Raw genomic sequence first — 56347 nt, forward strand, 5'->3', positions numbered from 1 at the left:
AGACCCAGGACAAGGCCCGCGACATCGCCGCCGCCGAGCATGCCTGGGCCAAGGCCCTCGAGCTCATGGCCGATCCGACGATCCGCCTCGTTGTCCTGGACGAGCTCAACATCGCGCTGCGCTACGACTACCTCGATCTCGACACCGTGGTGGCGGCCTTCCGGGCGCGCCGACCGGACCTCCACGTCATCGTCACCGGCCGCAACGCCAAGCCGGCCCTGATCGAGGCCGCCGACCTCGTCACCGAGATGGGCAGCGTGAAGCACCACTTCGCCGCCGGGGTGAAGGCGCAGGTGGGGATCGAGTTCTGATGCGGGCGGCCATCGTGGCGGTCGCGCTGTCCACCGTGCTGGGAACGCACGGAGTCCGGGCCGACCCGGCCGGGCCGTGGCCCGCCACCTATCTGGGCCGCGTCGAGGCCCTGGCCGTGGTGGAGGGGCTGAACGCCCGGCTGCTCGCCAGCCGCTCCGCCACCGCGACCCTCGAAGGCTGGTGCGCCGAGCACGGCATGGCCGCGCCCCCCCGGCTCGCGGCGAACCTGCAGCGCGGCGCGGACAAGCCGGCCTCGGAGGAGACGCGCCGGCGCCTGAATGCCGGGCCCGACACGCTCCTGCGCTACCGTCAGGTGAAGCTCGCCTGCGGCGACCACGTCCTGTCCGAGGCGGACAACTGGTACGTGCCCGAGCGCCTGACCCCGGAGATGAACCGCCTTCTCGAGACCACCGACACGCCGTTCGGCCGGGCGGTCCAGGCCCTCGGCACGACGCGGCAGACCATCGGTGCCGAGCTCCTGTGGCAGCCCCTGCCGCACGGGTGGGACCAGGCGCCGCCCCCTGCGGCGACCTGCGGCGACCTCGCGATCCCGGACCATCTGTTCCGGCATCGGGCCGTGCTGTTCACGGCGGAGCGCGTACCGTTCGCGGAGGTGGTCGAGACCTACGGCGCCGCCATCCTGGCCTTTCATCGCGCCGGGCGCCCCGTCGATCCGGCCTGCGCGACGTCCCCGTCGGGGCGGCCACAGCCATGACCCGCGCCCTCATGATCCAGGGCACCGGCTCGGATGTCGGCAAGTCGCTGATCGTCGCCGGGCTGTGCCGGGTCTTCGCCCGGCGCGGGCTCGCCGTGCGGCCGTTCAAGCCGCAGAACATGTCGAACAACGCCGCCGTCACGGCCGATGGCGGCGAGATCGGGCGGGCCCAGGCCTTGCAGGCGCGGGCGGCCGGCGTGGCGCTCTCGGTGCACATGAACCCGGTGCTGCTGAAGCCCCAGAGCGAGACCGGCAGCCAGGTCGTGGTCCAGGGCCGCATGGTCGGCACCGCCAAGGCGCGGGACTACCAGGCCTGGAAACCGCGCCTCCTCGCCTCGGTGCTGGAAAGCTTCGCGTATCTGAAGGCCGAGGCCGACCTCGTGGTGGTCGAGGGGGCGGGCTCGGCCTCCGAGGTCAACCTGCGGGCCGGCGACATCGCCAATATGGGTTTTGCCCGCGCCACGGGCACGCCGGTGATCCTGCTCGGCGACATCGACCGGGGCGGCGTCATCGCCAGCCTCGTCGGCACCAAGGCGGTGATCGATCCGGCCGATGCCGCGATGATCCGGGGCTTTCTCGTCAACCGCTTCCGCGGCGATCCCAGCCTGTTCGCCGACGGCATGGCCACCATCGCGCAGGCGACCGGCTGGCCGAGCTTCGGGCTGATCCCGCACTTTCCCGACGCGGCTCGCCTGCCGGCGGAGGATGCCCTCGGGCTCGCGGGCTCGGGCGCCGGATCGACCGGGCGCAAGGTCGTGGCCGTGCCGGTGCTGCCGCGCATCGCCAACTTCGACGACCTCGACCCGCTCCGGGCCGAGCCCGACGTGGCGGTGGTGCTCGTGCGCCCGGGCGAGCCGATCCCGGTGGCCGACCTCGTGCTGCTGCCCGGCTCGAAGACCACCATCGACGACCTCGAAGCCTTTCGCGCGGAGGGCTGGGACATCGACCTGCGCGCCCATGTCCGGCGCGGCGGGCGGGTGCTCGGGCTCTGCGGCGGCTACCAGATGCTCGGCCGGCGCATCGACGACCCGCACGGCATCGAGGGCGCGCCCCGCTCGGTGCCGGGCCTCGGGCTCCTCGACATCGCGACCGTGATGACGCCGGAGAAGCACCTGGCCGCCGTCACCGGCACCAGCCAGCCGGACGGCGTACCGTTCTCGGGCTACGAGATGCACGTGGGCGACACCACCGGGCCCGACACCGCGCGACCGGCGATCCAACTGGCGGACGGGCGCTTCGACGGCGCGGTCTCGGCCGACGGCCGCGTGACCGGCACCTACGTGCACGGCCTGTTCGCCGACGACCGCCAGCGCGGCGCCTGGCTCGCCCGCCTCGGCGCGGCCCCGGGCGGGCTGGTCTACGAGGCCGGCATCGAGGCGGTGCTCGACCGGCTCGCCGATCATTGCGAGGCGCATGTCGCCTGCGATGCGCTCCTCGCCCTGGCGTCGTAGCGGCCGGACGGATTAGGCTCCGCGCCGGAACGCCCGAGTCGAAGCGGGCGCGGCGAGGAAGCTCCCGATGACCCCGTCCCCGCCCCAAGTCGACGCCCGGGTCGCCGAGGCGACGATCCGCACCGTGACGCTGCGGCTGATGCCGCTCCTCGGGCTGATGTACCTGATCGCCTATATCGACCGGCAGAACATCTCCTACGCCAAGCTGCAGATGGTAGGCGATCTCGGCCTCAGCGAGAGCGTCTACGGGCTCGGGGCATCGCTGTTCTTCCTCGGCTACTTCCTGTTCGAGGTGCCCAGCAACGTCATCCTGGAGCGGGTGGGCGCCCGGCGCTGGTTCGCCCGGATCATGCTCACCTGGGGACTGATCACCCTCCTGCTCGGCTTCACCCAGAACACGACGATGTTCTACGTTCTCCGCTTCCTCCTGGGCGTCGCGGAGGCGGGCTTCTTCCCCGGCGTCCTGTTCGCCCTGACCCTGTGGTTTCCGCAATCGCACCGGGCGCGGATGATCGGCTGGTTCATGATCGCGAGCGCGCTGGCCAACGCCGTCGGCGCGGCCATCGGCGGCGCGCTCCTCGACCTCGACGGCACCCTCGGCCTCAAGGGCTGGCAATGGGTGTTCGTGGCCACCGGAATCCCCGCCCTGGCCCTGGCCGTCATCGTCCTGCGCATCCTGCCCGACGGGCCGGAACAGGCGCCCTGGCTCAGCCGGGACGGACGCGACTGGCTGAGCCGCACCCTCGCGGCCGAGCGCGAATCCGGCGGGAAGGTCGAGCACGGCAATCCGTTCGCGGCCCTCCTCGACCGTCGGGTCTGGATGCTCGCCTCCGTCTACATCGCCTTCCCGCTGGCCGCCTACGGCCTGAGCTACTGGCTTCCGACGGTGGTACGCAGCTTCGACGTCTCGAACACCGTCAACGGCTTCATCAACATCATCCCGTGGCTGATCACGGCGTTGGCCCTGTGGTGGGTGCCGCGGCGGGCGGCGCGCACGGGCGACCAGGTCTGGCACGTGGTGGTGCCGGGCCTCGTGGCGGCCCTGGCCCTGGTGCTCAGCGTCCTGCTGCCCGGATCGGTGGTGAAGTTCGCCTGCCTCTGCGTGGCCGCGGCCGGCGTGTTCTCGGCGCAGCCCGTGTTCTGGTCCCTGCCGGCGACCTTCCTCAAGGGCGCGAGCGCCGCCGCCGGCATCGCCGCCATCAATTCGGTGGGCAACCTCGGCGGCCTCATCGCGCAGAACGCCGTGCCGTTCATCCGCGACCAGACCGGCAGCAACCTCGCGCCGATGTACTTCCTGGCGGCCTGCCTCGGGCTCGGTGCGAGCCTGATGTTCGTCGTCCTCTCGGCGCTCCGCCGTGACGCCGCCCGCCGGGTCGCGGCGGATGCCGGCCCCGGGCCTCAGGGTGGCGTCGGCGCGTCGATCTCGGGGATCGGCACCGCGTAGGCGTGCGGCGCCCCGTTCCGGAGGCTGTCGAACAGGACGAGCACCTGGCCCGGCCCGAGCGGGACGACGGCCTCGGCCTTGCCGTCGATGACCTTGCCCTTCTCGTTCTCGCCCCGGACCGGCGCGAGGGTGGCGACGGGGGTGAGGGTGCCGGAGGGCAACGCGGCGAGGGACAGTCGAGAGGGCACGGGCAGGCCGTTGCGGGACGAGCCGGTGAGCACCAGCATCCGTCCGTCGGGCAGGATCGTGAGGTCGCGGATGCCGGCATCCGGTCCGGCCTCCAGGGCGATCGTGGTGACCTCGGCCGACAGGGCGGCGTTTCCGTCCGCGAACAGCGCCTCGACCGGGACGGAGACGAGGAAGGTCTTGCCGTCGAGGCTCGGTGCCCGCAGGCCCGCGTAGAGCCGGTCGCCCACGACGGCGAGCCCCTCGACGTTCAGGCCGTTCGGCTGGGGCGTGCCCTCCGGCGGCACGGCGTTCCAGTCGAATTCCAGGTCGCGCAGCACGTAGTCGCGGACGGGCGCAGCGGCCATCAGGGCGTCGAACAGCCGGTATGTGCTCACCGTCTCCGTGGCGGCGGTGCCGTCGGCGTTCGGCCGCAGGCGCGTCAGGATCATCGACGACAGCTTGTACTTGCGCTTGCCCCGGGTGCAGCCGTGCGAGCCGGTGACGTAGAAGTAGGGCGCGGCATAGGCCACGGCCTCGCCGTCGAGCTGATCGAACTTTCCGTTTCCGCCGCTGCACCGGGACTGCGCGGGGCGCGTGCCGCGGATGTCCCGCGCGGGCGCCGTGCCGAGGTCGTAGGCAATGGCGCCGGCCGTCAGCGCGGTCCCGCCGAGGCGGGCGAACTGCGCGCCGCGGTTCTCATCGTTGACCACGACGCAGAGGCGGCTGCCGTCCGCGTCCGCCGGGCGGCAGGCCATGCCGCTGAGGTCGTAGGCCCTATCGTCCGTCGTCTCGCCGTCGAAGTCGCCGATCACGGTGTAGGGCGTCGGCATGGCCTCGCCGGTGCGGCCGGGCGTCGGAGCGGCGAGGGCGGCCAGCGCCAGGGCCCCGCATCGCCCGAGGCGCGTCGTCTTCGACCGGATCATGCGAGGGCAACCTTGAGGAGGACGAGGGCGAGGAGGGCGAGCCCGAACAGGAATCCGCACGCCGTGCGGTAGAGTGCAAGCGCCCGCTCCACGTCGGCCGGGGTCGCCGCGGCGCGCCCGTCGCCCATCCAGCCATCCTCGACGCGGGTGGCGCCGTAGGTGCGGGGGCCTGCGAGACGAAGGCCGAGGGCGCCGGCCATGGCGGCTTCCGGCCAGCCGGCATTGGGTGAGCGGTGGCGGCCCGCATCCCGCCGCACCGCCCGCCAGGCATGGCCGGGCGACGCGCCGGCATGGACGGCCGCGGCCGCGATGAGGAGCAGGGCCGTCAGCCGCGAAGCCGGAAGGTTCACGAGATCGTCGAGGCGGGCGGCGGCCCAGCCATAGGCCGCGTGGCGCGGGGTGCGGTGGCCGATCATGCTGTCGGCCGTGTTGATCGCCTTGTAGAGCGCGCCGCCAGGCAGGCCGCCGACCCCGATCCAGAAGGCCGGCGCCACGATGCCGTCGGAGAAGTTCTCGGAGAGGCTCTCGATGGCGGCCCGGCAGATGCCGGCCTCGTCCAGGGTCTCGGGATCGCGCCCGACGATCATCGACACCGCGAGACGCCCACCCGCGAGGCCGTCGCGCCGCAGATCGGCCGCCACGCGGGCGACGTGGCTGTGGAGGCTGCGCTGGGCCGGCAGGCTTGCCGCCAGCAGGGCGAGGACGACGAGCGCGGGCAGGAGGCCGGCGGCCCCGGCCAGCGCGGTGAGGACCAGGGCGAGGCCGCCGACGACTCCCAGGAGCACGAGGAGCCCGGCCACGCCCGCGAGTCGGCGACGGATGGGCGCCCCCCGGTTCCAATGGCGGTCGAGGGCCGCGATCAGCGCGCCGATCCAGGTGACAGGATGGCCGAGCGCCCTGTAGAGCCGGTCCGGATAGCCGACCGCCGCCTCGACGGCGAGGGCGAGCACCAGGACGATGAGCGTATCGGGCGGATGGGTGAGGGCGGTCCAGGACATGCGGTCTCGGTGATGGCGCGCGGCCCGGGGACCGGGGAGGGAATCGCCCATGGCGGCGACCTCGATGCCGCCCGGCGCCTCTTCCCGCAAGCGCCCGAGCCCTGGCTCGATCTGTCCACGGGGATCAATCCGGTGCCCTATCCGTGTCCGGCCCTCGACGCCAGCGCCTTCCAGCGCCTGCCCTCGGCCGCCGACCTCGCTGCCCTGCGCGCGGCCGCCGCCGAGGCTTACGGAGTGGCCGATCTCGAGCGCATCGTCGCCGCGCCCGGAACCCAGATCCTGATCGAGACCCTGCCGCGCCTGCAGCCCCGTGGCCGGGTCGCCGTGGTGGGACCGACCTATGCCGAGCACGCCGCCGCCTGGACCCGAGCCGGCCACGCCGTCGCGACCGTGCCGGGACTCGCGGCGGCCCGGGACGCGGACGTGGTCGTGGTCGTGAACCCCAATAACCCGGACGGACGGACCTGGGAGGCCGGAACGCTGCGGGCGCTCGCCAGCGACCTCGCGGGCCGTGGCGGCCTGCTCGTCGTCGACGAGGCCTTCGCCGACCTGGAGCCGCTCGAGACCTTGGGGGCCTCCCTCGGCCCGGGCCTCGTGGTCCTGCGCTCCTTCGGAAAGACCTACGGTCTCGCCGGCATCCGGCTCGGCTTCGCCCTCGGCGAACCGGGTCTCGTCGCCGCCCTCGCGGAGGCGCTCGGGCCCTGGGCGGTCTCCGGCCCCGCCCTCGCCATCGGGCGCACCGCCCTGTCCGATGCGTCCTGGCGGCGGGAGGCCGCCATCGCCCGGGCCGCGGATGCCGCGCGCCTCGACCGGATGATCCTGCGGACCGGCGGAACGCCCATCGGCGGCACCTGCCTGTTCCGCACCGCCGACTTTCCCGACGCGCCCGGCCTCTACGACCGCCTCGGTGCGGCCGGGATCTATGTCCGGCGCTTCGCCGAGGCCCCCGCGCGCCTGCGCTTCGGCCTGCCGCCGGACAAGGCGGCCTGGTGCCGGCTGTCCCGGATCCTCCGGTAAGGGGGAATCAGGCGCGTCTCGGCTCCAGCAGGTTCACGAGGAAGCCCGCGCCCGCCAGGAGGATGCCGACGGCGCAGACGCCGGACCACCCGGCCATGAGGAAGGCCTGGGAGCCGGCGAAGGCCCCGAGCGCCCCGAACACGAACATCACCGTGAACAGCACGGTGTTGATTCGCCCGCGCGCGGTGGGAACGAGGGCGTAGACCCGGGTCTGGGTGGCGATGAGGGCGGCGTTCAGCCCGATGTCGATCAGGAGGACGCCGAGGCCCACCGCGATCAGGGACCCGGCGCCGCCCGCCCACAGCACCGCGAAGGCCGCGACCACGAAGAGGGCGCCGGCCACCACCATCGGGCGCGGGCCGCGCCGGTCGGTGAAGCGGCCCGAGAGCGGGGCCACGAAGGCGCCCGCGACGCCGATGACGCCGAACATCCCGGCACCGGCCGCGGTCAGGTTGAAGGGCGGCGCCTCCACCAGCAGGGCCAGGGTCGCCCAGAAGGCGTTGAAGCTGGCGAACAGCAGTCCCTGCGACAGGCTCGACCGGCGCAGCACTGGCTGGCTGCGCACCAGGTGGAGGATCGACAGCATCAGGGCGCGGTAGCGCAGGGGGCGGGTCTGGGGGATCTTCGGCAGCGTGGCGGCGGCGATGCCGGCCATCCCCAGCGCCACGACCGCGGCGGCGAAGAACACCGCCCGCCAGCCGTACTGGGCGCCGACGAGGCCGCTGGCCGTGCGCGCCAGCAGGATGCCGGTGAGGAGGCCGGTCATGACCTGGCCCACCACGCTGCCGCGGGTGGCGTCCGGCGCCAGCTCGGCGGCGAAGGGCACCGCCTGCTGCGCCGCCGAGGCGAGGATGCCGATGACGAGGCTGGACAGCGCGAGGCAGGCGAGGTTCGGGCTCAGCGCCGCGGCCAGGAGCGCCACGGCGAGGCCGAGGGTCTGGCCGATGATCAGGCTGCGGCGCGACAGGCTGTCCCCCAGCGGGACCAGGCCGAGGATGCCGAGGCCGTAGCCGACGAGGGAGGCGGTCGGGACCCAGAGGGCGGCACGCTCGCCGAACTCCCCGACGAGGAGCCCAAGCAGGGGCTGGTTGTAGTAGATGTTGGCGACGGCCCCGCCCGCGATCAGGGTCAGTCCGATCCGGGCCCGCAGCGTGAACCCGTGGCGTCCGGCGGTCTCGCTCTCTGCTCCGCCGCTCATGCCGGGCGGCCCCCGGCGACTCCGCGTGCGTGCAGGCAGGGCGACGAACAGGCTTCGATGGTCATGCGTGGAATCTCGGGGAGCGGCGGAGCCGGAGCCGCGATGGGACCAGGGCCCCGGGCGGGGCAGCCGCTGTCCGGTTAGGCCCGCGCATCGACTTCGGCAACCCGGAACGGTCCGGCGAGGGGGACCGGTCGTGCGCCGCCGTCCTGCTCCCCCGGCCGATCGGGGCCCGACTCGTCCGCAGACGAGGGTTTCCCCCCGCACACGAGGGCTTTGTCCTGGTGCCGCCCGCTCGGCCAAGCTGTGTCGGCCAAGCCGTCCCGGTCAAGCCGTCTGGCCAAGCCTTCGCGGCCAAGCTGTCTGGCCACGTCGTCGCGGGGCGTTCTCGCAGGATTTCAGTCTTCCCATATACCGATTGTTATGGGCGACCTGTGTTGCGGGGAGCCGCCGTGCAGCCTGCACTTGGAATTCCTCGCAACTTGCGCTCTGATTGAAATCGGAAACGGTGAGTCGCGGCGTTCGCGGAGGTCAAGTCGGCGTTCCGGCGAGGCAGCACTCATCGTCCGGGGAGTTTCGAATGGCGACGTACCGCGTCAACTTTGCCAAGCAGATCCTGGGAGTGCCGTTCACGGTCGGCTCGGTAGACATTGCCCGCGCCCGTGACCCGATGCGCGCCCTGCGGGCCGCCGAGCTGCGCTTCGCGCGCCAGCACGGAGTGGTGGACTGGCGCGAGCGGGCGGATCAGGCAGAGATCGCCCCCGCTTCCGGCGAAGACTAAGGCCGTACCCGCGCCCTGCGCGTCTTTACGGCCACGGTCTCTGGTCCTGCGCGTGGAGCCGCCTTAAGGTAGCGGCCTAGCCGGGACCCCACGACGCGCGGGGCCACCGGTGCGCCCAGGTCGGGCGCCAGTAAGGGGCAGGCGGCGTGCCATGGCGGCGATCTCTTTCTTCGGCGATCTGCTTCAGACGATCAGCGACCGGGGCCGGGATCTCATCGGTATTGGGCGCGGCGACCTCGCGGCCCGCGCCAACGCGCAGGAACTGGTCAAGCTCTGCGAGGACCTGATCTCCCGCCGGGGCGAGGCCTCCGGCGTCGCCCTGGCCCGGCTGATCCTCGAGCGCTACACCACCCTGGCGCGGCCCGAACGCGCGAGTTTCCTGCGCCTGGTCGCCACCGAGTTCACCGCCGACCATGCTGCCGTGGACGAGGCGATCGCGGCCTACCGGGCCGATCCGACCCGTGCGGCCCTGGGCGCCCTCCACGACGCGGCCGAGCCGCGGAGCCAAGAGCTCATCCGCCGCCTGAACCTTGCCAAGGACGGGACCCGCGCCCTGGTCCGGATGCGCGAGGACCTGTTCGGGCTGCGCCGCGAACTCCGTCAGGAGGAAGCCGACCCCGATCTCATCGATGCCGCCGACAGCCTCGACAGCGATTTCGAGCACCTGTTCGCCTCGTGGTTCAACCGCGGCTTCCTGGTCCTGCGCCACATCGACTGGACGACCCCGGCCCACATCCTCGAGAAGATCATCCGCTACGAGGCGGTGCACGAGATCACCGGCTGGGACGACCTGCGCCGGCGGATCGAGCCGACGGATCGGCGCTGCTTCGCGTTCTTCCATCCCGCCCTGGTCGACGAGCCGCTGATCTTCGTCGAGGTCGCGCTCACCGCCAGCATCGCCCCCGCCATCGCGCCGATCCTGGCGCATGAGCGCGAGCCCCTGCCGCTGAAGGCCGCGACCACCGCGATCTTCTACTCGATCTCGAACTGCCAGAAGGGCCTCGCCGGCGTCACCTTCGGCAACTTCCTGATCAAGCAAGTGGTCGAGGATCTCGCCCGGGAGATCCCGAGCCTGAAGACCTTCGTCACCCTCTCGCCGGTCCCGGGCTTCTCAGCCTGGCTCGACCGCGAGCGCCGCTCCGATGCCCCGCAGGGGCTGACCCGCGAGGACGTCGAGGCTCTGCGCATCATCGACGAGCCGGATTGGCAGGCCGACAAGGCCAAGTGCGAGGCCGTGCGCAAGGCGATGATTCCGGCGGCGGCCGCCTACTTCCTGCGCGCCAAGAACGAGCGGGGACGGCCCCTCGATCCCGTCGCCCGGTTCCATCTCGGCAACGGTGCCCGGCTCGAGCGCCTGAACTTCCTCGGCGACGTCTCGGCCAAGGGCCTCGCCCAATCCCGCGGGTTGATGGTCAACTACCTCTACGACCTCTCGGCCATCGAGAAGAACCACGAGACCTACGCCAATCTCGGCACCGTCGCCGCCTCCAGTGCGGTGAGCCGCGAACTCCGGACCAACCTGCCGCCGATGCGGGCCGTGGCCCTGGCCGAGGCCTGAGCCGTCCGACCACGCCGCCCTTGAGCGACGTCGCATTTCCCGCCACCGCGATGGAACGAACCGACGATCGTAGGAAATCGACGATCGACAGCGTATCCGTCCCTGCCATGTTCGCCCCGTCATGTCCGAAACGCCGATGACCAATCACCTCTTCGACCTCGTTCGCCACAGCCTGCCGGCCGATCCCGCCGCCAAGCTGTTCCTGGAGACCGGCGAGGGTGCCCGCTACTCCTACGCGGACCTCATCGTGCGCTCTGGCGCCTACGCGGCGGCCCTGGCGGCCGCGGGGGTGAAGCCCGGGGACCGGGTGGCGGTTCAGGCCGAGAAGAGCCCGGAATTCCTGTTCCTGTATCTCGGTGCGGTTCGGGCCGGGGCGGTGTTCCTGCCCCTGAATACCGCCTACACCCCCACCGAGATCGCCTACTTCCTGGGCGATGCCGAGCCGGCGCTGTTCGTGTGCGATCCGGCCAAGCACGAGGCCCTCGCGCCCGTGGCGCGGGAGGCCGGCGTGCCGGTGGTGCACACCCTCGACGCGCGGGGCCACGGCACCCTGGCCGAGGCCGTCGCCGCCGAGACCGAGGCGTTCACCGACGTGGCGCGCGGCCCGGACGACCTCGCGGCCATCCTCTACACCTCGGGCACCACCGGGCGCTCGAAGGGCGCGATGCTGAGCCACGAGAACCTCGCCTCGAACGCCCGTACCCTCGTGCAGGCCTGGCGCTTCACGGCGGAGGACGTGCTGCTGCACGCGCTGCCGGTGTTCCACACCCACGGCCTGTTCGTGGCCACCAACACGGTGCTGGCCAGCGGCGGCACGCTGCTGTTCCTCGGCCGGTTCGATCCCGCCCAGGTCCTGGCGCTGCTCCCGCGCGCCAGCGCCATGATGGGCGTCCCGACCTTCTACACCCGCCTGCTGAAGGAGGCCGGCCTGACGCCGGCGGCCACGGCCGGGATCCGCCTGTTCGTGTCGGGCTCGGCGCCGCTGCTGGCCGAGACGCACCGCGACTGGCAGGCCCGCACGGGCCACGCCATCCTCGAACGCTACGGCATGACCGAGACCAACATGAACACCTCGAACCCCTACGCGGGTGCGCGGGTGGCGGGCACCGTCGGCCCGGCCCTGCCGGGCGTGGCCGTGCGGGTGGTCGACCCGGAGACCGGGGCGGCCTTGGCGGCCGATGCCGTCGGCATGATCGAGGTGAAGGGCCCGAACGTCTTCCAGGGCTACTGGCGGATGCCGGAAAAGACGGCGGCCGAGTTCAAGGCCGACGGCTTCTTCATCACCGGCGACCTCGGCAAGATCGACCCGGACGGCTACGTCCACATCGTCGGGCGCGGCAAGGACCTGATCATCACGGGGGGCTACAACGTCTACCCGAAAGAGATCGAGAACGAGATCGATGCCTTGCCGGGCGTGGTCGAATCCGCGGTGATCGGCCTGCCCCATGCCGATTTCGGCGAGGGTGTCACGGCGGTGGTGGTGGGCCGGGCCGACGTGCCGGACGAAGCCGCGATCCTGCGGACCCTCGAAGGCCGGCTCGCCCGTTACAAGTGCCCCAAGCGCGTCCTCTTCGTCGAGGAGTTGCCGCGCAACACCATGGGCAAGGTCCAGAAGAACCTGCTGCGGGAAACCCATGCGGGCCTCTACGGGGCCGGGCGCCCCTGAACGCCGGGGCAAGAGGGCGGACCCGCCGGACATCGTGTCCGATGGTCCCGCGGCGCCCGGATGGGGCCGCACGGTCCGGACGGGCCGCGCGGCGTCCGGAGGCTAAGCGGCGCGAACGGTGCCGAGGAAGCGCTGCACCTCGGCACTGAGATGCTCCGACTGGCGGGACAGTTCGCCCGCGGCGCCCAGCACCTGGCTTGCGGCGGCACCGGTCTCCTCGGCCGCTTGGGCGACGCCCGAGATGGTGCTCGTAACGTCCGCGGTCCCTACCGAGGCCTGGGCCACGTTGCGGACGATCTCCTGCGTCGCGGCGCTCTGCTGCTCCACCGCTGCCGCGATCGCCGTCGCCACCGCGTTGATGTCGCGGATACGCGTCGTGATCGAGCCGATCGCCGAGACCGCCTGGCCCGTGGCCCCCTGGATATGGCCGATCTGGCTTCCGATCTCCTCGGTGGCCCGGGCGGTCTGGTTGGCGAGTTCCTTCACTTCCGCCGCCACCACGGCGAAGCCACGTCCCGCCTCGCCGGCGCGGGCCGCCTCGATGGTGGCGTTGAGGGCGAGCAGATTGGTCTGGCCCGCGATGGTCGAGATCAGGCTCACCACGTCGCCGATCCGCGATACGGCGCCGCTGAGTTCCTGGACCAGGACCGAGGTGGTGTCCGCCTCGGTCACGGCGGACTGCGCCATCTGGGAGGAGTTCGAGACCTGCCGGCCGATCTCCTGCACCGAGTTGCCGAGTTCCTCGGCCGCTGCCGCCACGGTGCCCACGTTGACGGAGGCCTCCTCGGCCGCCGCCGCCACGGTGATGGATTGCGAGGCGGTCTCGCTGGCGGTGGTCGTCAGGGTCCCCGCCGTCGCCTGCAGTTCGGTGGAGGACGCGGAGACCATGCCGATGATGCCGCCCACGGCACCCTCGAAGCTGTCCGCAAGTTCGATCATCGTTGCGCGGCGTGCGGCGACCGCGGCCTGATCAGCGATGCGGCGGATCTCGGCTTCCTCCGCGCCCTTCCGGGCGACCATCGCCTTGATGCCCTCCACTGCCTTGCCCACGGCGCCGATCTCATCGCCGCGACGCGCCTCCGGAATATCGGCATCGATCTCACCCTGGGCCATGCGCGTCAGGATCGCGACCAGGCGGCCCAGAGGCCGGGTGATTCCGAACACCACGATGGCGCCGCACAGGAGGGCGGCGAGAACCAGACCGATGGCGGTGGCGATGACCAGCCGTTCGACCGCGGTGGCGATGCCCGCATCGAGCGCCTGCTTTCCGGAGTTCATCTCCTCGGTGACACGCTGCAGGCGCTGATCCATGAACGTGTTCAGATGGGACCGGGCAGGTTGCGCTTCGCGCTGGACGGTCTGCATCGCGATCCTATTCTCGTTCCGGAGCCCATACTCCATGGCTCGGGCCGCGGCCGCGAAATAGGCCTCCGCCAAGCTTCGCAGCGTCTCACCGATCTTGCGACGTTCCGGCGTTTCGGTCGCCGCAATCAGACGATCGATGATTTCAAGCGCCGCTGATTGCGACGACACATACTCTGCCTTGTATTGCGCCATCGGGGCTTCCTCGGTTTCCTGGATGATGTTCCGGACCGACACGGCCGCTTCCGCGATGTTCAGCTGAATCTTGAGGTACGATTCCCGCCGCATGCCGAGGATTTCGATCACCTGCTTCGACTGCTCCGCCATGTGGTTCATCGACGTGCGGGCGTAGAGAACGAGCCCGATGGCGAGGGTGCCCAGGGCGAACAGGGGGAGGGCGATCTTCGCCAGGACGCTGACCCGATTGACGAAATGCACGTGCTTGGCTCCTCAAGTTGAAAAACTTTCGCTCGTGAAAGCTTTCGTGATGCGGGAGACTGATATGGTTTGTTTAAAACACCCTTTATGTCTTTCAAAATTTACGCCTATAGTATATATTTTTGTCTACATGAAGTCGTCGTCGTGAGACTGTCGTCTTTCGAGCTTTGCTTCGATTGATTGTGCGGTGCCTGAGGCGTGGTTGCATCCGGTCGAGGTGCCTGGAAGGTTCAAGGTGATGCGCTGACGCCGTCGGAGGCGGGAACAGCTCGCCCCCGGGCATGTCCGCCGGCATTTCGTCTGTGCCGAGATCAGCCAAGGAGACGATGAGCTTGCGACAACGGGCGCGATGCGGAAGCCCGGGGACGAGCGGTTGAAGCCGGAACGGTCAAGCCTGCGTCACGTTGATCTGGGGCGCCGAGACGACGAGGCGCCGAAGCGCCGTCCATCCCGTTCCGGTCCTGACATGCCATCTCCCCTGCGCCGCAGTCCCGCACCCGATGGCGAGGCGGCGAATCCCGTTCTGTGGACCCTTCTGCTCGGGACCGCGCTGATTACGCTCGCCGCTGCATCCGGGCGTGCGACCCGGCCGCGTCCCGCAGTCACGCCCGCCCCTCCCTCGACGGAGCCGGGCGCCCGCTCGCACGAGGGGGCGGCGGCGGCATACGTCGCGGCGACGCAGGTCGCGCGCGGGCGTGCCGCGGGCTCGCCCACCGAGATCACCGCCGCGGGCTGGAAGGACATCCTCTACCGGGTGTATCTCGAGTTCAATCAGGACCGGGTCCTGTCGGTGGCGGCGGGCGTGACCTTCTACTCGCTGCTCTCGCTGTTCCCGGCCATCGCCGCGCTCGTCTCCTGCTACGGCCTCGTGGCGGATGTCGGCTCGATCAACGAGCACCTCGCGAGCATGCGGGGTGTGCTGCCCTCCGGGGCCATCGAGATCATCGGCGACCAGGTCAAGCGCATCGCCGCCAAGGGCAACGGCACCCTCGGCCTGACCTTCTTCACCAGCCTTCTGCTCTCCCTGTGGAGCGCCAATGCCGCCATGAAGGCGATGTTCGACGCCCTGAACGTGGTCTACGAGGAGGAGGAGAAGCGCTCCTTTGTAATGCTGAACCTGCGCTCGCTCACCTTCACCATCGGGGCGCTGGTCTTCACCATCCTGGCCCTCACGGGCATCGTCGTTCTGCCGGTGGTGTTCAAGTTCGTCGGCCTGAGCGACACCGCCTGGCTCGTGGCCCTGCTGCGCTGGCCCGCGCTCCTGGTCGTCCTCCTCGGCGGCCTGTCCCTGCTCTACCGCTACGGTCCGAGCCGCCAGCGGCCGCGCTGGCGCTGGGTCGGCGTCGGCGGTGCGATCGCGGGCCTGCTGTGGCTCCTCGCCTCGATCCTGTTCTCCTGGTACGTCTCCAGCTTCGGCAACTACAACGAGACCTACGGTTCCCTCGGCGCCGCCATCGGTTTCATGACGTGGATCTGGATCTCCACGACGATCGTCCTCCTCGGCGGCGAGATCAACGCCGAGATGGAGCACCAGACCGCGCGCGACACCACCACCGGCCCCGAGCTGCCCATGGGGGCCCGCCGGGCGCGCATGGCCGACACCCTCGGCGCCGTCGCCTGAGGCCGGCCTCCCCACGGAGGCACCGAGCGCCTATCTAGGAGACATCTTCCCCACGTCTCAGGAGCACCGGCCCGATGTCTTCGCCTCCCACATCTTCTTCGCCTCCCACATCTTCTTCGCTGACGTCTTCGGCTGCCGCGGACGCGGTCCAGACCCGCAGCGACGCCGAATGGCGCGAGATCCTCACCCCGGACCAGTATCGGGTGCTGCGCGAGCACGGCACCGAGCGGGCCGGGACCAGCTGCCTCAACGCTGAGAAGCGCCCGGGCGTGTTCCACTGCGCCGGATGCGACGCGCCGCTCTTCGTCACCGGCACCAAGTTCGAGAGCGGGACCGGCTGGCCGAGCTTCTTCGACCCCCTTGACGACGCCGTGGAGACGACGGTCGACCGCAGCCACTGGATGACCCGCACCGAGGTGCATTGTGCCCACTGCAAGGGCCATCTCGGCCACGTCTTCGATGACGGGCCGCCGCCCACCGGACTGCGCTACTGCATGAACGGCCTCTCCCTGCGCTTCGAGCCGGAGGCCTGAGAGGCGTCGGGCCCGGGGAGCTGGGTGGGTTTCGATGGGGACGGATCGGCGGATGACGGGGAGCGACGGTGGGGATGGTCTTGATTTCGCCGTCGTTTTGCTTAGTCCGGAACGAGAATTATTTACCGATCTGTCCCGGCTACGCGGGGCGTGAACACAGATCATATCCTATGTCATCGTTCCACGTGGAGGGCCGACGGGCTCGGCGCGGGGAGCCACCTGAAAGCCGGTCTGTCCACCTCGCGTCACGGGAGGTCGGCGGCCCTGACGTCAGCGTCCGCCCGGACCTCTACCGCCGGGTCGACCGACCTCGCGGAGAATGTCGATGAGCCTCGTACGCCGGTTTCTCGTGGCCCCCTCCCTGGTCCGCCTCATCCGCAAGGAACGCGGGGGCTCCCGGATCACCGAGGGCTACTTCGCCCCCCAGGCCGGCCGTGTCTCCTACGTCCGGGTCGACGGGCAGGCCTGCCACCTCGTCCTGGTGACCGCGGCCCCGGACGGGACCTCCAGCGAAGAGCGCACCGACGTGCCGCGGGCGCACGGCGATGCCCTGATGGATGTCTGCTCGGGCAAGGCCGCCTACGACCGCACGGCGCTCGCCCTCGGTGGCGGCCGCGAGGCGCTGATCGACCGCTACGTGGCGCCGGGCGAGTTCGACCTCGTCAGCGTGACCTTCGACGGCGGCGACGAGGCCCAGGGTTTCCCGGTGCCGGCCTGGTTCGGTCCCGAGGTCACCGGCGATCCGAGCTACGACCGGCACGCGGTGGCCCTGCAGGGTGTCCCGCATCCCGGTGAGATCGGCCTGTCCAACGGCGCCCTCGACGCGGTTCTCGACCTGATCGAGCCGCGCTTCGGCTTCGGTCGCTACGGCGCTCCGAAGACCAATGGCGGCGACGGCGACGGGATGATGAAGGCGTTGCGCCGGGTCGCGGGCGGCAGCGCAGCGGCGGCACCGGCCGCCGCCGAGGCCGTACCCGTGCCCGCTCCTCCGGCCGAGGAGCCTGCTCCGGTCGAGGCGCAGGCGGCCGCCGGCCCCGAAGTGGGGGAGGCGCACGCTCAGCCGGACGCCGCGCGCGAGCCTGCCGCCGAGAGCACACCCGCCATCGACTCCCGCATCGATGACGTGATCGAGAGCCTGTCGCAGGCGCTCGGCAACCCGCAGCCGCAGCCGAAGGGGGCCGCGCGCGGCGAGGACGACATCGCGGCCGAGTTCGAGCGCTGGACCGTTCGGCCCCGTCGTACGCAGCAGACCTGAGCGAACGCGGCCGGCCGGAGAAGTTCGCCCGGTGCTCCGGGTGATCCGGGCCGGCACGGAAGCCGGCGCGGCCTGACTGGATCGAGCGGCCGGTGACGCCGGGGACGGGGCCTGCCCACCGCCACGCGCTGGCAGGCACCTGTCCCGCGGATCCGCATCCCCGCCGAGCGCCGAAGCAGGCGGCCATTCGGCGCCATTCTACGTGCTCGCTGCGGGGACCTTTTCCGGCGAAGGGCATGTAGGCGTTCGTGGTTTGTCATTGCAGCCCACCGCCTGCGATTGAGCGACGCGAATAAACTGGCTAGCGTCGGGATTAACAATCGGCGGGTTGCGCAGAGCGCAGCGGGAGGAATCATGGCCCAAGCGACGACGTATGGAACGGCACCGGCTGCGGTCCCACGTCCGGCCAAGGAGCCCTGGTACAAGGTGCTCTACATCCAGGTGCTGATCGCGATCGTGCTCGGCGTGCTTCTCGGCTGGCTGCAGCCCGAATGGGGCAAGTCGGTCAAATGGCTGGGTGACGCCTTCATCGCCCTGATCAAGATGATGATCGCGCCCATCATCTTCTGTACCATCGTGCACGGCATCGCCTCGATCGGCGACCTGAAGAAGGTCGGTCGCGTCGGGCTGAAAGCGCTCGTCTACTTCGAGGTGGTCTCCACCATCGCGCTGCTCATCGGCGTCCTCGTGGGCGAGGTGGTCAGGCCGGGCGCCGGCTTCAATGCCGATGTCACGAAGCTCGACGCCAAGGCGGTGGAGAAATACGCCAAGTTGGCCGCCGACGATTCGGTGACCGGCCACATCATGGCGCTGATCCCGAAGAGCTTCTTCGACGCCTTTGCCACCGGCGACCTGCTGCAGGTGCTGCTGATCTCGATCCTCACCGGCGTCGTCGTGACCGGTATGGGCCAGCGCGGCGAGGCCATCACCCACGCCATCGACACGGCCGGGCAAATCTTCTTCCGCATCATCGGCCTTGTGGTGAAGCTCGCCCCCATCGGCGCCTTCGGCGCCATGGCCTTCACCATCGGCCAGTACGGCATCGGCAAGGTGATCGACCTCGCCTGGCTCGTCGGCACCTTCTACGTCACCGCGTTCCTGTTCGTGATCCTGGTGCTTGGCGGCATCGCCCGGGTCGCCGGATTCTCGATCTTCAAGTTCCTCGCCTACATCAAGGACGAACTCCTGATCGTCCTCGGTACGTCGTCCTCCGAGACCGTGCTGCCGCACATGATGACGAAGATGCGCCGCCTCGGGGCGTCGGATTCGGTGGTGGGCCTCGTGATCCCGACGGGCTACTCGTTCAACCTCGACGGCACCAACATCTACATGACCCTGGCCTCGCTGTTCCTGGCTCAGGCGGTGGGGGCGGACCTGTCCTTCGGCCAGTACGCCACCATCATCCTGGTGGCGATGCTGACCTCGAAGGGCGCCTCGGGCGTTACCGGCGCGGGCTTCATCACCCTGGCGGCCACGCTCAGCGCCATTCCCAACAACCCCGTGCCGGTGGCGGCCATGACCCTGATCCTCGGCGTCGACAAGTTCATGTCGGAGTGCCGGGCCATCACCAACCTCATCGGCAACGGCGTCGCGACCGTGGTGGTCAGCCGCTGGGAGGGCGAACTCGACACGGAGAAGCTGCGTCAGGTCATGGCGCACCCGGTCTCCATCGGCACCGACATCTCCGACCACGCCCCGGAGATGGAGCCGAGCGCCACCGTCGCTGCGGCGTCCCCGATCCCCGCCGCGGCACGCTGACGGGACCCGGACCTGTTCGAAACCCTGCGCATCGGCATCGATCTCGGCGGCACCAAGATCGCCGGGATCGCCCTCGCGTCCGATGGCGCGACGCGGGCTGAGCAGCGGATCGCCACGCCGCGGGACGATTACGCCGCGACGGTGACAGCCATCGCGGGCCTGGTCGGCGACCTGGAGGCGCGAGCGGGTGTTCCCGGCACGGTGGGCATCGGCATGCCCGGTGCGATCTCGCCGCGAACCGGCCTCGTCAAGAACGCGAATTCGGTCTGGCTGAACGGCCGGCCCTTCGCGCAGGATCTCGAGCGCATCCTCGCCCGCCCGGTCCGTCTCGAGAACGATGCCAACTGCCTCGCGGTGTCCGAGGCGGTCGACGGCGCCGGCGCCGGCCTGCCCGTCGTCTGGGCCATCATCCTAGGGACGGGGGTCGGCTCGGGGATCGCGCTCCACGGCCGCGCGCTCTCGGGACGTGACCGGATCGCGGGCGAGTGGGGCCACAACCCCTTGCCATCGGCCCGCGACGACGAGCGCCCCGGTCCCGCCTGCTATTGCGGCCGGCACGGATGCCTCGAAACCTGGGTCTCCGGTCCGGCGCTGGCTGCCGACCACGCGCGCTGCACCGGCACGGCGATCCGCGGCGAGGGCGTGATCGCGGCCCTGCGGGCGGGCGACGCGGCGGCCCGGGCGACCCTCGATCGCTACCTCGATCGCCTCGGGCGCGGCATCGCCCAGGGGGTCAACCTGATCGATCCGGACGTCATCGTCATCGGCGGCGGCCTCTCGCGGGTGCCGGAGATCCTGGCGGGCCTCCCCGAACGCGTGGCGCCGCACGTCTTCTCGGATGCGTTCGACACCCCGATCCGCCCGAGCCGGCACGGCGATGCCTCCGGTGTCCGCGGTGCGGCCTGGCTCTGGAACGAGCCCTGAGACGCCCGCGCGATCCATGCCGAAGGTGACCTCCGAGGCGCTTGTCAGGGCTTTCGTTTTCACATAAAGATATCTTTATGTCTAACGCGGGACCTTCCTCAGCCACGGCCCTACCGTTCCCGGACGCCCTCGCCATCCTGCGGGCAGCGGCCGAGGAGACGCGTCTGCGCATCCTCGCACTCCTGGCCGCCGGCGAGCTCTCGGTTTCCGATCTGACCGATATCCTGGGCCAGTCGCAGCCGCGCATCTCGCGCCATCTCAAGCTGCTCGTGGAGGCTGGGCTGGTGGAGCGGCACCGCGAGGGGGCCTGGGCGTTCTTCCGCCTCGTGGAGGATCGCGCCGCCCTGGTCGAGCCGCTGGTGGCCGGGCTCGATGCCGCCCGCGCGCCGCTCTCGGAAGATTTCGCCCGCCTGGAGGCCGTGCGCGCCCAGCGGGCCGAGGCCGCCCAGGCCTTCTTCGCCCGTCTCGCTCCCAAGTGGGACCACCTGCGTTCGCTGCACGTGCCCGAGGCCACCGTCGAGGCCGCGGTGCTCGACGTGCTCGGCGACCGGCCGATCCAGAGCCTCGTCGATCTCGGCACCGGCACCGGGCGCATGCTCGGGCTTCTGGCGGGGCGCGCCGCCCGGGCGGTCGGGCTCGATTCCAACCACGCCATGCTCTCGGTGGCGCGGGCGAACCTGGAGCGCCTCGGCCTGTCGCGGGTCGATCTGCGCCAGGGCGACATTCACGCGCCGCCCTTCGGGCGCGGCGGGTTCGACCTCGTCGTCGTCCATCAGGTGCTGCACTACCTCGACGACCCGGCCCGGGCCCTGCGCGAGGCCGCGCGTCTCGTCGCCCCCGGCGGTCGCCTGCTGGTCGTGGATTTCGCCCCCCACGACCTCGAATTCCTGCGCGAGGCCCAGGCGCATCGCCGCCTCGGCTTCGCACCCGAGCAGGTGACGGGCTGGCTCAACGATGCGGGCCTGCCCAGCGTCACCACCCGGGACCTCGCCCCCACCGGCGAAGTCGAGGACCAGTTGACCGTGACGCTCTGGCTCGCCACCGATGCGGCCGAGAGGGCGGTGCCCGCGGCCGAACGGATCCCGGAGCGGGCCGTCGCCTGAGGGCGGCAGTCCGCTTCGACTCGAACCCTGCATCTGAACCCGGATCGACGCGAACCCAGATCGACGACCGTCTGAACCGACCGACATAGAGGACGACCCCGATGCCAACCGCTTCCCAACATCGCGCCAGCCGCGACAGCTATCGTCCGATCCGGGTCTCCATCGAGTTTTTCCCGCCGAAGACCGACGAGATGGAGAAGATCCTCTGGTCGTCGATCGAGCGCCTCGCGCCGCTGCAGCCGAAATTCGTCTCCGTGACTTATGGCGCCGGCGGCTCCACCCGGGAGCGGACGCACAACACCGTCGCGCGGATGATCAAGGAGACCAGCCTGCAGCCGGCTGCGCACCTCACCTGCGTCGACGCCACCCGCGAGGAGATCGACGCGGTCGTCCAATCCTACTGGGATGCGGGCGTCCGCCACATCGTAGCCCTGCGCGGCGACCCGCAGGACGGCGTCGGCACCGCCTATCGGCCCCATCCCGGTGGCTACGCCCAGACCTCCGATCTCGTGGCCGGCATCAAGCGTATCGGCGACTTCAAGGTCTCGGTCTCGGCCTATCCCGAGAAGCATCCGGAGGCCCCCACCCTCGACGCCGACATCGATGCTTTGAAGGCCAAGGTCGATGCCGGCGCCGACCAGGCGATCACGCAGTTCTTCTTCGAGAACGACATCTACCTGCGCTACGTCGACAAGGTGCGGGCCGCCGGCATCGACATCCCCATCATCCCCGGCATCCTGCCGGTGCAGAATTTCAAGCAGGCGGCGAATTTCGCCCGCCGCACCGGCGCCTCGGTACCCTACTGGCTCGCCGCCCGGTTCGAGGGCCTCGACAACGATGTCGACACCCGGCGCCTCGTGGCGGCGGCGGTGGCGGCCGAGCAGGTGCTCGACTTGGTCGACCACGGCGTCAACGACTTCCACTTCTACTCGATGAACCGCTCCGACCTCGTCTACGCCATCTGCCACGTGCTCGGCCTGCGGGCCCAGGCCCCGAAGGTCGCCGCCAAGGCGGCCTGACCGCACCACATCCCGGGGCGCGAAGGCGGCCCCGGGATCCGACACGCCTATCCTGTCGAACTTCACTGTCCGGGCCCGTCGCGGTTCCGGGTTCCGGGTGCCGCGCCGCGGTCCCGGAACGACGCGTGAGAACCCCATGACCGACCTGCGCCCCGTCGACGGAAAAGAGATCGAAGCCGCCCTGCGCCAGCGCGCGGGCGAGAAAATCCTCGTCCTCGACGGGGCGATGGGGACCGTGATCCAGCGCCTGGGCTACGGCGAGGCGGACTTTCGCGGCAACCGCTTCGGCGAGCATGCGCACGACCAGAAGGGCAACAACGACCTCCTGATCCTGACCCAGCCCGACGCGATCCGGCAGATCCACCTCGACTACTTCCTGGCCGGGGCCGACGTCTGCGAGACCAACACCTTCTCGGGCACGACGATCGCCCAGGCCGATTACGGCATGGAAACGATCATCCACGAGTTGAACGCGGAGGGCGCGCGCCTCGCCCGCGAGGCGGCCCAGCTCGCCGAGGCGCAGGACGGCCGCCGCCGCTTCGTGGCCGGCGCCATCGGCCCGACGAACCGCACCCTGTCGATCTCGCCGGACGTCAACAACCCCGGCTACCGCGCCGTGACCTTCGATCAGGTCAAGCAGGCCTACGAGGAGCAGGTGCGCGGCCTGATGGATGGCGGCGCCGAGCTCATCCTGATCGAGACCATCTTCGACACGCTGAACGCCAAGGCTGCGGTCGCTGCCGCCTGGGCGGTGTTCGAGGAGCGGGGCATGGCCCTGCCGATCATGATTTCGGGGACGATCACCGACCTGTCCGGCCGCACCCTCTCGGGCCAGACCCCGGAGGCGTTCTGGAATGCGCTCCGCCACGCCAGCCCGCTCACGATCGGGCTGAACTGCGCCCTGGGCGCCAAGGAGATGCGCGGCCACATCTCGGAGCTGTCGCGCATCGCCGACACCCTAGTCTGCGCCTACCCGAATGCCGGCCTGCCCAATGAGTTCGGCCTCTACGACGAGAGCCCCGAGGCCATGGGCAAGCTGGTGGGCGAGTTCGCCACTGCCGGCCTCGTCAACATGGTCGGCGGCTGCTGCGGCACGACGCCGGACCACATCCGCGCCATCGCGCAGGCCGTCGCGGATGTGAAGCCGCGCGCGATCCCGCAAGTGCCGCGCCTGATGCGCCTGTCGGGCCTGGAACCCTTCACGCTGACGAAGGAGATCCCCTTCGTGAACGTGGGCGAGCGCACCAACGTCACCGGCTCGGCCAAGTTCAGGAAGCTCATCACCGCTGGCGCCTACGCCGCCGCCCTCGATGTCGCCCGCGACCAGGTCGCGGCGGGGGCCAGCATCATCGACGTCAACATGGACGAGGGCCTGCTCGATTCCGAGAAGGCGATGGTGGAGTTCCTCAACCTCGTCGCCGCCGAGCCCGACATCGCCCGCGTGCCGGTGATGATCGATTCCTCGAAGTTCCACGTCATCGAAGCCGGGCTCAAGTGCGTCCAGGGCAAGGCGATCGTGAACTCCATCTCCATGAAGGAGGGCGTCGAGAAGTTCATCGCCGACGCCCGGGTGTGCCGTTCCTACGGCGCGGCCGTGGTGGTGATGGCCTTCGACGAGCAGGGCCAGGCCGACACGCTGGAGCGCAAGGTCGAGATCTGCACCAAGGCCTACCGCGTCCTGACCGAGGAGATCGGCTTCCCGCCGGAAGACATCATCTTCGATCCGAACGTCTTCGCCGTCGCCACCGGCATCGAGGAGCACAACGGCTACGGCGTCGCCTTCATCGAGGCGACCAAGACCATCCGCGAGACCCTGCCGCACGCCCACATCTCGGGCGGCATCTCGAATCTCAGCTTCGCCTTCCGGGGCAACGAGCCGGTGCGCGAGGCCATGCACGCGGTGTTCCTGTACCACGCGATCCAGGTCGGCATGGACATGGGCATCGTGAATGCCGGCCAGCTGGCGATCTACGCCGAACTGCCGGCCGAGCTGCGCGAGCTCTGCGAGGACGTCGTCCTCAACCGCCGCGAGGATTCCACCGACCGCCTGCTGGAGGCGGCCGAGCGCTTCAAGTCCGGCGGCGGCGTCCAGGCCAAGACCGCCGACCTGTCCTGGCGCGAGGCGCCCGTGGAGAAGCGCCTGGAGCACGCGCTGGTCAACGGCATCACCGAGTTCGTGGTGGCCGACACCGAGGAGGCGCGCCTGAAATCCGCGCGCCCGCTCCACGTCATCGAGGGCCCGCTGATGGCCGGCATGAACGTGGTCGGGGACCTGTTCGGCTCGGGCAAGATGTTCCTGCCGCAGGTGGTGAAGTCCGCCCGCGTGATGAAGCAGGCGGTCGCCTATCTCGAGCCCTTCATGGAGGCGGAGAAGCTCGCCAATGGCGGTGACGGCAAGCGGCAGGCCGCCGGGAAGATCCTGATGGCGACCGTGAAAGGCGACGTCCACGACATCGGTAAGAACATCGTCGGCGTCGTGCTCGCCTGCAACAACTACGAGATCATCGATCTCGGCGTGATGGTGCCGGCGGCCAAGATCCTCGATGTCGCCAAGCGCGAGAACGTCGACATCGTCGGCCTGTCCGGCCTGATCACCCCGTCGCTGGACGAGATGGTGCACGTCGCGGCCGAGATGGAGCGCGAGGGCTTCGACGTGCCGCTGCTCATTGGGGGGGCCACCACGAGCCGCGTCCACACGGCGGTGAAGATCCACCCGTCCTACAACCGCGGCCAGACTGTCTACGTCACCGATGCGAGCCGCGCCGTCGGCGTGGTCTCCAGCCTGCTCTCGAAGGAGACGCGGGAGTCGACCATCGCCAACATCCGCGCCGAGTACCGCAAGGTCTCGGACGCCCACGCCCGCTCCGAGCTCGACAAGCAGCGTCTGCCGCTGGCGAAGGCCCGCGCCAACCCGTTCCGGATCGACTGGTCGGGCTACCAGCCGAAGAAGCCGAGCTTCACCGGCGTGCGGGTCTACAGCTCCTACGAGGTCGCCGACTTGGTGCCCTACATCGACTGGACGCCGTTCCTGCAGACCTACGAGTTCAAGGGCCGCTACCCGGCGATCTTCGAGGACCCGGCGCAGGGGCCGGCGGCGAAAGCCCTCTTCGACGACGCGCAGGAGATGCTGAAGCAGATCGTCGCCGAGCGCTGGTTCAACCCGAAGGCCATCATCGGTTTCTGGCCGGCCAACAGCGTGGGCGACGACATCACGCTGTTCACCGGTGAGAGCCGGTCGGAAAAACTCGCGACCTTCTTCGGCCTGCGCCAGCAGCTGACGAAGCGCGACGGGCGCGCCAACACCTGCCTGTCCGACTTCGTCGCGCCGGCCGAGACCGGCATCGCCGATTACGTCGGCGGCTTCGTGGTCACGGCGGGCCTGGAGGAGGTGCGGATCGCCGAGCGCTTCGAGCGGGCCAACGACGATTACCGCTCGATCCTGGTCAAGGCGCTGGCCGACCGCATCGCCGAGGCCCTGGCCGAGCGCATGCACGAGCGGGTTCGCCGCGAGTTCTGGGGCTACGCCGCCGACGAGACCTTCGCGCCGGAAGACCTCGTGCGCGAGGAATATGCCGGCATCCGTCCCGCCCCCGGCTATCCCTCGCAGCCCGACCACACTGAGAAAGTCACGCTGTTCGACCTGCTCAAGGCCGAGCCGCGCATCGGTGTGAAGCTCACCGAGTCCTACGCCATGTGGCCGGGCTCCTCGGTCTCGGGCCTCTACATCGCCCACCCGGAATCGCATTACTTCGGCGTCGCCAAGGTGGAGCGCGATCAGGTCGAGGATTACGCCCTTCGCAAGGGCATGGATCTGCGGGAGGTGGAGCGCTGGCTCGGCCCGATCCTGAACTACGATCCGGCCCGCTACCTCGCCGCGGCCGCCGAGTAGGACTTCAGCGTCGCCGCGTCCCCCGGCGGGGTGGCGACGGCGCGACCGAAACCGCTGGAGTGTGGCCGGGGAAGGCTTGACCGTGGGCGTGCCTGCGCTTCAATGCCTGCCCGGCTCAACCATGGCCCGAGACCAGCTGAAGGGCGCCCCGATCGTGTACCGGCTCACCGGCTCCCTCGTCGCCACCGTTGCGTTCGGGCTCGTCGCCTCGGGCTGCACGGGCTTCGCGTACATCTCCAAGACCTATGTCAGCCTGCCGCCCCAGGTGGTCACGATCGGCTGCAAGGATCCCTACGAGGTCTACGACCAGCGCCGGGTCCGCAAGATGCTGATCGTCTCCAACGCCCTGCGGGAGACCACGGGCTGCGGCCTCGACGATGCGCTCGCCGGCGGTGATCCGGCCCTGACCCGGGTCAAGCGCTTCCGCGAGGCGGCGCGTACCTACCTGAACGAGACGGGGCGCGAGGATTGCCGGGTCCGCGGCGAGACCGTGTTCACCGATCTGCAGACCGAATTCACCTACACCTGCGCGGCGCCGATCGAGCCCCGCGACGCCAAGGTGCAGACCCTGCCGGGCCGCAGCAATCGCGTCGGCCTCTAACGCTCGCCCGAGCCGGAGGCGCGCGGAAACGTGCGCTCCATCGCGTCCCCGGAGGCCGCCAGCAGCGCCCGCGCCAGGGTACGGGCCTCCTCCCGGTCGAGGGCAAGGATCGCCGTGACGGGTGCGCCGTTCAGGCCGGGCAGGCCGATCTCGATCCGAACCCCGTCCGGTGCGGCCGCCACCGCGATGCTCCAGTCCCGTTCTCCGCTCATGGGCTTTCCGCCTCTCCGTACCCTCGACCCTCCCGGCCGCCGGCATTCCTGCACTATCACTTCTGCGCAATGGATCCTGCGCAAGTGCCTCTGCATGACCGATCCGATGGCGTGAGGCCAGGGGCCGGAAGATCCGACCGGCGATTGACGCCGTGCCGCCCCCTGGTGTTTGTGCGCCCCGACCCATCCCGGCCCCCGGGGCCCGGCGATCATTCAGGGAAGGAAGACCCCATGTCCGAGATCTGGTTCCGTACCGGCGAGGCGACCGTGCTCGCCGCCGAGGGGCAGTACACCGACGCGATGCCGGAGGTGCTGATCGGCTCCACCCGCGGCCCGGCCGGCCAGGCCTTCGCCGGCATGATGGGGCAGGTTCAGGGCCACACCCGGATGTTCGTGGTGCGCGACCTCAACCAGCTCGTGCGCCCGGCCACGATCATGACGACGAAGGTCACGATCCATACGGCCGAGTATGCCGAATTGCTCGGCGGTGTCGTCCAGGCCGCCACGGGGGACGCCATCATCGACTGCGTGATCGAGGGCGTCCTGCCCAAGGACGGGCTCGACGAGCTCTGCATGATCATCATGATCTGGCTGGACGAGCGCTGCGGATCCGACCCGAACCTCGACCGCAAGGATCTCTACCGCACCAACTACGAGGCGACGAAGCTCGCGATCGGCCGCGCCATGAAGGGCGAGCCCACCATCGACGAGCTCATCGCCAACCGGAAGACGGTGAAGCACTACGCCCTGGAAGACGTGATCGAGTACTGATTCGCTCCAGGGTGCGACGAGGCGCGGATCCGGAGGGATCCGCGCCTCCGAAAATGGAGCCTGCTAGCCCGGTGGGATCCGCCCCACCGAGCACAGGGTGCGGATCGAGCCGCTGGCGTCGGTGTAGCAGCTCGCCGACCAGCCGTTCTGCTGGATGAAGGATTTACGCCGCTCCCTGAGGGCGGTGGCGTGCGCCGCGGCGATGGCGGCCTGGACCGCGCCGGCGCTCTCGCCGACCACGATCTCGGCCGCCAGGGCGAGGTCGGCGAAGTAGGCGTCCGAGGGTGTGGGGTCGGAGGAGGCCGCTTGCACGATGGGTTCGGCCCGGCAGGTCAGGTCGAGCTTCAGGCCGCCGGGAACCCGCAGGTCGATGCTGGGGCCGGTGCGCCGGCCGACCTTTCCGCCCATGGCACTCGCGATCCGGGCGGCGAGGCCGTCGCACTCGTCGGCCCGCGCGAGGCCGGGTCCGAGCAGGCTCGCGCCGAGGAGGAGGGGGAGGAGGGCGCTGCGCAGTCGCATGATCGGGCTGTCCGGGGAGGTGAGCCCCCTCAGGGCGTGAAGGCGAGGCGGACCACCGTGCCGCCCTCGTTGCTGTAGCTGAGCTGTCCGCCGAGCTGTCCCGCAAGGCCCTGCGCGATGCGAAAGCCGAGGCTGCGCGTCGCGTCCGGGTCGAAATCCGCGGGCATGCCGCGCCCGTCATCCGAGATGACGAGCTGCAGGCGCTCCGCATCGAGCCGCTCGAGCTGGATCGTGATGGTGCCCCGCCGCCCGTCCGGGAAGGCATGCTTGAGGGCGTTGGTCACCACCTCGACCACGAGGAGCGACAGGGTGGTGAGCTGGGTGAGGTCGAACCGCAGGGGCGGCGTGTCGACGAGGCAGACGATGTTCTGCGCGCCCGTGGCATCGAGGAGGTCGGTGCAGAGTTCCCTGAGGTACTGCCCCACCGGGCGCTCGATGCTGCTCGGGTCGTACAGGCGCCGATGGATGCGCGAGATCGTCTCCAACCGCACCCGTGCCTCGTCGAGGGCGGTGAGCGCCGCGTTCGGATCGTTGCCGACCTTGCGCTTCTGCAGGGTCAGGAGGGCCGCCACGAACTGCATGTTGTTGGCGACCCGGTGCTGCAGCTCCTGGAACATCGTGCGCTGCTGCTCGTAGAGCCCCGCCGAGACCTGGCGCTCGGTGCGCAGCCGCTCGCCCGCCCGATGCATGACGTGGATCAGCGCGATATCGACCGCGACGATGAAGACGTAGAAGCCCAGGGCCAGGGCGGTCGGCCCGTCGATGATGAAGCTGCTGACGGGCGGGATGAAGAAGTACCAGGCGGCGAACCCGCTCAGGGTCGCGCAGGTGATGCCCGGTCGCAGGCCGAAGAAGAAGGTCGTGAGGATCACGGCCGGGAAGAACGTCAGGTAGGGAAAGCCCGGCGGCAGGATGTCGTCCAGGGCGAAGCGCAGGCCGAGGGCGAGGGCCGACGCCGTCAGGGCGGCTCCCTCGCCCAGCCAAGGGCGCGCGCGCAGGCGCTCGGTCGCATGCACGACCTGCCAGCCTCTCCACCAGGGGGCGTGTGTCGATGAGTGGGACAGCGTCGTGGGTCTCGTCGAGGTTTGGAATAGCTCTAGTCTTGGGCGGGTCGTGTGGCCAGCGGGTCGGGCCCGCGGCCGCGATTCAGCCTCAATGAAAATCGCGGCTGCGGTAAATGCGTCGATCCTCCGGGGTGCCGAAATCGGTGGTCTCGGGCGGTAGCCGCAGGCCTCCGGCGCGCAGATCGCGCAAGGCGGACGAGAGATCGCGGAACTGCTCGGCCAGGAGGTGCACCACGAGGCCCTGGCGCTGGACCCGGCCGCGCACCGCCAGGAAGCGGGCGCCCATGGCGGTCGCCCGATGGGCCTCGAACACGTCGCGCCAGACGATGACGTTGGCGATCCCGGTCTCGTCCTCCAGGGTCAGGAACACGGTGCCGCGCGCCGTGCCGGGCCGCTGCCGGGTGAGGACGAGGCCTGCCACGGTGACGCGGGCATTGTTCGCCACGCGGGCCGCGTCGTGGTGGTCGCGGGCGGGGATCGCGCCGATCCGGGCGAGCCTGGTCCGGAAGAACGCCACCGGATGGCCCTTCAGGGAGAGGCCCGTGGCGGCGTAGTCCTCCGCCACGTGCTCCGAGGCCGCCATGGCGGGCAGGGCCACGGCGGGTTCGGCCCGGAACAGACCATCATCGGCATGGAAGGCGAAGAGCGGCATCGGCGTGTCGAGGAGATGCGTCCGCCGATCGCCGTCGTTCCGCAGGGCCGCCTTGCGGGCCGAGGTGCCTTCCAGGGTCCGCACTGCCCAGAGGGCGGCCCGGCGATCGAGGTCGAGGGAGCGGAACGCGTCCGCCTCGGCCAGCCGTTCCAGGGCGTTGCGAGGCAGGGCGAGGGCCGCCTGCAGACCCTCGATGCTGGCATAGCCGTTGCCCCGCAGAGCGACGAGGCGGTGCATGGCGGCCTGCGGCACGCCGCTCACCTGGCGCAGGCCGAGGCGCACGGCGAAGCGCCGCGGGACGCCGGGCGGCGGGGGCTCCAGGGCCGGCTCGAGGGTGCAGTCCCAGGCGCTGGCATTCACGTCGACGCCGCGGACTTCGACTCCGTGGGCGCGGGCGTCGCGCACGAGCTGCGCCGGCTGGTAGAAGCCCATCGGCTGGGAGTTGAGGATGGCGGCGAGGAAGACGTCCGGGTGGCGGCACTTCATCCAGGCGGAGGCGTAGACCAGCAGGGCGAAGCTCGCCGCATGGCTTTCCGGGAAGCCGTAGGTGGAGAAGCCCTCGATCTGCTTGAAGCAGCGCTCGGTGAAGTCGCGCGGGTAGCCGCGTGTGACCATGCCCTCGACGAACTTGGTGCGGAAGTTCACGATCTGGCCGTTGTGCCGGAAGGTGGCCATGGCCCGGCGCAGGCCGTCGGCCTCGTGCGGCTGGAAACCGGCGGCGGTGATCGCGATCTGCATCGCGTGCTCCTGGAACAGGGGCACGCCGTAGGTCCGCCTGAGCACGCTCTCGAGCTCGTCCTGGGGGCCGTGATCGGGATGGGGGGAGGGGTAGCTGACGGGCTCCAGCCCCTGGCGACGGCGCAGATAGGGGTGGACCATGTCGCCCTGGATCGGTCCGGGCCGGACGATCGCCACCTGCACCACGAGATCGTAGAACTCCCGCGGCTTCAGGCGCGGCAGCATCGACATCTGTGCCCGGCTCTCGACCTGGAACACGCCGACGGAATCGGCCTTGGCCAGCATCGCGTAGGTGGCCTCGTCCTCGCGTGGCAGGTCGGCGAGCGTCGGATAATCGTGCCCGTAATCCTGCCGCAGGAAGTCCACGCCCCGGCGCAGGCAGCTCAGCATGCCGAGTGCGAGCACGTCGACCTTCATCAGGCCGAGCACGTCGATGTCGTCCTTGTCCCACTCGATGAAGGTGCGGTCCGCCATGGCGGCTTTGCCCACCGGCACGGTCTCGTCGAGGCGCCCGCGGGTCAGCACGAAGCCGCCCACGTGCTGGGACAGGTGGCGCGGGAAGCCGATCAGTGCGTGGGCGAGTTCCAGCGCCTGCCGGATCGACGCGTTGTCCGGGTCGAGGCCCGCCTGCCGGATATGGGCGTCGGGCAGGTCCTTGCCCCAGGAGCCCCAGACCGTGTCGGCCATCACGCCGGTGATGTCGGGGGGCAACCCCAGGACCTTGCCGACTTCCCGGATGGCGCTGCGCGGACGGTAGTGGATCACCGTGGCGCAGATCGCGGCGCGGTCGCGGCCGTAGCGATCGTAGAGGTACTGGATCACCTCCTCGCGGCGCTCGTGCTCGAAATCCACGTCGATGTCGGGGGGCTCCGCCCGGTTCTCCGAGATGAAGCGGGCGAAGAGCAGGCGGATCTCGGTGGGGTCGACCGCCGTGATGCCGAGGCAGTAGCAAACCACGGAATTGGCCGCCGAGCCGCGCCCCTGGCACAGGATGCCCCGCTTGCGGGCGAACTCGACGATGTCGAACAGGGTGAGGAAGTAGCGCGCGTAGTCCATCTTCTCGATGAGACGCAGCTCCTCCTGGATTGTGTTCACGATTTGTTCGGGAATGCCGTCCGGATAGCGCCACCGGGCGCGCTTCAACACCTGGTCGGTGAGATAGGCCTGTGCGGTGAAGCCCGGCGGCACCGGCTCGTCAGGGTATTCGTAGGTCAGTTCGTCGAGGGAGAAGCTGCAGGTCTCGGCGATCTCGATGGTGCGGGCCAGGGCCTCGGGATGGTCGGCGAAGAGGCGCGCCATCTCGGCCGCGGGCCGCAGGTGGCGCTCCGCATTGGCTTCCAGGCGGTAGCCCGCGGCCGCCAGGGTACAGCCCTCGCGGATGCAGGCGACGATGTCCTGCAGGGACCGCCTGTCCGGGTGGTGGTAGAGCGCGTCCGAGACTGCCACCAGGGGGGCACCCAGGCGTTCGCCCCAGGCGGCCAGGCGACCGAGGCGGCGGCGCTCGTCGCCGCGCCGCCGGTGGCTCCCCGCCAGGGTGACCCGGCCAGGAGCCTGCGCGACCAGGGCCGCGAGCCGGCTCAGGAACGGGTGCATCCCCGCGAGATCTCTTCCCACGAGATCCCTTCCCGCAAAGTCCTCTCCAGCAAGCTCTTCCGGGGGAATCGCGATCAGCATCTGTCCCGCGCTGGCCGCCAGGAATTCGTCGAAGCCGAAGCGGCACCGGCCCTTCTCGGAACGGCGGTTGCCGAGGGTCAGGAGCCGGCACAGGCGGCCGTAGGCGGCCCGATCCATCGGGTAGGCCAGGGCCTCGAAGCCTTCCTCCGTCACGAGGCGTACGCCGGGCAGGAAGCGGATACCGGGTTCGCCGGCGGCGGCTCGCCGCTTCGCCTCCGCGTGGCCCCGCACCACCCCCGCCAGGGTGTTGCGGTCGGCGATGCCGATGGCGTGGAGCCCGAGCTCGGCGGCCTGACCCACCATCTCGCCGGGATGCGAGGCTCCGTGCAGGAACGAGAAGTTCGTGGTGACGGCGAGCTCGGCATAGGCGGGCGGTTCGGATGTCGACCCCATCTGGCTCCCGGCTCCGCTGCACCCGTCTGCAGTCGAGAACGAATCGTGATCGTTTCAGATCCCGGGGTGCCGGTTTCGCGCCGGTGAGTCAAAGTCCCGAAGGCCTCTGGCCAAGCTGTTCGGCCTGCGCTAGCCCGGTCCTCCCCAGACAGGATGTCCCATGCTCACCTGCGCGATCCTCGACGATTACCAGGGCGTCGGCCCGACGATGGCGGATTGGTCGGGTTTGGCGGACCGGATCACCCTGCGCGACCTGCGCACCACCTTCGCAACGCGGGACGCGCTCGTCGACGCGATCCAGGATTGCGAGATCGTCGTGATGATGCGCGAGCGCACGCCGTTCCCGGCCGAGCTGTTCGCACGCCTGCCGCGGCTGCGGCTCCTTCTCACCAGCGGGATGCGCAACCTGTCGATCGACCTGGCCGCCGCGCAGGCGCACGGTGTCACGGTCTGCGGCACCGCCAGCCACCCCGAGCCGCCAGTGGAACTGACCTGGGCGCTGATCCTCGGGCTCGCCCGCCACCTCGTGCCGGAGGTGCAGGCCCTGCGGACGGGCGGCCCCTGGCAGGTCAGCGTCGGCAGCGATCTGGCCGGTCGCCGTCTCGGCCTCCTCGGTCTCGGCAAGACGGGCGCCCGCGTCGCCCGGATCGGCCAGGCCTTCGGCATGGAGGTCAGCGCCTGGAGCCCCAATCTCACGCGCGAGCGGGCTGCGGCCGAGGGGGTCGCCCTCGCGCCCTCCCTGGAGGCGCTGTTGGCGGCGAGCCACGTCGTCTCGATCCACCTCGTTCTCGGAGAACGCACCCGCGGCCTCGTCGACGACGCGGCGCTGCGCCGGATGCGGCCCGACGCCTTCCTGATCAACACCTCGCGTGCGGCGATCGTGGACGAGGCCGCGCTCCTGGCGGCCCTCGCCGAGAACCGGATCGCCGGTGCCGGCCTCGACGTGTTCGAGACGGAGCCGCTGCCGCCGGACTCCCCTTGGCGCGCCTTGTCCAACGTGCTGGCGACGCCCCATCTCGGCTACGTCACGGAGCGGAACTACCGCACCTACTTCCCCGAGATCGTGGAGGACATCCGGGCCTTCCTCGACGGAGCGCCGATCCGGGTCCTGGGGTAAGCCGGACGGGGAGGGACTTCAGGCCCGCCCCTCGACGAAGGCCCGCATCAGCAGGTTGGCGATCGCCAGGGGCGGCGGCGTGGTCAGGCCGTCGGGATGGCGGCCCTCGAGCATCGCCGCGACGGTGTCGCGCGAGAACCATTGCGCGTCGGCGAGTTCCTCCGGATCGAGGGTGATGGCCGCGTCGAGGCTCTCGGCCACGCAGCCGATCATCAGCGAAGACGGGAACGGCCAGGGCTGCGAGGCGTGGTAGCGCACCGCGCCGATGGTCAGGCCGACCTCCTCGAAGGTCTCGCGCCGCACGGCGTCCTCGACGGTCTCGCCGGGCTCCAGGAAGCCGGCGAGGCAGGAATACATGCCCTCGTTGAAGCGCGGCGAGCGGCCAAGCAGGCAGGAATCCCCCCGGGTGATCAGCATGATCACCACGGGGTCGGCGCGGGGGAAATGGTGCGTCCCGCAGGCCGTGCATTCGCGGCGATAGCCGCCGGCCGCGAGGGTGGTCGGGTTCCCGCAATGGGCGCAGAAGCCGTGGCGCGCATGCCAGCCGAGCAGGGACTTCGCCGTGGCGAGGAGCCCGAGTTCATGCGGTGCGATCCGCCCCTCGCCCGCGAGGCTGCGCAGATCGTTGGTGCGGAATCCCGGATCGGCATCAAGGCCCTCTGCCAGCTCCGCCGGCACGGCGGCAGCGAAGACCGGGTTGCCGTCGAGGCGCCCGAGATAGAGTGTCAGGCTGCGCGTGCCCGTGCGGGCGGCCGCATCCGGCGCCAGGAGCGCCGTATCGCCCACGAGCACGACGCGGTCGCCCGCCAGGACGACGATGCGGGCGCCGGGCGCATCGAGCGCGGGGATCGCGGATGCGCTCTCGGCGGAGTGGCGAACGAGGCGGCTCTGGACGTAGCCGAGCTGGCCCAAGGGATCGGCCATCGCCTCAAGCCGCCGCGAACAGGGCGCCGATGCGCTCGATCATCTGGGCGCGGGCGTGGTGCGGGTAGGGGGTGGCGGTGCCGAGGCCCCAGACCGGCTTCGGCCAGGCCGGATCCGAGCGGAAGCGCCCGATCACGTGCACGTGGAGTTGGGAGACGACGTTGCCGAGCGCCGCGACATTGACCTTGTCGGGCTTGGCCAGGGTCAGCATCACGCCGGTGGCGATCCGCAGCTCGTCCATCAGCGCCTGCGCATCCGCTGGGGCGAGATCGGTGATCTCGCTGGCGCCGGCCCGGCGCGGGACGAGGATCAACCAGGGGAAGCGGGCATCGTCCATGAGGAGGACGCTGCACAGGGCGAGGTCGCCCACGTGCACGGTGTCGGCGGCCAGCTGCGGGTCGAGGGCGAAGTCTGTGCTCATCGCCAGGCGATGTAGAACGGAACCGTGGCCGATGCGAGGGGCGGGGCGCTCAGATCCCGCTGAACCAGTTGTAGCCCTGGTCCTCCCAGTAGCCGCCCGGATAGTCGTTGGTCACGAAGATCGCCGCGATGTGCTTCGGGCTCTTGAAGCCGAGCTTCGTCGGCACCCGGACCCGCAGGGGATAGCCGTACTCGGGCGCGAGGGGCTGGCCGGCGAAGTCGAGGGCCAAGATCGTCTGCGGGTGCAGGGCGCTCGGCATGTCGAGGCTGCCGTAGTAGCGGTCGGCGCACTTGAAGCCGACAAACTTGGCGGTGAGGTCGGCGCCGCTCCGCTCCAGGAGGGTCCGCAGCGGCACGCCGCTCCACTGCCCGATCTGGCTCCAGCCCTCGATGCAGATGTGGCGGGTGATCTGGCTCTCCTGCGGCAGGGCCCGCAGCTTCGCCAGGGTCCAGGGCGCCTTGTCGGCGACGAGGCCGGAGACCTCGAGCTTCCAGGTCGCCTCGTCGATCTCCGGAATGTTGTCCGGCGGGTAGAAGGCGTTGAAGCGGAACGGGCTGTCGATCATCGAGGCCGGGTAGGTCGGGGCCAGGGTCGCGGGATCGAACAGCCATTGCTGGACCCGGTCATTGGCCCGCGACATCGCCCAGAGGACGCGGTCCGCCAGGGTGCCGTTGCTGCCGGTGGAGAGGTCGCAGCCGGAGAGCAGGGTCAGGGCACCCAGGGAGAGGCCGCCGCGCAGCACCATCCGGCGCTCCAGGCGCGCGAGGTCGGGGGCGAGGTCGCGGCGCAGGGCCTTGAGGCGGGCGGCGTCGTCGGGATCGCGGGGCATCAGCGAACGGTCTCCTCGGTGACGCGGGCGCGGCCGGTGATCATCGCCAGCAGCGTACTGGGCACGATGGCCACCAGGGCGAGGTGGAGCAGGATGAAGCCTCCCAGGCCCGCCATGGCGGCGAAATGCACACGCCGCGCCCACTCGTAGCCGCCGAACAGGTTCGCCAGGGCCTGCCACTGCACGGGCTTCCACAGGGCACATCCGGAGGCGACCAGGAGGAGGCCGAGCGCGATCGCGACCCCGTAGGCGAGGCGCTGGACCGCGTTGTAACGGCCGATCCGGTGAACGAGGCGGAACCTCAGGGCGGCCCGGGCATCGCGCCAGATCGCGCCTGGGGTCAGGGGCAGGAAGGTGGTGGCGAAGTGGCGGGCGAGGAGGCCGTAGATCAGGTAGGCGAGGCCGTTGAATGCGAAGAGCCACATGGCGGCGAAGTGCCAGGCCAGGGCGCCGCCGAGCCAGCCGCCGAGAGTCGCCCATTTCGGGAACGCGAAGGGAAAGAGCGGCGAGGCGTTGTAGATCGCCCAGCCGCTGAACAGCATGCAGAACACCGCGACGGCGTTGATCCAGTGCGTGATCCGCACCACGAGCGGGTGAATCACCACGAGGCGCGACGGTGTTTCGGGGACGATCGTCAACGGGACCTCGGGTTCTCGGGACGGAAAACCCGGCCCCGTCCGCTGCGGCGGAGGGGCCGGGGAGGGGATCACATCGACGGGACGGTGCCGTTGCGGCCGACGATCAGCACGGCGGCGTTGAGTTTGCCGTCGGGGCCCGCCTTGGTGAAGGCCACGACCTTGGCGCCCGGCACCACGATGCTCTTCTCGCCCGGGTCGACGAGGGTCACCGGCACGTCCTCCGGCACCATCACCTTCTTCTCGCCGCCCTGATACTTGACCAGCATCGTCCGGCCCTCGGTGCCGGAGAGGCTGCCGATGGCGCCGTTGGTCATGGTGGAGTTGGAGCCGAGATCCCACGGATAGTGGCCGTCGGCGGTGCCGCGCAGGGAGGAGGCGAACACCGTCACCTGCAGGGCCTTCTGGGTGCCGTCGGGCTGCGGGATCGCGGCGGTGCCGATGTAGCTCTCGGACTTGATGTCGGAGAGCTTGCCGGTGCTGGCTGCCAGCAGCTTGGTGTCGTCCCCGAAGGTGACGGTCTTGGTCTCGCCCATGCGGGGCTTGATCGTGACGGTCGAACCATCGACCGACTCGATGGTGCCGCGGTAGCGCACCACGTCGGCGGCGCGCGCCGGTGCGGTGGCGAGCGCGAGGCCGACGGTGAGGCCGGTGAGCAGCGTCTTCATCATGGCGTTCTCCCTGGGGTGTTGGTGGACGGGCGCGGGGCGCCCGCCCGACCCGGTTTCCCGGGCGTCTTCGGGCGTTGGGGCCGAGCCCGCCGCCGCTCACATCGGCGGGACGGTGCCGTTCTCGCCCACGATCATCCGGTCGGCCACGGCGACGCCGCCGGCATCCGCCTTGGTGAAGGCCACGATTCGGGCACCCGGCTTGATCTTGCTGGCATCCCCGGGGGCCAGGGCCACGACCGGCACGCCCTCCGGCACGGTGATGGTCTTCTCGCCGCCCTTGTAGGTCACCCGGATCGTCCGGTCGGTGGTCCCCGAGAGGGCGCCCACCGCGCCGTTGGTCATGGTGTTCTCCTTCTCGAGATCCCACGGGTAGTGGCCGTCGCCGGTTCCGCGCATGCTCGGCGCGAACACCGCGACCTCGAGGGCCTTCAGGGTTCCGTCCGGCTGCGGCGTGGCGGCGGTCCCGATATAGCTGTCGGGCTGAATGTCGCTAATCTTGGCGGCATTGGCGGTGGCGACCCGAACGCCGTCGCCGAGCTTGACCTGCACCGGCGCGCCCATGCGCGGCTTGATGGTGACGCTGGTGCCGTCCACCGCCTCGATCGTGCCTCGGATGCGGACGACGGGGGAGTCGGCCATGGCCGGAAGGCCGAGGGCGAGGCCGGACAGGGCGAGGACGAGAGTCAGCGACTTCATGCAGAGGATTCCTGGCAACCGGTTCGAACCGGCCGCCGGGACGGTGCTCTCAATCCTCCGCGCGCGCAAGTCAATTGCGCGCGATGCGGATAGGTCAGTGGGCCATCAGCATCGGGATCGCCGCATGGGCCAGGAGGTGGCTCGTCGGGCCACCGAAGATCATCTGTCGCAGGCGGCTCTGGGTGTAGGCGCCCTTGATGAGGAGGTCGCACCCGAAGGCTTCAGCCTCGGCGAGGTAGACCTCTCCGGGCGTCCGCCGACCGGCCGAATGGGCGCGGAAGTCGGCGCTGATGCCCTCGCAGGCCAGGGCACGCGCCAGTTCCTCGGCCGTCGGGCCCGGGACCGTCCCGCCCTCGACGCTGATGACGCGGATCCGCTTGGCCTGCCGCAGGAACGGCATTGCGAAGGCCACCGCGCGGGCCGTCTCGGTCGATCCGTTCCAGGCGATCAGGATCGCCTCGCCGAGGGTGGCGGGGGCGATCGGCGGCGCCAGCAGGATCGGCCGTCCGCTCTCGAACAGGGCGGTCTCGAAGGTGGTCATCCGCGGGGCGCCGTCCTCGGTTCCGGGCCGGCCCACCACGGTGGCGGTGAACAGGCGCGCGTAATGGCCCAGGAAGCCGTCGCCGGCCGGTACGTCGGCCCGCCAGCGGTAGCGCGGACCGGCGGCCAGGGCCTCCGGGTTGCACGGACCCTCGGCCGCGAGCGGCAGGCCGGCCTGGGTCATGAAGTCGATGAACTGCCGCCCGGCGCGCTCGGCTTCGACCTTGTCGGCCTCCTCGTCACGGAGCCAGGTCATGCCCCCGACCATGTCGACGGGAACGTACTCCGCCAGGGCCGGCCGCAGGGAGACGCCCTCGATGAGGCTGCCGAACCGGCGGGCGGTGAGGATCGCGGTCTCGAAGACTGAGGGCAGAGCGTCATGGGACGCGACGGGAACGAGCAGGGTCTTCATCGGGAGCCTTCCTCGCAACGGCACGATGGGACCAAGCTAGTGCGAAACGCGGTCCTGGAAAACAGGATGGCCGGGCCCGCCCGACGTTTTCCCGAGGTGCTTGGACGAGGTGCTTGAATCGGTACGCAAGAGGTGCGCCGAACAGGCTAATCGAGCAGAAAGCTTGGCCATTTAGAAGATCAGTTTCGTTTGGGGAAAGCTGAGAAAAGAACCCGTGTAAGTTGGGAACCCAATCGCAACCGCGTCGTTGGCCCACCAACCATGACAGGCACGCCCTCCGTCAGGAATGAATAGCCTTGGGGCATTCAGGCTGCACTGTCGCGTTGGATTAGAGGAACACATGATCAAGAAGACTCTCGCTCTCACCGCCGTGATGACCGTTCTGTCCGCTCCCGCCTTCGCGCAGAGCATGGGCGACTTCCGCATGGACGCCATGCAGGCCAACGCCTTCGAGATTCAGTCGAGCCAGATCGCGATCAACAAGAGCCGCAACCCGCAGGTGCTGCGCTTCGCACGCGAGGCGATCCGTGACCACCGCGCCGCCAACGTCGCCCTGGCCGGTGGCGAGAACAACTACGCCGCGGTCCGCGGCAACGAGGGCCTCGGCGGCCTGATCACCGCCCCGCTCGCGGTGGCGGGTGGTGCGGTCGGTGCGGCCACGGGCGCTGCCGCCGGCGCGGTGGGCGGCACTCTGAGTGGCGGTCCCATCGGGGGCGTCGAGGGCATCGGTTCGGGCGCGGCTCGCGGTGCGGCGACCGGTAGCCAGGCCGTGCGCGGCGATGTCGACACCACCGCCGGTACCACGATCATCCAGCCGAACCCGCAGCAGCAGGCGATGCTGGCCGAGTTGTCCCAGACGCCGGCCGGCCCGCGCTTCGACCGTCTCTACGGTCGCATGCAGGTCCAGTCACACGAGATGACCATCGGCATGTTCCGCTCCTATGCCGCCTCCGGCCCGAATCCGGCCCTGCGCGCACATGCGGAGCAGGCCCTGCCGGTGCTGCAGTCCCATTACCAGATGGCCCAGAGCCTTCCGGGCGCTCGCTGAGCCAAGAAACGGATGCCGGGCCCGAGGGCCCGGCACACCAGCACAACGCGAAAGGACGCCGCGCCCCTGGGGCACGGCGTCCTTTTTCGGTGAGGGGCCTTGTCCGCTGCGGGGATGCCGTCGGCCCCTGGACTCAGCTCTGGAAGCAGCCGATCGACGAGGTCGGGCCGAGCCTGCGGCCCTCGCCGTCGATGGCCGGGTTGAACGCGCCGGTCTCGGGGTCGCGCAGGAGCAACTCCCCGCGGGCAATGCCGAAATGGGCGCCGTGCAGGGCCAGCTGCCCGCTCTCCACCCGCTTGCGCACGAACGGGAAGGTCATCAGGTTCGTGAGGCTCTGGCCGACCATCGCGTATTCGAGGCGGGTCAGGTAGTCGGGGCCGTTCTGGGCACCGACCTTCTCGGCGGCGGGGCCCACGAGGGAGACCCACTTACCGATGAAGTCGCCCTGCGACAGCGGCTTCGACGAGTTGGCGTAGGCCTTGATGCCGCCGCAGGTGGCGTGACCCAGCACCACGATGTGCTTCACTTCCAGACCCTCCACAGCGAACTCGATCGCCGCCGAGGTGCCGTGATAATCGCCGCCGGTCTCGTGCGGGGGGACGATGTTCGCGACGTTGCGGATCACGAAGAGTTCACCCGGTCCGGTGTCGAAGATCACCTCCGGGGAGACGCGGCTGTCGCAGCAGCTGATCATCAGAACCTCGGGGCTCTGACCCTCGGCGAGCTTGGCGTAGCGCTTGGCCTCGTCGGTCAGGCGTCCGTCGATGAAGGAGCGATAGCCGGCCTTCAGCGTCTCTGGAAACATGGGTTGGTCCTCGCTCATGGGTTTCGTGGGAGGCTCGCCAACACGTGGCGTGCCGGAGGGCTACGGTTGCTCCCGCCAGTTTAGGACGACCGGCGCCGCCGGTATCGTCCCGGCAACGATGTCGCGGGCGACCTCGACCAACCCCCTCGGCTCGATGCGCTCGGACGTGGACGCGAGTTCGGCCAGCGTCCACCAGCGGGTGCCGAGGACGGGGTTGTCCTCGGTTTCCGCCAGACGACTCGTATCCACGGTCGCGTCGGGCAGGCGGACGACGAAGTAGCGCTCGCGGGCATAGCGAGACGTCCGGAACAGGTGGAAGGGGCCGTCGCACGACGCGACCTGTGGTCCGATCTCGGCATCCGGCACGCCGATTTCTTCGGACAGTTCGCGCCGGCAGGCCTCCACATGCGTCTCGCCGGCCTCGAGACCGCCCCCGGGCATGAACCAGAAGGTGCGGTCCTCCGGCCTCGCCGGATCGATCGGGCGCACGGACTCGTAGGCGATGAGCAGAAGGCGCTGATCGGGATCGAACACCAGCGCCCGGGCGATGTCGCGAACGGTCAGATCCTGCGTCATGTCCATGTCCCACCGTCCCGCTTCAGCTCCCCGATCTAGCAGGGATTTCTCCTGCGGCCAGGGGGTGGCTCGACGGATCGGCCGGCATCCAGATCACGATGGGAAGTCCCTCGGCGTCCCGGTCGGGTGGATCCGGCAGGGGGCGGGCGCGGCCCTCGGCGAGATCGCGGGCGACGACGAGGGCGGCCAGCGCATCGAGGTGGTCGTCCGCACCGATCCCGGACGGTCGTCCCGCGATCAGGCCTTCCGGCAGGCCGGCCCGTTCGAGCAGGGCGCGGCGTTCGGCAAGTCCCGCCTGGCGACCCAAACCCTTCTTGCCCGCCGCCAGGGGCTGTCCGCCGTTGAGGCAGCGGAACACGATCTCGGGATGAACCTCGTGAAGGCGCGCCATGAGATCCGGTCGCGCCCGTAGCAGCCCGTCGACCGCCCGGACGGCGGGCAGGATGTTCCAGCACTGGATCGAGGGCGCGAAGGGCGGCGTGCTGTGTGCCCGTGACAGCGCCTTCGCCTCTTCGTAGGTCCCGGCATAGACCGCTGCGCGGGCCGGCACCGGAAACACGCTCGCCCGTCCGGCGCCCAGGACAGCGCGCGCGGCCCGGTCGGCACTTCGTCCGCCGCCGGTCGCGTGCGCCTCCAGGCCGATGGGACAGTCGATCCCCACGCGGATCGGTGCCTCGGGACCGTCGAGGAGGTCGGCCGGCCGGGTGACGCGCACGGCGCGGTAGCGAGCGGGGTCGTCGAGGTCCAGCAGGACCCCGGCCCAGGCCCCGCGGCACCCGTCGAGGCCACCGATCCAACGCGTCATCGGCGCGGACCGGTTCGGATCGACGCGAACCGGATCCGGCTTGGCCCGTTGTCGCTGCTCAGGGCCGCCGCTGCCGGCGGCCGCCGAAACGGGAATGCGTTCATGGACATCGCCGTCGACAAGGTCACCGAAATCATCCTGCGCGTGCGCGCCGTCGATGTGAAGGAAGGGCCGACCGACCCCGATTCCGGCTCCAACCCCACCGATGACGGGGCCACCGACGTGCTCATCTCGGGCACGGACGACGCCACCGAGGAAGAATTGCGGTCGATGATCGGCGCCCTCAACGACGACGAGCGCGCCGACCTCCTGGCCCTTCTCTATATCGGGCGCGGCGACATGGAACCCGAGGAATGGTCCGAGGCGGTGCGCTTCGCCCGCGAGCGCGAGGCTGCCGGTGAGGGGGCCGCCCGCGAGATCCTCGGCATTCCCAATGCGGGCGACCTCCTTGACGAGGGCCTCGCCAACCTCGGGATTACGCCGGACCTGCCCCAGGCCTGAGGCCGAGAGGAACCCGGGGCACGGCCAGCGGCGCGCCCCGGGTCTAGCCAGCGGCGCTTCTTAAGGCTGGCCAGCGGCGCTTCTTGAGACTGGCCAGCGGCGCTTGTCGGAACGCGGCGTCAGCGGCAGGGTAGGGCGAGGGCAGTGTCGGCAACGAAGCCGGCCGTGTCGCGCAGGCTCTGCGGCTGCGTCTGATCCTCCGAGACCGCCTCGGCCTCCACGTGCAGGCGGTCGTTGCAGGCACAGGTGGGGATCTGCCCCCTGGGCGGCGAGCAGATGTCGTGATGCATGCAGGCGAGGTCCAGGGCATCGATGGGCGGGCGCGGGCTGCGATTGCCCGGGCCACAGTAATTGCCATGGATCAGGAACGTCCCGCGCTCCGGGTTGACGTAGGGCGTCTCCTGCGCACGAGCGGTGGGGATCATCACGGCCGACAGGGCAAGGGCGAGCGCCATGCGCGCCGTCAGCGGCCGAGCGATCCGGAAGGGTCGATCTGCGTCAATCATCTAGGCCTCGTTTTCTCGGTCTGATTGCGCCCTCGCGGGTAAAAATGGGGCCGCCTCGCCCGGGGACAAGCGTCTCAGCTCTAGCCGTGAGAGGCTTAGGACGATCAAGACCTGTTCAGCCTCCGTCGCAAGCCGATCGATGCAGGCTTGTTCGTTGTTTGGCAAAGCAACGCCTGGCCGCCAGAACGTCCCTGGACAGCATTGGCTCCGGCGATGCTTCGCGGCTGTCCGCGGACGGTGTCTGTCCCGCCGCCGCCGATCCAGGGCCTGTCGCGTCAGAACGTTGCGTCGGCCGGACGGGGCGACGACGAACCGAAGCGCCGTCATCCACACCGTTAACCTTTTCTTAACCCGCCGATTGTGGTGCAACGTCTGCCGTGGGACATTCGTTAACAGAAGCTTAACGGGGCCAAGGGCGGTCATGCGGTACGGGTTTTCCCAGCGTTTCTCGGCTCTGAAGACCCGTCTCGCCACCTTCGGTGCCGCGACGCTGGCCCTGGGCCTCGTCGCCGTGTCGGGCGCCGAAGCGCAGACCCTGGCGGCCCTGCCCACGGTCCCGAGCGCCATCAGTGCCGGTGTCCAGACCCGCCCGATCGCCGCCTGGGTCGATTTCTGCGCCGCCTACGCGACGGAATGTGCGGTGAACACCGCCGAACCGGCCCAGATCGCCCTGACGCCGACGATCTGGAACACCATCGTCTCGGTCAACCGCCGGGTGAACAAGTCCCTGGTCGCCGTCACCGACATGGACCACCTGCACGTCGCGGACCGTTGGGACCTCGCCGAGGACGGCGCGGGGGATTGCGAGGACTTCCAGCTCCTCAAGCGCAAGCTCCTGGCCGAGGCCGGGCTGCCGCGCCGGGCGATGCGGATGACCGTCGTGATCGACGAGAAGGGCGAAGGCCATGCCGTCCTGACCCTGATCACCGATCGCGGCGACCTCATCCTCGACAACAAGACCAGCACGATCCTGCCCTGGCGTCAGACCGGTTACACCTTCATCAAGCGCGAGAGCCAGGATGCCGTCGCCTGGGTGTCCCTCGGCCGGGCCGCCTCGCCCGTCACCACCGCCAACCGCTGACGCTGTCCCAATGCGGGATCGTGGACAACCCGATCCTTTAAGGCGCGGTTAAGCGTGGCGGCGCGAGGGTGATCCCGCTCCGGGATACCCCGTCCATGACCTTCCGCGATCTCCGCCGTACCGCTGCAGCGCCCGCTCTGCTGATGCTGCTCGCCGCCTCCGCGGCGGCGCAGGAGGCCCCGAGCGTGGCCGAGCGCCACGCCTCCTGGCGCGCCTGCCTCAACCGCAACTTCGCCCTTGAGGTCGCCCTCTCCAGCCGGGTCATCGCCGCCGACGCGGCCCTGCGCACCTGCCGGCCCAGCGAACAGGCCTATCTCGCCGCCCTCGCGGGCTCCCCCCTCGTCGATGGCGACGACGTTGCCCGGGTCCGGCCGTCCCTTCTCCTGCGTGCCAGGGGCTGGCTGCTCGACGGCGGCCGCCAGCGCCCGCTCTAAGGGGCTGATCGGACGACACCCGAGGCTTTTCGCGCTGCCGCGAATACCGGCTGTCAGGCGAAGGATTTGCGCGGGTCGAAGGCGTCTCGGACGGCCTCGCCGGCGAAGACCAGCAGGCTCAGCATCACCGCCACCACGAAGAAGCCAGTCAGTCCAAGCCAGGGCGCCTGGATGTTGTCCTTGCCCTGGGCCAGCAACTCGCCCAGGGAGGCCGAGCCGGGGGGCAGGCCGAAGCCGAGGAAGTCGAGGGAGGTCAGCGTCCCGATCGATCCGTTGAGGATGAAGGGCAGGAAGGTCAGCGTCGCCACCATCGCGTTGGGCAGGAGGTGGCGGCTCATGATGCGGATGTTCGAGAGGCCCAGCGCCCGGGCGGCCCGCACGTACTCGAAGTTGCGGGCCCGTAGGAACTCCGCCCGCACGACCCCGACGAGAGACACCCATGAGAACAGCAGCAGGATGCCCAGCAGCACGAAGAAGCCCGGCTCGATGAAGGCCGAGATGATGATGATGAGATAGAGGGTCGGGATGCCGCTCCAGACCTCGATGAAGCGCTGCAGGGCAAGGTCGACCCAGCCGCCGAAATAGCCCTGTACCGCTCCGGCGATCACGCCGATCACCGAGGAGATCAGGGCGAGGATCAGCCCGAACAGCACCGAGATGCGGAAGCCGTAGATGATGCGCGCCAGCACGTCGCGCGTGGTGTTGTCGGTTCCGAGCCAGTGCTTCTCCAACTCGGCGCAGGGCTTACCCACGGTTTGGCACTGGGCCTCGGTGAGCATCCAGGTCGGGGGCGAGGGGGAGGGGGTCGGCAGCCCGTCGATGATCGTGTCGTAGGAATAGGGGATCGGGGGCCAGATCGCCCAGCCGTTATCGGCGATCTCCTGGCGGGTCTCCGCCGAGCGATAGTTGGGTCGGGCGTAGAAGCCGCCAAACTTCTCGTCCGGATAGTCGATGATCACCGGGAACAGGATCTCGCCCTTGTACGAGACGACCAGTGGCCGGTCATTGGCGATGAACTCGGCGAACAGACTCGTGACAAACAGGCCCGTGAAGATCAGGAACGACCAGTAGCCGAGGCGATTGCGCCGGAAATTGGCGAGCCGCCGCCGGTTCAACGGCGACAGGCCGCGACTCGGCGCGGGCAGGGCGAGCGCCTGGGTGGTGTCGGGACGTGCGACCTCGTTCATCGGGCGTCCCCCCGTGCGCCGGATCTCAGCCGTCGATGTGCGTCGCCGTGCCCTCGATCTCGTTCGGGCGCAAGCCGCCGTGTCGCTCCAGGTGACGCCGCAGCAGGCGCACGTTGCGGCGGTTGGCCTTGAACGCCGCATCGAACAGGTCGCCCGCCAGGGGGACGGCGCCGAGCGCCCCGTCGGCCGCGATGTTCAGGGCCATCCGGGCGATGAGCCAGCGTGGCGCCCCGAGCCGGCGCGCCTCCACCACGATGTAGGAGGCCAGCAGCATACCGGCGACGTCGCCCACGACCGGGACGAGGCCCACCAGGGCGTCGAGGCCCACCCGCCGGTTGATGCCGGGGATCACGAAGGCCGAGTCCATGAGATGCGCGAACGCCTCCAGGCGCAGCAGCGTCGCCTCGCGGTCGTCCGCCTTGGGCCGGAAGCGGGTCGTGGCACCGGCGGTCCGGGTGAAGTCCATGGTCGGGCTCCGGGGCAAGTCCAGCCTGTGAGAAGGGTGCTGCGTGGTCATGCGTCGGGATGTGGCCCCGGTCGCGCGCGCCCGCAAGCGTCGCCCTTGCGAACCGGCCCATCAGGCCGCCTGCCGCCCGACGGCGGTGAGCCGGTCGAGCGCCCGGTCGAGGACGTCGTCGGCCTTGGCGAAACACAGCCGCACGAGGTGGCGCACGGAGGCATCGGGATAGAAGGCGCTGATCGGAATCGCGGCCACGCCGTGCCGGCGCACGAGGTCGTCGCAGAACGCGACGTCGTCGTCGCAGCCGAGGGGCGCAAGGTCGACGTTGAGGAAGTAGGTCCCGTAGGAGGGCAGCACCCGGAAGCCTCGCTCGGTGAGGCCTGCCGACAGGCGGTCACGGGACGCGGCGAAGCGTGCGCGCATGCCGGTGAAGTAAGCGTCGTCCTTGGCGAGCCCGTAGGCCACCGCCTCCTGCAGGGCAGGCGGCGTCGTGAAGGTGAGGAACTGGTGGGCGTTCGCGACCACCCGCATCAGGGGGGGCGCCGCCATCACGAAACCGACCTTCCAGCCGGTCAGGCCGAAGATCTTGCCGGCCGAGCCGATCTTCACGGTTCGGTCGCGCATGCCCGGCAGCGCCATCAGCGGGCAATGCCGTGCGCCGTCGAAGACGATATGCTCCCAGACCTCGTCGCAGACCGCCACCACGTCGTGCCGCGTGCAGAAGGCGGCGAGCAGCGCCAGGTCCTCGCGTCCGAAGATCGTAGCGCTGGGATTGAGCGGATTGTTCAGGATGACGAGCTTCGTCCGATCCGAGAACGCCTCCGCGAGGGCGTCCGCGTCGAGGCGGAACTGCGGGGGCCGGAGCGCCACGATGCGCGCGACGCCGCCGGCGCGGCGCACCAGCGGCAGGTAGGCGTCGTAGAGGGGGGCGAACAGCACGACTTCGTCACCCGGTGCGATCAGGGCGAACAGGGCGGCGGCGATGGCCTCGGTGGCCCCCGACGTCACCATCACCTCCGCCGCCGGGTCGAGATCCAGCCCCTGATGATGCGCGTAATGCGCCGCGATCGCCCGGCGCAAGTCGGGCAAGCCCATCATCGGCGGGTATTGGTTGTCGCCGTGCAGCACGGCCTCGGCGGCCTTGCGCCGGACATCCTCCGGTCCCGGATCGTCCGGGAAGCCCTGACCCAGGTTGATCGCACCGAGTTCGCGGGCGAGGCCCGACATCACCGTGAAGATGGTCGTCGGCAGGTCGGCGAGCACGGGATTCATGGAGTGCGGGGGTTCGGGGGGCAAGGAACGGAGCGTCGAGCCGTGGCGTAGCACGCCCCTTCGTCCCGGTGAAATGTGCGTCCTCGCACGCTGCCCAAAGCCCCGCCAAGCAGCTGGCCTGACGATTGTTGACTTTCATCAGCCATCACGTAACTCTCGACTCACGGCTGGAGCGGTGATTGCCAGCGCGGGACTTCGCCCCCTCGTTCCGTACACGTGTCGTCGCCGCTCCGGTCCTTCCCAAGAAGAGGTCGTCGCTTCCCCCAGCGGCGGCCTTTTCTGTTTACCGGTGGCTGATTGCCCGAGGACCGGCCGCGTTCACCGGAGCGTCCCGACACGGATTTGCAAGCGCGGGCGCAGCAGCAATACGGTGGAAACGCGAAGGCCGCACTGGAGTCGCATTGGTTCCCTAGAGCGTCTCTCATGCCGTGCCGCGACCGCCTTGAAGACCTGGGACCGGCCGGGGTCGAGCTTCGATGGGATGGGGCCGGTGATCGGCCGAGACCTGCCGATGCGAGGCGCAGGGTGCGACGTCGCTCGATCCTGTCCCGGGGCGCCCACGGACCTTATTTCATCGGCAGCGCCTGCCGATCCGGGCGAGCGCCAACCGGGCATGCGCGAACCGGGCCCGCGGCACGGGATTGCGGTGCGCCGGAGGCCGTTGGTCTCGTGGGGGCTTGTCGGTTCTTCCGCTCGCAACGCCGTCCGCAACACGCCATGATCGTCAGGCCATGAACGAAACCTCACCCATCCGCACCGAGACAGCGCGCGAATACCCCGGGACGGTCCGTGGCGACGCGCGGCCGGGCGACGTGCTGCCGCGCGAGACGCGCGCCGCGCCACCGGCCCGTCGCAGCCGGGCGGGGCTCTGGTTCATCCTGCTGCTGATCCTGGCAGGGGCCGGATACGCCGGATACCGCTTCTACCTCGCGCCCAAATCCGAGACCCAGGTCGCCGCCACCTCCGGCCGAGGCAAGGGAGGGGGCGGGCGCGGCGGCCATGGCGAGCCGGCCCAGGCGGTGGGCATCGCCACGATCGCGCCCGGCGACGTGCCGATCGTCCTCGCGGGCCTCGGCACCGTAACTCCGCTCGCCACCGTGACGGTGCGCTCGCAGATCAGCGGCTATCTGACCGAGATCGGGTTCCGCGAGGGCCAGACCGTGAAGAAGGGCGACTTCCTCGCCCAGATCGATTCGCGCCCCTACGAGGCCCAGCTCGCTCAGTATCAGGGCCAGCTGATGCGCGATCAGGCGCTTCTGCAGAACTCGAAGCTGGATCTGGCCCGCTTCCAGCGGCTCAGCCAGCAGGACTCGATCTCGAAGCAGAACGTCGACACCCAGGGCGCCCTCGTGAAGCAGAACGAGGGTACGGTGGCGGCCGACCAGGCCCTCGTCGACCAGCAGAAGCTCAACATCACCTACACCCGCATCATCTCGCCCGTGGAGGGCCGAGTCGGCCTGCGCCAGATCGATCAGGGCAACTACGTCACCGCGGCCTCGACCAGCATCGTGGTGGTGACCCAACTGCACCCGATCTCGGTGGTCTTCACCCTGCCGGAGGACGACGTCGCGCGGGTGATGCGCCGGGTGCGCTCCGGCGCCAAGCTCGCGGTCACGGCCTACGACCGAGGCGACACCAACGTCATCGCCACCGGCGTGCTCGATACGGTGGACAACCAGATCGACACCACCACCGGCACCGTGAAGCTGCGCGCGATCTTCGAGAACCAGGACGACGCGCTCTTTCCCAACCAGTTCGTCAACGCCAAGCTCACCGTCGATACGGTGCGCGACGCACCCATCGTCCCGACCGCGGCGATCCTGCGGGGAACCCCGGGCACCTACGTCTATCTCCTCCAGGGCGACGACAAGGTCGTGGTCCGGCCAGTCAAGCTCGGCGAGGCGGACGGCGTGCGGACGGTGGTGACCGAAGGGCTGAACGTCGGCGACCGCGTGGTCGTGGACGGCACCGACCGGCTCCGCGACGGTGCCCCGGTGCGCATCACCGAGGAAGGCGGCAAGCCCCGGAACGCCTCGCCGCGGGACCATGCGGCCGACGCCCAGGGCAAGGCGGTGGGGAGCCAGGGCGCCCCGGCGGAGGCTCAGAGCACGCCGGCCGCCGCGCCGGTGACCGAGGGCGCCAAGCCCGACGCCGCCAAGGCCGATGCCGTCGCTCCCGAGGGCCAGAAGCGCGAGCGCCGGCGGCAGCGTCCGGCCGAGGCGCAATGACCCGATGAATCCGTCCCGCCTCTTCATCCTGCGGCCGGTCGCCACCACGCTGTTCATGCTGGCGATCCTCCTGGTCGGCATGGTGTCGTACCTGAACCTGCCGGTCTCGGCCCTGCCGTCGGTGGACTACCCGACGATCCAGATCCAGACCTTCTATCCGGGGGCCAGCCCCGAGGTAATGACCTCGGCGGTGACGGCGCCCCTGGAGCGGCAGTTCGGGCAACTCGCCAACCTGAACCAGATGACCTCGCAGAGTTCGGCGGGGGCCTCCGTCATCACCCTGCAGTTCAGCCTGGACCTTCCCCTCGACATCGCCGAGCAGCAGGTGCAGGCGGCGATCAACGCGGCCGGAAACCTCCTGCCGTCCGACCTGCCGGCGCCGCCGATCTACGCCAAGGTCAATCCGGCCGATGCGCCGATCCTGACCCTGGCGCTGACCTCGAAGACCCTGCCGCTGACCGAAGTGCGCGATCTCGCCGAGACGCGCCTGGCCCAGAAGATCTCCCAGGTGGCCGGCGTCGGCCTCGTCAGCACCGGTGGCGGACAGCGCCCGGCCGTGCGCATCCGCTTCAACGCCCGCGCCCTGGCGGCCTACGGGCTCAACATCGACGACCTGCGCACCACGGTCACCAACCTCAACGTCAATACGCCCAAGGGCACCATCGACGGCCCGACCCAGTCCTACGCGATCAACGCCAACGACCAGATCCGCGACCCCAAGGCCTATGACGACGCGATCATCGCCTACAAGAACGGCGCGCCGGTCCGGCTGTCCGACGTGGCCGACGTGGTCAACGGCCCCGAGAACACCAAGCTCGGCGCCTGGATGGACGAGACGCCCGCCGTCATCCTGAACATCCAGCGCCAGCCCGGCGCCAACGTCATCGCCACCGTCGACAAGATCAAGGCGCTGCTGCCCCAGCTCCAGGCGACCCTGCCAGCCGCCATCGGCGTCACCGTGCTCACCGACCGCACCACCACGATCCGCGCCTCGGTGCACGACGTGCAGGTCGAGCTGGCGCTGGCCATCGGCCTCGTGGTGCTGGTGATCTTCCTGTTCCTCCGCAGCGTCTCCGCGACCCTGATCCCGAGCCTGTCGGTGCCCCTCTCCCTGATCGGCTCCATGGCGATCATGGACCTCTACGGCTTTTCCCTCGACAACCTGTCGCTGATGGCGCTGACCATCGCGACCGGCTTCGTGGTCGACGACGCCATCGTGGTGATCGAGAACATCGCCCGCCACGTGGAGGAGGGCGACTCGCCCCTGGAAGCGGCGCTCAAGGGCAGCCGCGAGATCGGCTTCACCATCATCTCGCTCACCGTCTCGCTGATCGCGGTGCTGATCCCGCTCCTCTTCATGGGCGACGTGGTCGGGCGCCTGTTCCACGAATTCGCGATCACCCTGGCGGCCACCATCATCATCTCGGCGGTGGTCTCGCTCACCCTCGTGCCGATGCTGTGCGCGCGCCTGCTGAAAGCCCACGTGCCGGGCAAGGCCGAGCGCAGCGAAGGCGTCGTCGCCCGCACCGCGCGCCGGGGCATGGACGGCATCATCGCGGGTTACGGCCGCATGCTGCGGGTGGTGCTGCGTCACCAGACGCTGACCCTCATCGTCACCCTCGGCACGATCGCGCTCACCGCCTACCTGTTCGTGGTGATCCCCAAGGGGTTCTTCCCCGTTCAGGATACGGGCGTCATTCAGGGCGTGACCCAGGCGGACCAGACCGTCTCCTACGCCGCCATGGCCGAGCGCCAGCAGAAGCTCGCCGCCATCGTGCTGAAGGACCCGGACGTCCAGAGCCTGTCGTCCTTCATCGGCGTCGATGGCCAGAACGTCACGCTGAATTCCGGCCGCTTCCTCATCAACCTGAGGCCGCAGGAGCAGCGCACCGCCCGCGCCCCCGAGATCATCGAACGGCTGAAGGCGGCCACCACCGAGGTCGCAGGCATCCGCCTCTACCTGCAATCGGTGCAGGACCTGACCATCGACACGGCGGTGGGCGCGACCCAGTACCAGGTCATCCTCGAGAACCCGAACCTGACCGAGTTCGAGACCTGGGTGCCGCGCTTCGTACGGGCGCTGCAGGCCTCGCCGCTGCTCATGGACGTGGCGAGCGACCTGCAGGCGAGCGGGCTGGCCGCCTACATCACGATCGACCGGCCCACCGCCGGGCGCTACGGCATCACGCCGGCCACGGTCGACAACGCTCTCTACGATGCTTTCGGCCAGCGCATCATCTCGACGATCTTCACCCAGTCGAACCAGTACCGGGTCATCCTCGAGGCCGATCCCGACCTGCACAAGACCATCGAGAGCCTGGACCACATCTACCTGCCGTCCTCGACGGTCGCCTCCGGCCAGGTTCCGCTCTCCGCCGTGGCCCAGGTCAGCGAACGGCGGGCGCCGCTGCTGATCAGCCATCTCGGGCAGTTCCCCGCCACCACCGTGTCGTTCAACCTCGCCCCCGGCGCGGCCCTGGGCGACGCCGTCACGGCGGTGGAGGCGGCGCGTCAGTCCATCGACCTCCCGCCGAGCTTCCGCGTGGTGCCGCAGGGGTCGGTCTTCGCCTTCCAGTCGGCGCTCTCGAACCAACTCTTCCTGGTGCTGGCCGCCATCGTCACCGTCTACATCGTCCTCGGCGTCCTCTACGAGAGCTTCATCCACCCGATCACCATCCTGTCGACCCTGCCCTCTGCCGGCATCGGGGCGCTGATCGGGCTGATGCTGTTCGGGCTCTCCCTCGACATCATCGCGATCATCGGCATCGTGCTTCTCATCGGCATCGTGAAGAAGAACGCCATCATGATGATCGATTTCGCGCTCCAGGCCGAGCGCGAGGAAGGGATGAGCCCCCGCGATGCGATCTACGAAGCCTGCATCCTGCGCTTCCGGCCGATCCTGATGACGACGCTGGCGGCGCTGTTCGCCGCCGTGCCCCTCATCGTCGGCACCGGCGTCGGCTCCGAACTGCGCCAGCCCCTGGGCATCGTCATCGCGGGCGGCCTCATCGTCAGCCAGGTGCTGACCCTGTTCACCACCCCGGTGATCTACCTCGCCTTCGACCGCCTGGAGCGCCGCCTCTCCGGCCGCCGCGCCGGCGGGGCCGACAGCGTCGAGGCGCTGCCGTGAACGTCTCCGAGCCGTTCATCCGGCGGCCCGTCGCCACCACGCTCCTGACCATCGGCGTGCTGCTCGCCGGCATCTTCGCTTTCATGAAGCTGCCGGTGGCGCCGCTGCCGCAGGTGGATTTCCCCGTCATTCTGGTCCAGGCGCAGATGGCGGGCGCCTCGCCGGAAACCATGGCCACCACGGTGGCGGCGCCCCTGGAGCGCCGCCTCGGCTCCATCGCCGACGTCACCGAGATGACCTCGACGAGTTCGCTCGGCTCGGTACGCCTCGTGCTGATGTTCGGGCTCAACCGCGACATCGACGGCGCGGCCCGCGATGTCCAGGCAGCAATCAACGCCGCGCGGGCCGACCTGCCCACGGCGCTCCGCTCGAACCCGACCTACCGGAAGTTCAACCCGGCCGATGCCCCGATCCTCATCCTGGGCCTGACCTCCGACACCCTGACGCCGGGACAGCTGTACGATTCCGCCGCCACGGTGGTGCAGCAGAAGATGTCCCAGCTCCCCGGGGTCGGAAACGTCGATATCGGCGGCTCGTCGCTTCCCGCCGTGCGGGTGGAACTCGATCCGACGGCCCTGTTCAACTACGGCATCGGCCTCGAGGGCATCCGCGCAGCCCTGGCCTCGGCCAACGCCAATTCGCCCAAGGGCGCGATCGAGACCGACACCCGCCACTACCAGCTTTACGCCAACGACCAGGGCCGGGTGGCCGCCGATTATCGCGACCTCGTGGTGGCCTATCGCAACGGTGCCGCCGTGCGCCTCACGGATGTCGGCAAGATCGAGGATTCCGTCGAGGACCGGCGCAATCTCGGCCTCGTCAACGGCAAGCCGGGCGTGATCCTGTTCATCTACAAGCAGCCCGGCTCCAACGTCGTCGAGACGATCAAGGGCCTCAAGGCCGCGATCCCGCAGGTCAAGGCGGCGCTGCCCGGCGACATCGACCTCACCGTCACGGGCGACCGCAGCGCCACCATCCGCGCGTCCTTGGCCGAGACCGAGGAGACGCTGGTCATCGCGGTCGCCCTGGTCATCTTCGTGGTGTTCCTGTTCCTGCGCTCGGGCCGTGCCACCCTGATCCCGGCCGTCGCCGTGCCGATCTCCATCGTCGGCACTTTCTCGGCGATGTACCTGCTCAATTACAGCCTCGACATCCTGTCCCTGATGGCGCTGATCATCGCCACCGGCTTCGTGGTCGACGACGCCATCGTGGTCTTGGAGAACATTCAGCGCCACATCGAGCAGGGCAAGCCGCGGGTCGAGGCGGCGCTTCTCGGCTCGCGCGAGGTCGGCTTTACCGTCATCTCCATGAGCCTTTCCCTGGTGGCGGTGTTCCTGCCGATCCTGCTGATGGGCGGCATCGTCGGCCGCCTATTCCAGGAGTTCGCCGTCACTCTCTCGCTCGCGATCCTGATCTCCCTGGTGCTGTCCCTCACCACCACGCCGATGATGTGCGCCCTCCTGCTCCGGCGCGAGGCGTCGCACGGGACGGCGCGGCCGAACTGGCTGGTGCGGGGCCTGGAGGCCGGGTTCGACGGCATGCTCGCGGGCTACGAGCGCACCCTCCGAATCGCCATGCGGCACCGGCGGCTCGTCGTCCTGACCCTGTTGGCGACGGTGGGGCTCAACGTCTACCTCTACATCATCGTCCCGAAGGGCTTCTTCCCCGAGCAGGATACGGGGCAGATGATGGGCGGCATCCAGGCCGACCAGCGCATCTCGTTCCAATCGATGAAGCAGAAGCTGGAACAGGCCACCGCCATCGTGCAGGCCGATCCGGCCGTGGACAGCGTCGTCGGCTTCACCGGCGGGCGCGGCACGAATTCGGCCAACGTCTTCGTCGGCCTCAAGCCCCGGGGCGAGCGCGAATCGATCACCGCCGTGATGGCGCGCCTGCGCCCGAAGCTGTCCCGCGTCGCCGGCGCCCGGCTCTACCTCTTCCCGCGCCAGGACCTGCGCATGGGCGGGCGCCAGAGTTTCGCCCAGTACCAGTACACCCTGCAGGGCGATACTGCGGAGGAGCTGTATCAGGCCGCGCCGAAGCTGGTTCAGGCCCTGCAGAAGAACCCGATCTTCGCCGACGTCACCTCCGACCAACAGGAGGGCGGCCTGGAGAGTCGCCTCGTGATCGACCGGGCCAGCGCCTTCCGCTACGGCCTCACCCCGGACAAGATCGACAACACGCTCTACGACGCCTTCGGCCAGCGCCAGGTCTCGACCATCTACAACCCGCTAAACCAGTACCACGTCGTGATGGAGATCGCCCCGCGCTACCTCCAGAGCCCCGACACCCTGAAGATGCTCTACGTCTCGACCTCGGGCGGCAAGGCGCGGGGCTCGGCCACCACCAACGCGGTGGCAGGCAGCGTGGCGGGCGCCCCGGCCGTTGCCGCGAACGGCGCCGTGGGCGCGACGGCAACCGCCGACGCCAGCGCCGCCTCCATCGCCACCGATTCGGCCCGCAACGCGGCCGCCAACGCCATCGCAGGCGGCAAGGGCGGCGCCTCGTCCAGCGCGCCAGTGTCGAGTTCCAAGGAGACGATGATTCCGCTCTCGGCCTTCGCCCGGCTGGAGACCGGCAATGCGCCGGTTCAGGTGAGCCATCAGGGCCTGTTCGTCGCCACCACGATCTCGTTCAACCTCGTGCCGGGCAAGAGCCTGTCGGACGCCACCGCCGCCATCGACGCGGCGATCACCGACCTGCGCCTGCCCGCCACGATCCACGGCGAATTCGCCGGCTCGGCGAAGAGCTTCCAGGAATCGTCCTCGCGCCAGCCGCTGCTGATCCTGGCCGCCCTCGTCGCCGTCTACACGATCCTTGGAATCCTCTACGAGAGCTTCGTCCACCCCGTGACGATCCTGTCGACGCTGCCCTCGGCCGGCATCGGCGCCCTCCTGGCGCTCCTCGTCTCGGGGACCGAGTTCACCGTCATCGCGCTGATCGCGGTGTTCCTGCTCATCGGCATCGTGAAGAAGAACGCGATCATGATGATCGACTTCGCGCTCGATGCCGAACGCACCCGGGGGGCCTCGCCACAGGACGCAATCTTCGAGGCCTGCCTCTTGCGCTTCCGCCCGATCATGATGACAACGCTGGCCGCGATGCTCGGTGCCTTGCCCCTCATCCTCGCCGGCGGAGAGGGCTCCGAGCTGCGGCGGCCCCTCGGCATCGCCATCGTCGGCGGCCTGATCGTGAGCCAGATCCTGACCCTCTACACCACCCCTGTCGTCTACCTGTACCTCGACCGGCTGCGCCGCCGCGGCGCGCCGGCGGCCGGCGTAGCGCTGAGCCCTGCCGAATGAGCGATTTCCG

The 56347-nt window shown here is 69.8% G+C and carries 49 protein-coding genes (2 of these 49 running past the window's edge); 27 read left to right on the forward strand and 22 right to left on the reverse strand.

Annotated elements, in window-relative coordinates; all coding sequences use genetic code 11:
• From cobO to CRT23_RS02080, 4 genes are all read left to right on the forward strand, one after another.
• Positions 1 to 311, forward strand: partial view of a cob(I)yrinic acid a,c-diamide adenosyltransferase gene (cobO, locus tag CRT23_RS02065; protein WP_103708362.1) — the 3' portion only. 301 nt of this gene lie to the left of the window's left edge; the window shows 311 of its 612 coding nt (coding positions 302-612); its start codon lies beyond the left edge, outside the window; the stop codon is at positions 309 to 311.
• On the forward strand, positions 311 to 1027 hold the full coding sequence (locus tag CRT23_RS02070) for a hypothetical protein (RefSeq protein WP_103708363.1): 717 nt from the start codon (positions 311 to 313) through the stop codon (positions 1025 to 1027). Before cobO ends, CRT23_RS02070 begins: the two co-directional genes overlap by 1 nt.
• Entirely contained in the window at positions 1024 to 2478 is a 1455-nt protein-coding gene (locus CRT23_RS02075) for a cobyric acid synthase (protein ID WP_181017231.1), read from the forward strand. Before CRT23_RS02070 ends, CRT23_RS02075 begins: the two co-directional genes overlap by 4 nt.
• A 67-nt stretch (positions 2479 to 2545) precedes the next feature.
• The gene (locus CRT23_RS02080; RefSeq protein WP_103708364.1) at positions 2546 to 3922 is read left to right on the forward strand and encodes an MFS transporter; all 1377 of its coding nucleotides are present in this window, start codon (positions 2546 to 2548) and stop codon (positions 3920 to 3922) included.
• On the opposite strand, the gene CRT23_RS02085 is transcribed toward CRT23_RS02080, so the two are convergent.
• Together CRT23_RS02085 and cbiB are read right to left on the reverse strand one after the other, a co-directional pair.
• Positions 3877 to 5013: a DUF3616 domain-containing protein gene (locus CRT23_RS02085; RefSeq protein ID WP_103708365.1), complete on the reverse strand. Its 1137-nt coding sequence runs from the start codon at positions 5011 to 5013 to the stop codon at positions 3877 to 3879. The two genes, CRT23_RS02080 and CRT23_RS02085, sit on opposite strands and share 46 nt — an antisense overlap.
• Positions 5010 to 6011 (reverse strand): adenosylcobinamide-phosphate synthase CbiB, encoded by a 1002-nt coding sequence (cbiB, locus tag CRT23_RS02090; RefSeq protein ID WP_103708561.1) that lies wholly within the window; start codon positions 6009 to 6011, stop codon positions 5010 to 5012. The genes CRT23_RS02085 and cbiB overlap by 4 nt, the downstream gene beginning before the upstream one ends.
• Before the next feature lie 12 nt (positions 6012 to 6023).
• On the opposite strand from cbiB, the gene cobD reads away from it, so the two are divergent.
• The gene (gene cobD / locus CRT23_RS02095) at positions 6024 to 7028 is read left to right on the forward strand and encodes a threonine-phosphate decarboxylase CobD (RefSeq protein WP_103708366.1); all 1005 of its coding nucleotides are present in this window, start codon (positions 6024 to 6026) and stop codon (positions 7026 to 7028) included.
• 7 nt (positions 7029 to 7035) lie between these two features.
• On the opposite strand, the gene CRT23_RS02100 is transcribed toward cobD, so the two are convergent.
• Positions 7036 to 8226: an MFS transporter gene (locus CRT23_RS02100; RefSeq protein WP_103708367.1), complete on the reverse strand. Its 1191-nt coding sequence runs from the start codon at positions 8224 to 8226 to the stop codon at positions 7036 to 7038.
• Between the two features lie 580 nt (positions 8227 to 8806).
• Between CRT23_RS02100 and CRT23_RS02105 the strand changes: the two genes are divergently transcribed.
• The 3 genes from CRT23_RS02105 to CRT23_RS02115 all read left to right on the forward strand — a co-directional run bounded on the left by CRT23_RS02105 (position 8807) and on the right by CRT23_RS02115 (position 12231).
• A complete protein-coding gene (locus CRT23_RS02105; protein WP_055947514.1) occupies positions 8807 to 9007 on the forward strand; it encodes a hypothetical protein in 201 nt (66 codons plus the stop codon).
• Between the two features lie 151 nt (positions 9008 to 9158).
• Positions 9159 to 10565, forward strand: a complete 1407-nt coding sequence (locus CRT23_RS02110; RefSeq protein WP_055947515.1) for a malonyl-CoA decarboxylase — start codon at positions 9159 to 9161, stop codon at positions 10563 to 10565.
• Between the two features lie 136 nt (positions 10566 to 10701).
• Positions 10702 to 12231 (forward strand): malonyl-CoA synthase, encoded by a 1530-nt coding sequence (locus CRT23_RS02115; protein ID WP_245435907.1) that lies wholly within the window; start codon positions 10702 to 10704, stop codon positions 12229 to 12231.
• 102 nt (positions 12232 to 12333) lie between these two features.
• Here the strand turns inward: CRT23_RS02115 and CRT23_RS02120 are convergent, their stop codons facing one another.
• Positions 12334 to 14031 (reverse strand): methyl-accepting chemotaxis protein, encoded by a 1698-nt coding sequence (locus tag CRT23_RS02120; RefSeq protein WP_103708369.1) that lies wholly within the window; start codon positions 14029 to 14031, stop codon positions 12334 to 12336.
• Between the two features lie 466 nt (positions 14032 to 14497).
• Here CRT23_RS02120 and CRT23_RS02125 point away from each other — a divergent pair, with 466 nt between their 5' ends.
• The 9 genes from CRT23_RS02125 to CRT23_RS02165 all read left to right on the forward strand — a co-directional run bounded on the left by CRT23_RS02125 (position 14498) and on the right by CRT23_RS02165 (position 26734).
• Positions 14498 to 15652 (forward strand): YihY/virulence factor BrkB family protein, encoded by a 1155-nt coding sequence (locus tag CRT23_RS02125; protein ID WP_103708370.1) that lies wholly within the window; start codon positions 14498 to 14500, stop codon positions 15650 to 15652.
• 74 nt (positions 15653 to 15726) lie between these two features.
• Positions 15727 to 16185, forward strand: a complete 459-nt coding sequence (gene msrB, locus CRT23_RS02130; RefSeq protein ID WP_082512808.1) for a peptide-methionine (R)-S-oxide reductase MsrB — start codon at positions 15727 to 15729, stop codon at positions 16183 to 16185.
• A gap of 325 nt (positions 16186 to 16510) precedes the next feature.
• Positions 16511 to 17440: a hypothetical protein gene (locus tag CRT23_RS02135; protein ID WP_103708371.1), complete on the forward strand. Its 930-nt coding sequence runs from the start codon at positions 16511 to 16513 to the stop codon at positions 17438 to 17440.
• Between the two features lie 354 nt (positions 17441 to 17794).
• Positions 17795 to 19198, forward strand: coding sequence for a dicarboxylate/amino acid:cation symporter (locus CRT23_RS02140; RefSeq protein WP_103708372.1), 1404 nt, complete (start codon positions 17795 to 17797; stop codon positions 19196 to 19198).
• Positions 19199 to 19222: 24 nt separating this feature from the next.
• Positions 19223 to 20122 (forward strand): ROK family protein, encoded by a 900-nt coding sequence (locus tag CRT23_RS02145; protein WP_103708373.1) that lies wholly within the window; start codon positions 19223 to 19225, stop codon positions 20120 to 20122.
• A gap of 77 nt (positions 20123 to 20199) precedes the next feature.
• On the forward strand, positions 20200 to 21225 hold the full coding sequence (locus CRT23_RS02150) for a metalloregulator ArsR/SmtB family transcription factor (RefSeq protein ID WP_103708374.1): 1026 nt from the start codon (positions 20200 to 20202) through the stop codon (positions 21223 to 21225).
• A gap of 101 nt (positions 21226 to 21326) precedes the next feature.
• Positions 21327 to 22244 carry a methylenetetrahydrofolate reductase [NAD(P)H] gene (metF, locus tag CRT23_RS02155; protein WP_055947538.1) on the forward strand — a complete coding sequence of 306 codons (918 nt, stop codon included), beginning with the start codon at positions 21327 to 21329 and terminating at the stop codon, positions 22242 to 22244.
• A 136-nt stretch (positions 22245 to 22380) separates the two neighbouring features.
• The gene (metH, locus tag CRT23_RS02160; protein ID WP_103708375.1) at positions 22381 to 26133 is read left to right on the forward strand and encodes a methionine synthase; all 3753 of its coding nucleotides are present in this window, start codon (positions 22381 to 22383) and stop codon (positions 26131 to 26133) included.
• Between the two features lie 121 nt (positions 26134 to 26254).
• A complete protein-coding gene (locus CRT23_RS02165) occupies positions 26255 to 26734 on the forward strand; it encodes a hypothetical protein (RefSeq protein WP_245435909.1) in 480 nt (159 codons plus the stop codon).
• Here CRT23_RS02165 and CRT23_RS02170 read toward each other — a convergent pair.
• On the reverse strand, positions 26731 to 26946 hold the full coding sequence (locus CRT23_RS02170; RefSeq protein ID WP_055947543.1) for a hypothetical protein: 216 nt from the start codon (positions 26944 to 26946) through the stop codon (positions 26731 to 26733). The genes CRT23_RS02165 and CRT23_RS02170 overlap by 4 nt on opposite strands.
• A 231-nt stretch (positions 26947 to 27177) precedes the next feature.
• Here CRT23_RS02170 and CRT23_RS02175 point away from each other — a divergent pair, with 231 nt between their 5' ends.
• Complete coding sequence (locus CRT23_RS02175; protein ID WP_103708376.1) at positions 27178 to 27717, forward strand: formaldehyde-activating enzyme; 540 nt, start codon at positions 27178 to 27180, stop codon at positions 27715 to 27717.
• 63 nt (positions 27718 to 27780) lie between these two features.
• On the opposite strand, the gene CRT23_RS02180 is transcribed toward CRT23_RS02175, so the two are convergent.
• From CRT23_RS02180 to CRT23_RS02190, 3 genes are all read right to left on the reverse strand, one after another.
• Complete coding sequence (locus CRT23_RS02180; RefSeq protein WP_245435910.1) at positions 27781 to 28236, reverse strand: hypothetical protein; 456 nt, start codon at positions 28234 to 28236, stop codon at positions 27781 to 27783.
• Positions 28237 to 28265: 29 nt separating this feature from the next.
• The gene (locus CRT23_RS02185) at positions 28266 to 29252 is read right to left on the reverse strand and encodes a histidine kinase dimerization/phosphoacceptor domain -containing protein (protein ID WP_055947549.1); all 987 of its coding nucleotides are present in this window, start codon (positions 29250 to 29252) and stop codon (positions 28266 to 28268) included.
• A gap of 136 nt (positions 29253 to 29388) precedes the next feature.
• Positions 29389 to 32757 carry an error-prone DNA polymerase gene (locus tag CRT23_RS02190; RefSeq protein WP_103708377.1) on the reverse strand — a complete coding sequence of 1123 codons (3369 nt, stop codon included), beginning with the start codon at positions 32755 to 32757 and terminating at the stop codon, positions 29389 to 29391.
• A 160-nt stretch (positions 32758 to 32917) separates the two neighbouring features.
• Here CRT23_RS02190 and CRT23_RS02195 point away from each other — a divergent pair, with 160 nt between their 5' ends.
• The gene (locus CRT23_RS02195) at positions 32918 to 33874 is read left to right on the forward strand and encodes a D-2-hydroxyacid dehydrogenase family protein (RefSeq protein WP_103708378.1); all 957 of its coding nucleotides are present in this window, start codon (positions 32918 to 32920) and stop codon (positions 33872 to 33874) included.
• Between the two features lie 18 nt (positions 33875 to 33892).
• Here CRT23_RS02195 and nudC read toward each other — a convergent pair whose 3' ends face one another.
• The 7 genes from nudC to CRT23_RS02230 form a co-directional block, all read right to left on the reverse strand.
• Positions 33893 to 34798, reverse strand: coding sequence for an NAD(+) diphosphatase (nudC, locus tag CRT23_RS02200; protein ID WP_103708379.1), 906 nt, complete (start codon positions 34796 to 34798; stop codon positions 33893 to 33895).
• A gap of 4 nt (positions 34799 to 34802) precedes the next feature.
• A complete protein-coding gene (locus tag CRT23_RS02205; RefSeq protein WP_055947559.1) occupies positions 34803 to 35219 on the reverse strand; it encodes an HIT domain-containing protein in 417 nt (138 codons plus the stop codon).
• A 49-nt stretch (positions 35220 to 35268) separates the two neighbouring features.
• Positions 35269 to 36048: a molybdopterin-dependent oxidoreductase gene (locus tag CRT23_RS02210; RefSeq protein ID WP_103708380.1), complete on the reverse strand. Its 780-nt coding sequence runs from the start codon at positions 36046 to 36048 to the stop codon at positions 35269 to 35271.
• Complete coding sequence (locus CRT23_RS02215; protein WP_245435911.1) at positions 36048 to 36686, reverse strand: cytochrome b/b6 domain-containing protein; 639 nt, start codon at positions 36684 to 36686, stop codon at positions 36048 to 36050. Before CRT23_RS02215 ends, CRT23_RS02210 begins: the two co-directional genes overlap by 1 nt.
• A gap of 68 nt (positions 36687 to 36754) precedes the next feature.
• Complete coding sequence (locus CRT23_RS02220; RefSeq protein WP_055947567.1) at positions 36755 to 37354, reverse strand: hypothetical protein; 600 nt, start codon at positions 37352 to 37354, stop codon at positions 36755 to 36757.
• Between the two features lie 96 nt (positions 37355 to 37450).
• The gene (locus tag CRT23_RS02225; RefSeq protein WP_103708381.1) at positions 37451 to 38050 is read right to left on the reverse strand and encodes a hypothetical protein; all 600 of its coding nucleotides are present in this window, start codon (positions 38048 to 38050) and stop codon (positions 37451 to 37453) included.
• 94 nt (positions 38051 to 38144) lie between these two features.
• Positions 38145 to 39002 carry a universal stress protein gene (locus tag CRT23_RS02230; protein WP_103708382.1) on the reverse strand — a complete coding sequence of 286 codons (858 nt, stop codon included), beginning with the start codon at positions 39000 to 39002 and terminating at the stop codon, positions 38145 to 38147.
• Positions 39003 to 39342: 340 nt separating this feature from the next.
• On the opposite strand from CRT23_RS02230, the gene CRT23_RS02235 reads away from it, so the two are divergent.
• Positions 39343 to 40050, forward strand: a complete 708-nt coding sequence (locus tag CRT23_RS02235) for a DUF4142 domain-containing protein (RefSeq protein ID WP_103708383.1) — start codon at positions 39343 to 39345, stop codon at positions 40048 to 40050.
• Between the two features lie 133 nt (positions 40051 to 40183).
• On the opposite strand, the gene CRT23_RS02240 is transcribed toward CRT23_RS02235, so the two are convergent.
• The 3 genes from CRT23_RS02240 to CRT23_RS02250 are packed head-to-tail and all read right to left on the reverse strand — an operon-like array spanning position 40184 to position 42236.
• Complete coding sequence (locus tag CRT23_RS02240; RefSeq protein WP_055948808.1) at positions 40184 to 40855, reverse strand: carbonic anhydrase; 672 nt, start codon at positions 40853 to 40855, stop codon at positions 40184 to 40186.
• Between the two features lie 60 nt (positions 40856 to 40915).
• Positions 40916 to 41431 (reverse strand): NUDIX domain-containing protein, encoded by a 516-nt coding sequence (locus tag CRT23_RS02245; RefSeq protein ID WP_055948811.1) that lies wholly within the window; start codon positions 41429 to 41431, stop codon positions 40916 to 40918.
• A 22-nt stretch (positions 41432 to 41453) separates the two neighbouring features.
• The gene (locus CRT23_RS02250; RefSeq protein WP_103708385.1) at positions 41454 to 42236 is read right to left on the reverse strand and encodes a DUF429 domain-containing protein; all 783 of its coding nucleotides are present in this window, start codon (positions 42234 to 42236) and stop codon (positions 41454 to 41456) included.
• 102 nt (positions 42237 to 42338) lie between these two features.
• Between CRT23_RS02250 and CRT23_RS02255 the strand changes: the two genes are divergently transcribed.
• Positions 42339 to 42737, forward strand: a complete 399-nt coding sequence (locus CRT23_RS02255; RefSeq protein WP_055947582.1) for a DUF3775 domain-containing protein — start codon at positions 42339 to 42341, stop codon at positions 42735 to 42737.
• Between the two features lie 119 nt (positions 42738 to 42856).
• Here the strand turns inward: CRT23_RS02255 and CRT23_RS02260 are convergent, their stop codons facing one another.
• Positions 42857 to 43243: a hypothetical protein gene (locus tag CRT23_RS02260; protein WP_181017232.1), complete on the reverse strand. Its 387-nt coding sequence runs from the start codon at positions 43241 to 43243 to the stop codon at positions 42857 to 42859.
• 421 nt (positions 43244 to 43664) lie between these two features.
• Between CRT23_RS02260 and CRT23_RS02265 the strand changes: the two genes are divergently transcribed.
• Positions 43665 to 44324 carry a transglutaminase-like cysteine peptidase gene (locus tag CRT23_RS02265; protein WP_055947585.1) on the forward strand — a complete coding sequence of 220 codons (660 nt, stop codon included), beginning with the start codon at positions 43665 to 43667 and terminating at the stop codon, positions 44322 to 44324.
• A gap of 95 nt (positions 44325 to 44419) precedes the next feature.
• On the forward strand, positions 44420 to 44758 hold the full coding sequence (locus tag CRT23_RS02270) for a hypothetical protein (protein WP_103708386.1): 339 nt from the start codon (positions 44420 to 44422) through the stop codon (positions 44756 to 44758).
• Between the two features lie 53 nt (positions 44759 to 44811).
• Here CRT23_RS02270 and CRT23_RS02275 read toward each other — a convergent pair whose 3' ends face one another.
• From CRT23_RS02275 to CRT23_RS02285, 3 genes are all read right to left on the reverse strand, one after another.
• The gene (locus CRT23_RS02275; protein WP_103708387.1) at positions 44812 to 45945 is read right to left on the reverse strand and encodes an ABC transporter permease; all 1134 of its coding nucleotides are present in this window, start codon (positions 45943 to 45945) and stop codon (positions 44812 to 44814) included.
• 25 nt (positions 45946 to 45970) lie between these two features.
• Positions 45971 to 46411 carry a DUF4112 domain-containing protein gene (locus tag CRT23_RS02280; protein ID WP_055947593.1) on the reverse strand — a complete coding sequence of 147 codons (441 nt, stop codon included), beginning with the start codon at positions 46409 to 46411 and terminating at the stop codon, positions 45971 to 45973.
• A 111-nt stretch (positions 46412 to 46522) separates the two neighbouring features.
• Positions 46523 to 47677 carry an aminotransferase gene (locus tag CRT23_RS02285; RefSeq protein WP_103708388.1) on the reverse strand — a complete coding sequence of 385 codons (1155 nt, stop codon included), beginning with the start codon at positions 47675 to 47677 and terminating at the stop codon, positions 46523 to 46525.
• A gap of 731 nt (positions 47678 to 48408) precedes the next feature.
• On the opposite strand from CRT23_RS02285, the gene CRT23_RS02290 reads away from it, so the two are divergent.
• The 4 genes in view from CRT23_RS02290 to CRT23_RS02305 are tightly spaced (at most 4 nt apart) and all read left to right on the forward strand, a layout consistent with a single transcriptional unit that may run on beyond the window.
• A complete protein-coding gene (locus CRT23_RS02290; RefSeq protein WP_103708389.1) occupies positions 48409 to 49905 on the forward strand; it encodes an MdtA/MuxA family multidrug efflux RND transporter periplasmic adaptor subunit in 1497 nt (498 codons plus the stop codon).
• A 4-nt stretch (positions 49906 to 49909) separates the two neighbouring features.
• Positions 49910 to 53035 (forward strand): MdtB/MuxB family multidrug efflux RND transporter permease subunit, encoded by a 3126-nt coding sequence (locus CRT23_RS02295; RefSeq protein WP_103708390.1) that lies wholly within the window; start codon positions 49910 to 49912, stop codon positions 53033 to 53035.
• Positions 53032 to 56337, forward strand: coding sequence for an efflux RND transporter permease subunit (locus tag CRT23_RS02300; RefSeq protein ID WP_103708391.1), 3306 nt, complete (start codon positions 53032 to 53034; stop codon positions 56335 to 56337). The genes CRT23_RS02295 and CRT23_RS02300 overlap by 4 nt, the downstream gene beginning before the upstream one ends.
• A protein-coding gene (locus tag CRT23_RS02305; protein ID WP_103708392.1) for an efflux transporter outer membrane subunit crosses the window boundary here: on the forward strand, positions 56334 to 56347 show its 5' portion. Its footprint extends 1546 nt past the window's final position; the window shows 14 of its 1560 coding nt (coding positions 1-14); its start codon is at positions 56334 to 56336; its stop codon lies off the right edge, out of view. Before CRT23_RS02300 ends, CRT23_RS02305 begins: the two co-directional genes overlap by 4 nt.

This window comes from Methylobacterium sp. V23 (genome assembly GCF_002917135.1).
GTDB lineage: Bacteria > Pseudomonadota > Alphaproteobacteria > Rhizobiales > Beijerinckiaceae > Methylobacterium.

What these genes read in the sequence shown, in the direction of transcription:
- CRT23_RS02070 (WP_103708363.1), top strand. Translation starts at nt 311, where the DNA reads ATGCGGGCGGCCATCGTGGCGGTCGCGCTGTCCACCGTGCTGGGAACG.
- CRT23_RS02075 (WP_181017231.1), top strand. Translation starts at nt 1,024, where the DNA reads ATGACCCGCGCCCTCATGATCCAGGGCACCGGCTCGGATGTCGGCAAG.
- CRT23_RS02080 (WP_103708364.1), top strand. Translation starts at nt 2,546, where the DNA reads ATGACCCCGTCCCCGCCCCAAGTCGACGCCCGGGTCGCCGAGGCGACG.
- CRT23_RS02085 (WP_103708365.1), bottom strand. Translation starts at nt 5,013, where the DNA reads ATGATCCGGTCGAAGACGACGCGCCTCGGGCGATGCGGGGCCCTGGCG.
- cbiB (WP_103708561.1), bottom strand. Translation starts at nt 6,011, where the DNA reads ATGTCCTGGACCGCCCTCACCCATCCGCCCGATACGCTCATCGTCCTG.
- cobD (WP_103708366.1), top strand. Translation starts at nt 6,024, where the DNA reads ATGGCGCGCGGCCCGGGGACCGGGGAGGGAATCGCCCATGGCGGCGAC.
- CRT23_RS02100 (WP_103708367.1), bottom strand. Translation starts at nt 8,226, where the DNA reads ATGAGCGGCGGAGCAGAGAGCGAGACCGCCGGACGCCACGGGTTCACG.
- CRT23_RS02105 (WP_055947514.1), top strand. Translation starts at nt 8,807, where the DNA reads ATGGCGACGTACCGCGTCAACTTTGCCAAGCAGATCCTGGGAGTGCCG.
- CRT23_RS02110 (WP_055947515.1), top strand. Translation starts at nt 9,159, where the DNA reads ATGGCGGCGATCTCTTTCTTCGGCGATCTGCTTCAGACGATCAGCGAC.
- CRT23_RS02115 (WP_245435907.1), top strand. Translation starts at nt 10,702, where the DNA reads ATGACCAATCACCTCTTCGACCTCGTTCGCCACAGCCTGCCGGCCGAT.
- CRT23_RS02125 (WP_103708370.1), top strand. Translation starts at nt 14,498, where the DNA reads ATGCCATCTCCCCTGCGCCGCAGTCCCGCACCCGATGGCGAGGCGGCG.
- msrB (WP_082512808.1), top strand. Translation starts at nt 15,727, where the DNA reads ATGTCTTCGCCTCCCACATCTTCTTCGCCTCCCACATCTTCTTCGCTG.
- CRT23_RS02135 (WP_103708371.1), top strand. Translation starts at nt 16,511, where the DNA reads ATGAGCCTCGTACGCCGGTTTCTCGTGGCCCCCTCCCTGGTCCGCCTC.
- CRT23_RS02140 (WP_103708372.1), top strand. Translation starts at nt 17,795, where the DNA reads ATGGCCCAAGCGACGACGTATGGAACGGCACCGGCTGCGGTCCCACGT.
- CRT23_RS02150 (WP_103708374.1), top strand. Translation starts at nt 20,200, where the DNA reads ATGTCTAACGCGGGACCTTCCTCAGCCACGGCCCTACCGTTCCCGGAC.
- metF (WP_055947538.1), top strand. Translation starts at nt 21,327, where the DNA reads ATGCCAACCGCTTCCCAACATCGCGCCAGCCGCGACAGCTATCGTCCG.
- metH (WP_103708375.1), top strand. Translation starts at nt 22,381, where the DNA reads ATGACCGACCTGCGCCCCGTCGACGGAAAAGAGATCGAAGCCGCCCTG.
- CRT23_RS02165 (WP_245435909.1), top strand. Translation starts at nt 26,255, where the DNA reads ATGGCCCGAGACCAGCTGAAGGGCGCCCCGATCGTGTACCGGCTCACC.
- CRT23_RS02170 (WP_055947543.1), bottom strand. Translation starts at nt 26,946, where the DNA reads ATGAGCGGAGAACGGGACTGGAGCATCGCGGTGGCGGCCGCACCGGAC.
- CRT23_RS02175 (WP_103708376.1), top strand. Translation starts at nt 27,178, where the DNA reads ATGTCCGAGATCTGGTTCCGTACCGGCGAGGCGACCGTGCTCGCCGCC.
- CRT23_RS02180 (WP_245435910.1), bottom strand. Translation starts at nt 28,236, where the DNA reads ATGCGACTGCGCAGCGCCCTCCTCCCCCTCCTCCTCGGCGCGAGCCTG.
- CRT23_RS02190 (WP_103708377.1), bottom strand. Translation starts at nt 32,757, where the DNA reads ATGGGGTCGACATCCGAACCGCCCGCCTATGCCGAGCTCGCCGTCACC.
- CRT23_RS02195 (WP_103708378.1), top strand. Translation starts at nt 32,918, where the DNA reads ATGCTCACCTGCGCGATCCTCGACGATTACCAGGGCGTCGGCCCGACG.
- nudC (WP_103708379.1), bottom strand. Translation starts at nt 34,798, where the DNA reads ATGGCCGATCCCTTGGGCCAGCTCGGCTACGTCCAGAGCCGCCTCGTT.
- CRT23_RS02205 (WP_055947559.1), bottom strand. Translation starts at nt 35,219, where the DNA reads ATGAGCACAGACTTCGCCCTCGACCCGCAGCTGGCCGCCGACACCGTG.
- CRT23_RS02210 (WP_103708380.1), bottom strand. Translation starts at nt 36,048, where the DNA reads ATGCCCCGCGATCCCGACGACGCCGCCCGCCTCAAGGCCCTGCGCCGC.
- CRT23_RS02220 (WP_055947567.1), bottom strand. Translation starts at nt 37,354, where the DNA reads ATGATGAAGACGCTGCTCACCGGCCTCACCGTCGGCCTCGCGCTCGCC.
- CRT23_RS02225 (WP_103708381.1), bottom strand. Translation starts at nt 38,050, where the DNA reads ATGAAGTCGCTGACTCTCGTCCTCGCCCTGTCCGGCCTCGCCCTCGGC.
- CRT23_RS02230 (WP_103708382.1), bottom strand. Translation starts at nt 39,002, where the DNA reads ATGAAGACCCTGCTCGTTCCCGTCGCGTCCCATGACGCTCTGCCCTCA.
- CRT23_RS02235 (WP_103708383.1), top strand. Translation starts at nt 39,343, where the DNA reads ATGATCAAGAAGACTCTCGCTCTCACCGCCGTGATGACCGTTCTGTCC.
- CRT23_RS02240 (WP_055948808.1), bottom strand. Translation starts at nt 40,855, where the DNA reads ATGTTTCCAGAGACGCTGAAGGCCGGCTATCGCTCCTTCATCGACGGA.
- CRT23_RS02245 (WP_055948811.1), bottom strand. Translation starts at nt 41,431, where the DNA reads ATGACGCAGGATCTGACCGTTCGCGACATCGCCCGGGCGCTGGTGTTC.
- CRT23_RS02250 (WP_103708385.1), bottom strand. Translation starts at nt 42,236, where the DNA reads ATGACGCGTTGGATCGGTGGCCTCGACGGGTGCCGCGGGGCCTGGGCC.
- CRT23_RS02255 (WP_055947582.1), top strand. Translation starts at nt 42,339, where the DNA reads ATGGACATCGCCGTCGACAAGGTCACCGAAATCATCCTGCGCGTGCGC.
- CRT23_RS02260 (WP_181017232.1), bottom strand. Translation starts at nt 43,243, where the DNA reads ATGATTGACGCAGATCGACCCTTCCGGATCGCTCGGCCGCTGACGGCG.
- CRT23_RS02265 (WP_055947585.1), top strand. Translation starts at nt 43,665, where the DNA reads ATGCGGTACGGGTTTTCCCAGCGTTTCTCGGCTCTGAAGACCCGTCTC.
- CRT23_RS02270 (WP_103708386.1), top strand. Translation starts at nt 44,420, where the DNA reads ATGACCTTCCGCGATCTCCGCCGTACCGCTGCAGCGCCCGCTCTGCTG.
- CRT23_RS02275 (WP_103708387.1), bottom strand. Translation starts at nt 45,945, where the DNA reads ATGAACGAGGTCGCACGTCCCGACACCACCCAGGCGCTCGCCCTGCCC.
- CRT23_RS02280 (WP_055947593.1), bottom strand. Translation starts at nt 46,411, where the DNA reads ATGGACTTCACCCGGACCGCCGGTGCCACGACCCGCTTCCGGCCCAAG.
- CRT23_RS02285 (WP_103708388.1), bottom strand. Translation starts at nt 47,677, where the DNA reads ATGAATCCCGTGCTCGCCGACCTGCCGACGACCATCTTCACGGTGATG.
- CRT23_RS02290 (WP_103708389.1), top strand. Translation starts at nt 48,409, where the DNA reads ATGAACGAAACCTCACCCATCCGCACCGAGACAGCGCGCGAATACCCC.
- CRT23_RS02295 (WP_103708390.1), top strand. Translation starts at nt 49,910, where the DNA reads ATGAATCCGTCCCGCCTCTTCATCCTGCGGCCGGTCGCCACCACGCTG.